General features: G+C 71.0%; 49 protein-coding genes, 4 tRNA genes and 1 pseudogene (1 of these 54 running past the window's edge). 38 read left to right on the top strand and 16 right to left on the bottom strand.

Translation table 11 applies throughout. The features are described from left to right. From AB0O36_RS07710 to AB0O36_RS07660, 11 genes and pseudogenes are all read left to right on the top strand, one after another. A protein-coding gene (locus AB0O36_RS07710; protein ID WP_365105580.1) for an NADH-quinone oxidoreductase subunit B family protein crosses the window boundary here: on the top strand, positions 1–246 show its 3' end. 336 nt of this gene lie to the left of the window's left edge; the window shows 246 of its 582 coding nt (coding positions 337–582); its start codon lies off the left edge, out of view; the stop codon is at positions 244–246. Continuing rightward, the gene (locus AB0O36_RS07705) at positions 243–1,580 is read left to right on the top strand and encodes an NADH-quinone oxidoreductase subunit C (protein WP_365105577.1); all 1,338 of its coding nucleotides are present in this window, start codon (positions 243–245) and stop codon (positions 1,578–1,580) included. Before AB0O36_RS07710 ends, AB0O36_RS07705 begins: the two co-directional genes overlap by 4 nt. Beyond that, the gene (locus tag AB0O36_RS07700; protein ID WP_365105574.1) at positions 1,577–2,545 is read left to right on the top strand and encodes a complex I subunit 1 family protein; all 969 of its coding nucleotides are present in this window, start codon (positions 1,577–1,579) and stop codon (positions 2,543–2,545) included. The genes AB0O36_RS07705 and AB0O36_RS07700 overlap by 4 nt, the downstream gene beginning before the upstream one ends. Continuing rightward, positions 2,545–3,156, top strand: a complete 612-nt coding sequence (locus tag AB0O36_RS07695; protein ID WP_365105571.1) for an NADH-quinone oxidoreductase subunit I — start codon at positions 2,545–2,547, stop codon at positions 3,154–3,156. Before AB0O36_RS07700 ends, AB0O36_RS07695 begins: the two co-directional genes overlap by 1 nt. A gap of 41 nt (positions 3,157–3,197) precedes the next feature. Then, positions 3,198–3,755, top strand: coding sequence for an NADH-quinone oxidoreductase subunit J (locus tag AB0O36_RS07690; protein ID WP_365106145.1), 558 nt, complete (start codon positions 3,198–3,200; stop codon positions 3,753–3,755). Continuing rightward, positions 3,755–4,111 carry an NADH-quinone oxidoreductase subunit NuoK gene (gene nuoK, locus AB0O36_RS07685; RefSeq protein WP_365105568.1) on the top strand — a complete coding sequence of 119 codons (357 nt, stop codon included), beginning with the start codon at positions 3,755–3,757 and terminating at the stop codon, positions 4,109–4,111. Before AB0O36_RS07690 ends, nuoK begins: the two co-directional genes overlap by 1 nt. After that, positions 4,108–6,093, top strand: coding sequence for an NADH-quinone oxidoreductase subunit L (locus AB0O36_RS07680; RefSeq protein ID WP_365105565.1), 1,986 nt, complete (start codon positions 4,108–4,110; stop codon positions 6,091–6,093). The genes nuoK and AB0O36_RS07680 overlap by 4 nt, the downstream gene beginning before the upstream one ends. A 14-nt stretch (positions 6,094–6,107) precedes the next feature. Continuing rightward, positions 6,108–7,694: an NADH-quinone oxidoreductase subunit M gene (locus AB0O36_RS07675; protein WP_365105562.1), complete on the top strand. Its 1,587-nt coding sequence runs from the start codon at positions 6,108–6,110 to the stop codon at positions 7,692–7,694. Further along, complete coding sequence (locus AB0O36_RS07670) at positions 7,691–9,292, top strand: NADH-quinone oxidoreductase subunit N (RefSeq protein ID WP_365105559.1); 1,602 nt, start codon at positions 7,691–7,693, stop codon at positions 9,290–9,292. The genes AB0O36_RS07675 and AB0O36_RS07670 overlap by 4 nt, the downstream gene beginning before the upstream one ends. 191 nt (positions 9,293–9,483) lie before the next feature. Beyond that, positions 9,484–10,347: pseudogene (htpX, locus tag AB0O36_RS07665) on the top strand (zinc metalloprotease HtpX). Then, entirely contained in the window at positions 10,344–10,736 is a 393-nt protein-coding gene (locus AB0O36_RS07660; RefSeq protein WP_365105556.1) for a YccF domain-containing protein, read from the top strand. The pseudogene htpX and the gene AB0O36_RS07660 overlap by 4 nt, the downstream one beginning before the upstream one ends. Positions 10,737–11,144: 408 nt before the next feature. Here AB0O36_RS07660 and AB0O36_RS07655 read toward each other — a convergent pair whose 3' ends face one another. The 10 genes from AB0O36_RS07655 to AB0O36_RS07610 form a co-directional block, all read right to left on the bottom strand. Then, entirely contained in the window at positions 11,145–12,509 is a 1,365-nt protein-coding gene (locus tag AB0O36_RS07655) for an APC family permease (protein WP_365105553.1), read from the bottom strand. A gap of 18 nt (positions 12,510–12,527) precedes the next feature. After that, entirely contained in the window at positions 12,528–13,988 is a 1,461-nt protein-coding gene (locus AB0O36_RS07650) for a SulP family inorganic anion transporter (RefSeq protein ID WP_365105551.1), read from the bottom strand. Between the two features lie 164 nt (positions 13,989–14,152). Beyond that, on the bottom strand, positions 14,153–15,583 hold the full coding sequence (locus tag AB0O36_RS07645) for a hypothetical protein (protein ID WP_365105549.1): 1,431 nt from the start codon (positions 15,581–15,583) through the stop codon (positions 14,153–14,155). A 34-nt stretch (positions 15,584–15,617) separates the two neighbouring features. Then, positions 15,618–16,931, bottom strand: a complete 1,314-nt coding sequence (locus tag AB0O36_RS07640; protein WP_365105546.1) for an MFS transporter — start codon at positions 16,929–16,931, stop codon at positions 15,618–15,620. 8 nt (positions 16,932–16,939) lie between these two features. After that, complete coding sequence (locus tag AB0O36_RS07635) at positions 16,940–18,031, bottom strand: ThiF family adenylyltransferase (RefSeq protein WP_365105543.1); 1,092 nt, start codon at positions 18,029–18,031, stop codon at positions 16,940–16,942. After that, positions 18,024–20,015: a radical SAM protein gene (locus tag AB0O36_RS07630; protein ID WP_365105540.1), complete on the bottom strand. Its 1,992-nt coding sequence runs from the start codon at positions 20,013–20,015 to the stop codon at positions 18,024–18,026. Before AB0O36_RS07630 ends, AB0O36_RS07635 begins: the two co-directional genes overlap by 8 nt. Further along, positions 20,012–20,794 carry a hypothetical protein gene (locus AB0O36_RS07625; protein WP_365105537.1) on the bottom strand — a complete coding sequence of 261 codons (783 nt, stop codon included), beginning with the start codon at positions 20,792–20,794 and terminating at the stop codon, positions 20,012–20,014. The genes AB0O36_RS07630 and AB0O36_RS07625 overlap by 4 nt, the downstream gene beginning before the upstream one ends. Positions 20,795–20,869: 75 nt before the next feature. Beyond that, positions 20,870–22,336 (bottom strand): ABC transporter substrate-binding protein, encoded by a 1,467-nt coding sequence (locus AB0O36_RS07620; protein ID WP_365105534.1) that lies wholly within the window; start codon positions 22,334–22,336, stop codon positions 20,870–20,872. Positions 22,337–22,426: 90 nt separating this feature from the next. Beyond that, positions 22,427–22,564 carry a hypothetical protein gene (locus AB0O36_RS07615; protein WP_365105531.1) on the bottom strand — a complete coding sequence of 46 codons (138 nt, stop codon included), beginning with the start codon at positions 22,562–22,564 and terminating at the stop codon, positions 22,427–22,429. 195 nt (positions 22,565–22,759) lie between these two features. After that, on the bottom strand, positions 22,760–23,902 hold the full coding sequence (locus tag AB0O36_RS07610; protein ID WP_365105528.1) for a helix-turn-helix transcriptional regulator: 1,143 nt from the start codon (positions 23,900–23,902) through the stop codon (positions 22,760–22,762). A gap of 385 nt (positions 23,903–24,287) precedes the next feature. Here AB0O36_RS07610 and AB0O36_RS07605 point away from each other — a divergent pair, with 385 nt between their 5' ends. After that, positions 24,288–24,497: a hypothetical protein gene (locus AB0O36_RS07605; RefSeq protein ID WP_365105525.1), complete on the top strand. Its 210-nt coding sequence runs from the start codon at positions 24,288–24,290 to the stop codon at positions 24,495–24,497. A 60-nt stretch (positions 24,498–24,557) separates the two neighbouring features. On the opposite strand, the gene AB0O36_RS07600 is transcribed toward AB0O36_RS07605, so the two are convergent. Continuing rightward, positions 24,558–25,046: a YajQ family cyclic di-GMP-binding protein gene (locus AB0O36_RS07600; protein WP_365105522.1), complete on the bottom strand. Its 489-nt coding sequence runs from the start codon at positions 25,044–25,046 to the stop codon at positions 24,558–24,560. A 214-nt stretch (positions 25,047–25,260) separates the two neighbouring features. On the opposite strand from AB0O36_RS07600, the gene AB0O36_RS07595 reads away from it, so the two are divergent. Together AB0O36_RS07595 and AB0O36_RS07590 are read left to right on the top strand one after the other, a co-directional pair. After that, positions 25,261–25,342 (top strand) — tRNA-Tyr (locus AB0O36_RS07595). Positions 25,343–25,481: 139 nt separating this feature from the next. Then, on the top strand, positions 25,482–25,916 hold the full coding sequence (locus AB0O36_RS07590; protein WP_365105519.1) for a DUF3574 domain-containing protein: 435 nt from the start codon (positions 25,482–25,484) through the stop codon (positions 25,914–25,916). Between the two features lie 64 nt (positions 25,917–25,980). Here AB0O36_RS07590 and AB0O36_RS07585 read toward each other — a convergent pair whose 3' ends face one another. After that, complete coding sequence (locus tag AB0O36_RS07585; protein WP_365105516.1) at positions 25,981–26,637, bottom strand: SDR family oxidoreductase; 657 nt, start codon at positions 26,635–26,637, stop codon at positions 25,981–25,983. A 43-nt stretch (positions 26,638–26,680) separates the two neighbouring features. Beyond that, on the bottom strand, positions 26,681–27,931 hold the full coding sequence (locus AB0O36_RS07580; protein ID WP_365105513.1) for an amidohydrolase family protein: 1,251 nt from the start codon (positions 27,929–27,931) through the stop codon (positions 26,681–26,683). Between the two features lie 258 nt (positions 27,932–28,189). Here AB0O36_RS07580 and AB0O36_RS07575 point away from each other — a divergent pair. The 10 genes from AB0O36_RS07575 (at position 28,190) to AB0O36_RS07530 (ending at position 33,922) form a co-directional block, all read left to right on the top strand. Next, a tRNA-Thr gene (locus AB0O36_RS07575) sits at positions 28,190–28,262 on the top strand. 48 nt (positions 28,263–28,310) lie between these two features. After that, positions 28,311–28,383: transfer RNA gene (locus AB0O36_RS07570), tRNA-Met, on the top strand. Positions 28,384–28,471: 88 nt separating this feature from the next. Then, complete coding sequence (rpmG, locus tag AB0O36_RS07565) at positions 28,472–28,636, top strand: 50S ribosomal protein L33 (protein ID WP_003956487.1); 165 nt, start codon at positions 28,472–28,474, stop codon at positions 28,634–28,636. A 102-nt stretch (positions 28,637–28,738) separates the two neighbouring features. After that, the gene (locus AB0O36_RS07560) at positions 28,739–29,197 is read left to right on the top strand and encodes a MaoC family dehydratase N-terminal domain-containing protein (protein ID WP_365105510.1); all 459 of its coding nucleotides are present in this window, start codon (positions 28,739–28,741) and stop codon (positions 29,195–29,197) included. Position 29,198: 1 nt separating this feature from the next. Then, positions 29,199–29,627 carry a MaoC family dehydratase gene (locus AB0O36_RS07555; protein ID WP_365105508.1) on the top strand — a complete coding sequence of 143 codons (429 nt, stop codon included), beginning with the start codon at positions 29,199–29,201 and terminating at the stop codon, positions 29,625–29,627. Positions 29,628–29,719: 92 nt separating this feature from the next. Beyond that, positions 29,720–30,310 carry a helix-turn-helix domain-containing protein gene (locus AB0O36_RS07550; RefSeq protein ID WP_365105506.1) on the top strand — a complete coding sequence of 197 codons (591 nt, stop codon included), beginning with the start codon at positions 29,720–29,722 and terminating at the stop codon, positions 30,308–30,310. A gap of 96 nt (positions 30,311–30,406) precedes the next feature. After that, a complete protein-coding gene (locus tag AB0O36_RS07545) occupies positions 30,407–31,876 on the top strand; it encodes an MFS transporter (RefSeq protein WP_365105503.1) in 1,470 nt (489 codons plus the stop codon). Between the two features lie 88 nt (positions 31,877–31,964). After that, entirely contained in the window at positions 31,965–32,378 is a 414-nt protein-coding gene (locus AB0O36_RS07540) for a DUF3291 domain-containing protein (protein ID WP_365105500.1), read from the top strand. A 65-nt stretch (positions 32,379–32,443) separates the two neighbouring features. Then, complete coding sequence (locus AB0O36_RS07535) at positions 32,444–33,499, top strand: UDP-N-acetylmuramate dehydrogenase (RefSeq protein ID WP_365105497.1); 1,056 nt, start codon at positions 32,444–32,446, stop codon at positions 33,497–33,499. 3 nt (positions 33,500–33,502) lie between these two features. Continuing rightward, complete coding sequence (locus AB0O36_RS07530) at positions 33,503–33,922, top strand: hypothetical protein (protein WP_365105494.1); 420 nt, start codon at positions 33,503–33,505, stop codon at positions 33,920–33,922. 36 nt (positions 33,923–33,958) lie between these two features. On the opposite strand, the gene AB0O36_RS07525 is transcribed toward AB0O36_RS07530, so the two are convergent. Both AB0O36_RS07525 and AB0O36_RS07520 read right to left on the bottom strand, forming a co-directional pair. After that, a complete protein-coding gene (locus AB0O36_RS07525; protein ID WP_365105492.1) occupies positions 33,959–34,978 on the bottom strand; it encodes an adenosine deaminase in 1,020 nt (339 codons plus the stop codon). 199 nt (positions 34,979–35,177) lie between these two features. Continuing rightward, positions 35,178–36,404 (bottom strand): pyridoxal phosphate-dependent aminotransferase, encoded by a 1,227-nt coding sequence (locus AB0O36_RS07520; RefSeq protein ID WP_365105489.1) that lies wholly within the window; start codon positions 36,402–36,404, stop codon positions 35,178–35,180. A gap of 336 nt (positions 36,405–36,740) precedes the next feature. Between AB0O36_RS07520 and AB0O36_RS07515 the strand changes: the two genes are divergently transcribed. The 10 genes from AB0O36_RS07515 (at position 36,741) to AB0O36_RS07470 (ending at position 50,027) form a co-directional block, all read left to right on the top strand. Then, positions 36,741–36,813 (top strand) — tRNA-Trp (locus tag AB0O36_RS07515). A 105-nt stretch (positions 36,814–36,918) separates the two neighbouring features. Further along, a complete protein-coding gene (gene secE / locus AB0O36_RS07510; RefSeq protein ID WP_365106142.1) occupies positions 36,919–37,200 on the top strand; it encodes a preprotein translocase subunit SecE in 282 nt (93 codons plus the stop codon). Between the two features lie 84 nt (positions 37,201–37,284). Next, positions 37,285–38,190 carry a transcription termination/antitermination protein NusG gene (nusG, locus tag AB0O36_RS07505; protein ID WP_365105487.1) on the top strand — a complete coding sequence of 302 codons (906 nt, stop codon included), beginning with the start codon at positions 37,285–37,287 and terminating at the stop codon, positions 38,188–38,190. A gap of 166 nt (positions 38,191–38,356) precedes the next feature. Next, positions 38,357–38,791, top strand: coding sequence for a 50S ribosomal protein L11 (rplK, locus tag AB0O36_RS07500; protein ID WP_365105484.1), 435 nt, complete (start codon positions 38,357–38,359; stop codon positions 38,789–38,791). Between the two features lie 88 nt (positions 38,792–38,879). Next, a complete protein-coding gene (rplA, locus tag AB0O36_RS07495; protein ID WP_365105481.1) occupies positions 38,880–39,608 on the top strand; it encodes a 50S ribosomal protein L1 in 729 nt (242 codons plus the stop codon). A 169-nt stretch (positions 39,609–39,777) separates the two neighbouring features. Further along, on the top strand, positions 39,778–40,638 hold the full coding sequence (locus AB0O36_RS07490; RefSeq protein WP_365105478.1) for a hypothetical protein: 861 nt from the start codon (positions 39,778–39,780) through the stop codon (positions 40,636–40,638). 329 nt (positions 40,639–40,967) lie between these two features. After that, entirely contained in the window at positions 40,968–41,498 is a 531-nt protein-coding gene (gene rplJ / locus AB0O36_RS07485; protein ID WP_365105475.1) for a 50S ribosomal protein L10, read from the top strand. Positions 41,499–41,609: 111 nt separating this feature from the next. Beyond that, complete coding sequence (gene rplL, locus AB0O36_RS07480) at positions 41,610–41,993, top strand: 50S ribosomal protein L7/L12 (protein ID WP_365105473.1); 384 nt, start codon at positions 41,610–41,612, stop codon at positions 41,991–41,993. Between the two features lie 555 nt (positions 41,994–42,548). After that, positions 42,549–46,031, top strand: coding sequence for a DNA-directed RNA polymerase subunit beta (gene rpoB / locus AB0O36_RS07475; RefSeq protein ID WP_365105471.1), 3,483 nt, complete (start codon positions 42,549–42,551; stop codon positions 46,029–46,031). Between the two features lie 96 nt (positions 46,032–46,127). Continuing rightward, the gene (locus AB0O36_RS07470) at positions 46,128–50,027 is read left to right on the top strand and encodes a DNA-directed RNA polymerase subunit beta' (protein ID WP_365105468.1); all 3,900 of its coding nucleotides are present in this window, start codon (positions 46,128–46,130) and stop codon (positions 50,025–50,027) included. Positions 50,028–50,222: 195 nt separating this feature from the next. Here AB0O36_RS07470 and AB0O36_RS07465 read toward each other — a convergent pair whose 3' ends face one another. Beyond that, positions 50,223–52,673: a YfhO family protein gene (locus AB0O36_RS07465; RefSeq protein ID WP_365105465.1), complete on the bottom strand. Its 2,451-nt coding sequence runs from the start codon at positions 52,671–52,673 to the stop codon at positions 50,223–50,225. A 318-nt stretch (positions 52,674–52,991) separates the two neighbouring features. Here AB0O36_RS07465 and rpsL point away from each other — a divergent pair, with 318 nt between their 5' ends. The 4 genes from rpsL (at position 52,992) to tuf (ending at position 57,349) form a co-directional block, all read left to right on the top strand. After that, positions 52,992–53,363 (top strand): 30S ribosomal protein S12, encoded by a 372-nt coding sequence (gene rpsL / locus AB0O36_RS07460; protein ID WP_007265893.1) that lies wholly within the window; start codon positions 52,992–52,994, stop codon positions 53,361–53,363. Between the two features lie 2 nt (positions 53,364–53,365). Next, complete coding sequence (rpsG, locus tag AB0O36_RS07455; RefSeq protein ID WP_109778523.1) at positions 53,366–53,836, top strand: 30S ribosomal protein S7; 471 nt, start codon at positions 53,366–53,368, stop codon at positions 53,834–53,836. A 39-nt stretch (positions 53,837–53,875) separates the two neighbouring features. Next, entirely contained in the window at positions 53,876–56,005 is a 2,130-nt protein-coding gene (gene fusA / locus AB0O36_RS07450) for an elongation factor G (RefSeq protein WP_365105462.1), read from the top strand. A gap of 150 nt (positions 56,006–56,155) precedes the next feature. Then, complete coding sequence (gene tuf / locus AB0O36_RS07445; protein ID WP_365105459.1) at positions 56,156–57,349, top strand: elongation factor Tu; 1,194 nt, start codon at positions 56,156–56,158, stop codon at positions 57,347–57,349. The last annotated feature ends 322 nt before the right edge of the window (positions 57,350–57,671 follow it).

The following is a 57,671-nucleotide window of genomic DNA, read 5'->3' as shown; positions in this document are numbered from 1 at the left end:
GCCTGCTCGAACTGCGGCGGCCCCTACTGGGACTCGTACTCCGTCACCAAGGGCGTCGACCAGATCATTCCGGTCGACGTGTACGTGCCCGGCTGCCCGCCCCGCCCCGAGGCGCTGCTCCAGGGCATCCTCAAGCTGCAGGAGAAGATCGCCCGCGAGTCGCTGGCCTCGCGCTACACCGAGGACCGCCCGGCCCCGTCGGTGGCGCAGCTGACCAGCCCGCTCGTGAAGGGGCCGGACGCGTGAACCTGTACGACTCCCTGCCCGACGCCGCTCCCGAGATCTTCGGCGCGGAGGCCGTCGCCGAGCTCTCCTACGACGTCCTGACCGTCGACGTGCCCGTCGGCTCCTGGATCTCCGCACTGGAGACCGCCCGGGACAAGCTGGGCTGCACCTACTTCGACTGGCTGAGCGCCGTCGACGAGCCGGGCACCGGCTTCCGGATCTGCGCGCACGTGGTCGCCCTGGAGGGGCACCGCGTACGCCGCCTGCTGCTGCGCACCACCGTTCCGCACTCCGCACCGGCGCTGCCCTCGGCGGTGGCCGTCTACGCGGGCGCGTCCTGGCACGAGCGCGAGACGTACGAGATGTTCGGCGTGACCTTCACCGACCATCCGCACCTGGTCCCGCTGCTGCTGCCCGAGAACTTCGAGGGTCACCCGCTGCGGAAGGACTTCGTCCTCGCGGCCCGCGTCGCCAAGGCATGGCCCGGCGCCAAGGAGCCGGGCGAGGGCGCGGACAGCGGCGGCCCGAAGCGGCGCACCATGCTGCCGCCGGGCGTGCCGGACCCCAATGACTGGGGCCCGCTCAAGGGCCAGCTCCCGCCGGCCCCGGCCCGGCCCGCCCGCACCCCGCGGGCCGCGGGCGACCGCCCGGCCCGCGCCCCGCGCGAGGGCGCACCGGTACGCCGTACCCGTACGGCCGCCGAGGGCTCGGTCGGCCAGGCGCCCGGCGCGGTGCCGGCCGAGGGCGCGGTGCCGGTGTCCCCGGCGGCGGAAGCCCCGGCGACGGAAGCCCCGGCGGCGGAGACCCCGGCGACGGAGACCCCGGCCCGCCCGGCGCGCCGTACGCGCACGACGGCCCAGGGCTCCGCGAGCCAGTCGGCCGCGGCCGAGGGCTCACCGACGGAATCCGGAATCACTGCTTCCGCCGACTCCGACCCGACCGCACCCCCGGCCCGCCCGGCGCGCCGCAGCCGCTCGGCGGCCGACGGTTCGGCGAGCCAGACGCCCGCCGCCGCGGCTCCGGCCGAGGGCGAGGACGGCACCGCCGCCGAGCGCCCGGCGGCCCGCCGGACCGCGCCGCGCAGCAGCGACGCGCCCTGGCACAACCCGAAGCCCGCCTTCGACGAACCGTCCCGCCCGGCCAGGACCCCCGCCCCGGCGGAACCCCCGGCCGAACCGGCCGAACCGGCTGAGGCGGCGAAGCAGGGGACACCCGCCGAGCCGACCGAGGCACCCGCACCGGCCACACCGGCCGAGCAGCCCGCCGAATCCGCCGAAGCCGGAGGCGACGGCGAACGCGGGGACGCCGCACAGACCACCACCCGACCCGACCCCGACAACGGAGGCGACGCGTGAACGACGTACTCGACGTCGCGCTGCGACTCATCGTCGTCTTCGCGGTCTTCCTCGTGCTCCCGCTCGTCGTCGGACAGACGGAGCACAAGGTGATGGCCCACATGCAGGGCCGTCTCGGCCCGATGTACGCCGGCGGCTTCCACGGCTGGGCGCAGCTCGTCGCGGACGGCGTGAAGTTCGCGCAGAAGGAAGACGTCGTCCCGGCCAACGCCGACCGGCGGATCTTCCAGCTCGCGCCCGCCGTCGCCCTGCTCCCCTACCTCCTGGTCCTGATCGCCATCCCGATCGGCCCCGGCGAGGGCGCGGTCGGGCAGGTCATCGACGCCGGCGTGTTCTTCGTGCTCGCCGTCATGGGCGTCGGCATCCTCGGCAGCCTGATGGCCGGCTGGGCCTCCGCCAACAAGTTCTCCCTCCTCGGCGGTCTCCGCACCGCCGCACAGCTGCTCGCCTACGAGCTCCCCATGCTCCTCGCGGCCGCCTCGGTCGCCATGGCCGCCGGCACCGTCTCCCTCCCCGGCATCGTCGGGGCCTTCGAGTGGTGGTGGCTGCCCTGGCAGATCGTCGGCGCGGTCGTGTTCTTCACCGCCGGGCTCGCCGAACTGCAGCGGCCCCCCTTCGACATGCCCGTCGCCGACTCCGAGATCATCTTCGGCGCGTACACCGAGTACACCGGTCTGCGCTTCGCACTGTTCCTGCTCGCCGAGTACGCCGGCATCGTCGTGCTCTGCGCGCTCACCAGCGTGCTCTTCCTCGGCGGCTGGCACGGCCCGTTCGGCGGGGACGGCCTCGGCTGGTTCTGGACCCTGCTGAAGACCGCGGTGCTCGCCTTCCTCGTCATCTGGCTGCGGGTCACCTACCCGCGGCTGCGCGAGGACCAGCTCCAGCGGCTCGCCTGGACCACGCTCATTCCGCTCGCGCTCGCCCAGATCGCGCTCACCGGCATCGTGAAGGTGGCGATCCCGTAATGCCCATCCCCGGATCCGGTCTCGCCAAGGGCCTGGCCGTCACCCTGCGCACGATGACGAAACGCTCGCACACCGCGCAGTACCCCGAGGTGCAGCCCGAACTCCCGCCGCGCACCCGCGGGGTCATCGGCCTGTTCGAGGAGAACTGCACGGTCTGCATGCTCTGCGCCCGTGAGTGCCCGGACTGGTGCATCTACATCGACTCCCACAAGGAGACGGTCCCGGCCGCCGCCCCCGGCGGCCGCGAGCGCAGCCGCAACGTCCTCGACCGCTTCGCCATCGACTTCTCCCTCTGCATGTACTGCGGTATCTGCATCGAGGTGTGTCCCTTCGACGCCCTCTTCTGGTCGCCGGAGTTCGAGTACGCGGAGACGGACATCCGTGAACTCACCCACGAGCGCGACAAGCTGCGCGAGTGGATGTGGACCGTTCCCGCCCCGCCCGCCCTCGACCCGGCCGCCGAAGAGCCCAAGGAGCTCTCCGCCGCCCGCAAGGCGGTCGAGAAGGCGGAGGCCGAAGCAGCAGCCGCAGCCGCGGCCGCCGCCGATGCCGCCACCGACGCGGCCGCCGACCGGACCGACCCCGATGCGCCGGCCGGAGGTGCCGCGTGACCCACACCGCCCTCCTCGCCGCCGCCCAGGGCAACGGCTTCATGTCCCCGAACGGCGTCGAGATCAGCTTCCTGCTCGTCGGCCTCGCCACCCTCGGCGCGGCCGTCGTCACCGTCACCACCCGGCAGCTGGTGCACGCCGCGCTCTGGCTGGTCGTGGCGCTGGGCGGGATCGCCGTCGAGTACCTCCTGCTGACCGCCGAGTTCGTGGCCTGGGTGCAGGTGCTGATCTACCTCGGTTCCGTGGTGGTCCTCCTCCTCTTCGGTCTGATGCTCACCAAGGCGCCCATCGGCCGCTCCCCGGACGCGGACTCGGGCAACCGCCCGGTCGCCCTCGCGGTCGCCCTCGTCGCCGCCGTGGCCCTGGTCTGGGTCGTGGTCGACGCCTTCCGGACCACCTGGATCGACCTCGACACCGTCCAGGGCTCCACCGCGGTGACCGGCGAGATCCTCTTCCGGCACTGGGTGCTGCCCTTCGAGGCGCTCTCTGTGCTGCTGCTGGCCGCACTGATCGGAGCCATCGTGCTGTCCCGCAGGACCGGCACCACCGCAGGCGACGACACCGCCGCAGGCGGCGACACCGTGAAGGGCAAGCGCTGATGCACCTCGCCTACCCCGCCGTGCTGGCGGTGCTCCTCTTCTGCACGGGCCTGTACGGAGTCCTCGCACGCCGCAACGCCATCCTGGTGCTGATGTCGGTCGAGCTCATGCTCAACGCCGTCAACCTCAACCTGGTGGCCTTCGACGTCTGGCTGCGCGACACCCTGCACGCCGGCCAGGCCCTCACCCTCTTCACCATCGCCATCGCCGCCGCCGAGATCGGCATCGGCCTGGCCATCGTGCTGATGGTGTACCGGAACCGGGGCACGTCCGACGTCGACCGGCTCCGGGACACCGCCGAGGGCCACGAACCCGCTCCGACCGCCGAGACCGCCCCCACCGAGGTCGCCGCGTGACCACCACGACCCTCGCCGCCCTCGTCCCGCTCCTTCCCTTCCTGGGATCGGCGGGCGGCTTCCTGCTGGGCCGCACCGCACCCGGATTCGTCCGGCCGCTCGCCGTGCTGCCCACCCTGGCCGCGGCCGTGCTGGCCGTGCTCGTCGCCGTCCGCCAGGGCGGCGGCGCCCCGATCCTGGCCTCGACGGAACTGACCCCGACCGGCTCGGTCCCGATCGACCTCGCGCTGAACATCGACGGCTTCGCCGCCCTCGTGGCCGTCCTGGTCGGTGTAGTCGCCACCTGCGTACAGCTCTACTCGACGGCCTATCTGCGCGAGGACCCGCGCTACCCGTCGTACGCCGCTCTGGTCTCACTCTTCACCTCCGCGATGCTGCTCGTCGTCTACTCCGGCGACCTGATGGTGCTGCTGGTCGGCTGGGAGGTCATGGGCATCTGCTCGTACTTCCTGGTCGGCCACTACTGGGAGACCGAGGCGGCCCGCTCCGCCTCCCTGAAGGCCTTCCTCGTCACCAAGCTCGGCGACGTGCCGTTCCTGATCGGCCTGTTCGCGCTCGCCGCCGACGCCGGCTCCTTCGAGATCAACAAGATCCTCGGCACCGTCGCCGCCGGCGGCCTCGACCACCCGACGCTGATCGGCCTGCTGCTGCTGGCCGGCGTCGCGGGCAAGTCCGCGCAGTTCCCGCTGCACACCTGGCTCCCCGACGCCATGGCGGGCCCCACCCCGGTCTCCGCGCTGATCCACGCCGCGACGATGGTCGCCGCCGGCATCTACTTCATCGCCCGTCTCCTCCCGGTCTTCGCGGCCTCGCAGGCCACGCTGGTCGTCATGGCGGTCATGGCGGCCGTCACGATGATCGGCTCCGGTCTCGCCGCCCTGGCCCAGGACGACGTCAAGCGCGTCCTCGCCTACTCCACGGTCGGCCAGCTCGGCTACATGACCGGAGCGCTGGCCGTCGGCGACCGCTCCGCCGCCGTCTTCCACCTCCTGTCCCACGGCTTCTTCAAGGCACTGCTCTTCCTCGGCGCCGGCGTGATCATCCACGCCGCCGGAACGAACTCCCTGTCCGCCATGTCCCGGATGGACGGCCTGAGGAAGCGCATCCCGGACGCCTTCTGGACGATGTCGATCGCGCTGCTCGCGCTCGCCGCCATCCCCCCCTTCGCCGGCTTCTTCTCCAAGGAAGCCGTCCTCGTGGCCGCCGAGCACGCCGCCACCGGACACACCGGGGACGTCCCCGGCGCGGCCGGCTGGCTGGTCCTCGTCGCCGGCGTGCTGACCGCCCTGCTCACCGCCGCGTACGCCATGCGGCTGTGGCTGATGGCCTTCCGCGGCCGGGGCGCCGCCGCCCCCGACCACGGCAGGGAGCCGCTGGCCATGACCGGCGTGCTGTGGCTGCTCGCCGTGCCCACCCTCGCCTTCGGCCTCGCCGCCGGCCCGATCGCCGACTGGTTCGACGGCACCCCGCTCAGCCCGACCCTGACCACCTCGGTGCTCGGCACCGGCGCCGCGGTCATCGGCGGACTGCTCAGCTACGCCCTGTGGCAGCGCGCCTCCGCGGCCACCGTCCGCGGGGTGCCCGCGGCCGTCGCCGCCGCCGAGTCCGAGGCGGAGACCCCCGAGGTCGCCGAGGTCACCCACGACCACCCGGCCGCCCCGGCCGGACCGGTCCCCGACCCCGGCAAGGCACTCCTGGGCCCGCTCTACCCGCACGCGCACGCCGGCTTCCACCTCGACGCCGTCTACGACGCCCTGTTCGTCCGCCCCGTACGCGCCGCGGCGCGCCTGGTCCGCTTCCTGGACCGCGAGGTCGTCGACACCTACGTCCGCGGCGCGGGAACCGGAGCCGGCTGGCTCGGCGCCCTCGTACGCCGTGCCCAGACCGGCAACGTGCAGAGCTACCTGAGCGCCCTGTTCGCCGGTGCCGTGGTCCTGGCGATCGCCACCGCCGTCCTCGCCAACCTCAACGCCGGATCGTGAGCCGTGAGTCAGCCGTGATTGATATCAGCGCATCCGTGATGCAGTTCCTTCTGGCGTTCACCGTGGCCCTGCCGCTCCTCGGCGCGGCCGCGGCCCTGCTGCCGGCCCCTCCCGGCCTCAAGGGCCGCAGCCCCGAACAGGCGGTGCTCCGCCACGGCGTGACCGTGACCGGAGCCGTTCTCGCGGCGGCCGTCGCCCTCACCCTGGGCTTCGACCACGACAACCCGTCCCGCTTCCAGGCGACGACGGACATCAGCTGGATCCCGGCGCTGAACGTCCGGATCCACCTCGGCATCGACGGCATCTCGCTCCCCCTCCTCCTGATGACCGCGCTGCTGTTCTTCCTCTGCGCGGTGTACAGCTACTTCAAGCTCCCCGCGGGCCCCTCCCCGAAGGCGTTCGTCGCGCTGCTCCTGGTCCTGGAGTCCGGCACCCTGGCCACCTTCGCGGTCCTCGACCTGCTGCTGTTCTTCCTCGCCTTCGAGATGGTGCTCATCCCGATGTACTTCCTCATCGCCCGCTGGGGCGGTGACCAGCGGCAGGCCGCCGCCTGGAAGTTCATCCTCTACACGCTGCTCGGTTCCGTGGTCATGCTGCTCGGCCTGCTGCTGATCGGCGTCAACGCGGGCACGTTCGACATGGTGGCACTGGCCTCTGACAACGGCCGCGGACTCACCCACACCACCCAGCTCCTGGCCGTCCTCGCCATCGGCATCGGCCTCGCCGTGAAGACCCCGATGTGGCCGCTCCACAGCTGGCTCCCGGACGCCCACACGGCCGCCCCGACCGTCGGCTCCGTCCTGCTGGCCGGCGTCCTGCTCAAGATGGGCACGTACGGGTTCGTGCGGATCCTGCTGCCCGTCACCCCGAGCGGCATGCAGACCCTCGCCCCCTACCTGGGCGCGTTCGCCGCCGTCGGCATCGTCTACGGGTCCCTGGCCTGCATCGCGCTCGCCCGCAAGGGCGCCAAGGGCGACCTCAAGCGCCTGATCGCGTACTCCTCCGTCGGCCACATGGGCTTCGTGCTCCTGGGCATCGCGACCATGACCCCCACCGGGGTCAACGGCGCGCTGTTCGCGAACATCGCCCACGGCCTGATCACCGGCCTCCTCTTCTTCCTGGTCGGCGCGCTCAAGGACCGCTACGGCAGCACCGACCTCGACACCCTCGCCGGGGCCACCGGCGCCGCCCTCTACGGCCGCGCCCCCCGCTTCGGCGCGCTGCTCGCCTTCGGCGCCGTCGCCTCCCTGGGCCTGCCCGGCCTGGCCGGCTTCTGGGGCGAGATGCTCGCGCTGTTCGGCGCCTTCGACCCGGCCGAGGGCCTGTCCCGGCCCGCCTTCCTCACCTTCATGGCGATCGGCGCGTTCGGCACCCTGCTCACCGCCGCATACCTTCTGATCGTCGTACGGCGGGTGTGCATGGGTGATCCGGCGGCACTGCCCGAGGCGGCCCCCGCCGCGGTGGCCGACGTACGGCACTACGAGTTCGCCGCCTGGACCCCGCTAGTCGCCCTCACCGTCCTCGCCGGCCTCTGGCCCGCGGTCCTCCTCGGCCTCACCGACCCGGCCGTCCAGAAGCTCCTCGCAGGAGGCAACGCATGACGGCCCTCGCCGCCACCGGCGCCGCCAGTCTCGTCCAGAACGTCGACTGGCTCGCCATCGCACCCGTGGTCATCCCGGCCGCGGTGGCCCTGATCGTCCTGGTCGCCGACCTCTTCGCCGACGAGCGGCGCAAGCCGGTCCTCGGCTGGATCTCGGTGGCCGGCCTGGCCGCCGCGACCGCCGTCCTGCTGCCGCTGCGCGGCGAGGACCGGTCCACCTTCTGCCTGGTCGCCGACAAGGCCGCCTCGGCCACCTCGGCCGGCACCGCCGCCTGCAGCTACACCGCCGACTCCTTCACCCTGGTCATCCAGCTGCTGGTGCTCGGCGGCGCCCTGGTCACCGCCCTGCTCTCGGTCACCGCCGTCCGCGAGAGCGGGCTGCCCGCCGGCGAGTACTGGTTCCTGCTGCTGTCCTCGGCCGCCGGCGCGGCCCTGCTGCCGGCCTCCCGCGACCTCGCCACCCTGATCGTCGCCCTCGAAGTCGCCTCGCTGCCCGCGTTCGCCCTGGTCGGCCTGCGGCGCGGCAACCGGATGTCCTCCGAGGCCGCACTCAAGTTCTTCCTCTCCTCGGTCACCGCGACCGCCGTCTCGCTGCTCGGCGTCAGCTTCGTCTACGCCACCACCGGCACCCTGCACCTCGCGCTGCTCGCCGACCGCCTGGAGGACGTCCCCGGGCAGTTCGACACCCTCGCCATGGCGGGCGTGGCGCTCACCCTCGTCGGCTTCGCCTTCAAGACCGCCGCGGTCCCCTTCCACTTCTGGGTCCCCGACACCTACGTCGGCGCGCCGCTGCCCATCGCCGGCTACCTCTCGGTGATCGGCAAGGCCGTCGGCTTCACCGGCCTCATCCTGGTCACCGTGATCGCCTTCCCGGCGTACTCCGACATCTGGGGCCCGGCCCTGGCCGTCCTCGCCGCGCTGACCATGACCCTCGGCAACGCCGCCGCGCTGCGCCAGTCCCCGGACCGCCCGCACAGCGCCGTACGGCTGCTGGCCTGGTCCTCGGTCGGCCAGGCCGGGTACCTGCTGGTCCCGATCGCCGCCGCCGCGTACTCGGACCGCGACGCGATCGGCTCCACGGTCTCCTACGCCCTGATGTACGCCGCAGTGAACCTGGGCGCCTTCGCCGTCGTCGCGCTGGTGGCCCGGACCAGCCCGGCCAACCGGATCGCCGACTACCGCGGCCTGTACCACCGGCGTCCGGCCGCCGCCCTCTCGATGGCCTTCTTCCTGCTCTGCCTGGCCGGTCTGCCGCCGGGCATCATCGGCCTCTTCGCCAAGGTGACGGTCTTCCAGTCCGCGGTGGACGCGGGCCTGGGCTGGCTGGCCGTGGTCATGGCCGTCAACGTGGTCATCGCCCTGTACTACTACCTGCAGTGGACGGCGATCCTCTTCCGCGCCCCGGAGACGGCGGACGGAGAGGCCCCGCAGGCCGGACGCGCAGGAGACGCCGGGGAGGCCGGTCCGGCCCCGCAGCGACTCCGGACCCCGGCACCGGTCACCGTCGCGATCGCCCTCACCGGTGTCGTCGCCGTGGTCCTGTCGGGCGCCCCGCAGATCGTCCTCCGCTTCGCCGCGACCAGCCTCTTCCCGCAGTAGCGGACCAGCGGCGGAGCACCGGCGGACCACCGGCGGATCACCCGTACGGAGCAAGGCCCCTCAGGGGCGGCACGGCAGGGCCCGGGAACCAGGGTCCCTCGCCTGGCGTTGACCAGGCAGGGAGGGTCCACTGGACCGTAGCCCCACGGACCCATGACGGGGCCCCTGCCGCACCACCTGGAGGGCGTACCGTGCACCGCCGGCACAACGGGCTGAAGACCGCCGTACTCCTCGGCGGTCTGTCCGCACTCATCATCCTCATCGGAAGCTTCTTCGGACGCACCGGCCTGATCGTGGCCGTCGTCGTCGCCCTGGGCACCAACGCGTACGCGTACTGGAACAGCGACAAGCTGGCCCTGCGCGCGATGCGGGCCCGCCCGGTCAGTGAATTCGAGGCGCCCGCGCTCTACCGGATGGTCCGCGAGCTCTCCACGTCCGCGCGCCAGCCCATGCCCCGGCTCTACATCTCGCCGACCGAGGCGCCGAACGCCTTCGCGACCGGCCGGAACCCGCGCAACGCCGCCGTCTGCTGAACCGAGGGCATCCTCCGGATCCTCGACGAGCGCGAGCTGCGCGGCGTCATCGGGCACGAGCTCAGCCACGTCTACAACCGCGACATCCTGATCTCCTCGGTGGCCGGCGCCCTCGCCTCGGTGATCATGTTCCTGGTGAACTTCGCCTGGCTGATCCCGGTGGGCCGTTCCGACGACGACGAGGGCCCGGGCCTGATCGGCCTGCTGCTGGTCGCCATCCTGGGCCCGCTGGCGGCCTCCGTCATCCAGCTGGCCATCAGCCGCTCCCGGGAATACGAGGCCGATGCCTCCGGCGCCCAGCTCACCGGCGACCCGCTGGCGCTGGCCAGTGCACTGCGCAAGCTGGACGCGGGCACCAAGCAGCTCCCGCTGCCGCCCGAGCCCCGCCTGGAGACGGCCAGCCACATGATGATCGCCAACCCGTTCCGGCCGGGCCAGGGACTCTCCAAGATGTTCTCCACCCACCCGCCCATGGCCGAGCGCATCGCCCGGCTCGAACAGATGGCAGGTCATCAGCAGTGAAGACGCTCCTCAACCTCATATGGCTCGTGCTCAGCGGATTCTGGCTGTTCCTCGGCTACTGCCTCGCGGGCCTGATCCTCTGCATCACCATCATCGGCATCCCGTTCGGCATCGCCGCCTTCCGGATCGCCGTCTATGCGCTCTGGCCCTTCGGCTACACCACGGTCGAACGCCGTGACGCGGGTGCCCCCTCCTGCGTGGGCAACGTCCTGTGGCTGGTCCTCGCGGGCTGGTGGCTGGCCCTCGGCCACATCGTCACCGGAATCGCGCTGTGCATCACCATCATCGGGATCCCCTTCGGCATCGCGAACTTCAAGATGATCCCCATCTCCCTGCTCCCACTGGGCCGCGAGATCGTCCGCACGGACGCACCCTTCGCCTCCCGCTGACGGCGGTTATCCACAGGGCCGGCGAACATGGGGCGGTCTCGCCCACGATGAGGCCATGAACGAAACCGAGCAGATTCCGGCACCCCTCGCCGTACGGGCTTGGCGGCCGTACGCCGAGTTGTGTGGGCAGGCGTGCCGCAGGGCGATGGGGGTCCCCCTGTTCGAGCGAAGTCGAGAACGTGGGGGTGGGGGTCCCCCCGGACGGAGTCTGGGGGAGGTGGGCACACGGCACGACGGCCCGCGCCGAACGCGCAGCGTGCACCCCAGCGCCCGTCCCGCCCGAGGCGGGCGAAGCTCCCCGCCCGGTCCCGCAGCCCCAGCGTCCCCGCGCCCGACCCCGCGCATACCCGGCCTCACCCGGTCCGGGTCGCGGACCCGGATATGACGTGCGGGCCCCGACATGAGGGGTCAGACGGCCCGGCTCCGCATGCGCAGCAGATAGGCCGCAGCCCCCACCACCAGCACCCCCACCCCGGACACCACCGACACCACCGGCAGCGCACAAGCGACCACCACACAGCCGGCCAGCCCCACGGCTGCCACGGCCCGCCCCTTGACACCTGAATCGTGTGAACCTGCGTCGCGCACGCCCTCGTCGCGCATCCCCACGTCGCGCATCCCCACGTCGCGCATCCCCACGTCGCGCACGCCCGCATCGCGGGAACCCGCATCGCGCGAACCCAGCGTCCACGCGGAAGCGTTCGCGATCGCGTAGTAGACGAGCACACCGAAGGAGGAGAAGCCGATCGCGCCCCGGAGGTCGGCGGTGGCGGCCAGCACCGCCACCACCGCGCCCACAGCGAGCTCCGCGTGGTGCGGCACCTGGTACCGCGGGTGTACGGCGGCCAGGGCGCGCGGCAGGTGCCCGTCCCGCGCCATGGCGAGGGTGGTCCGGGACACCCCGAGCACCAGCGACAGCAGCGAGCCGAGGGCTGCCAGTGCCGCGCCCGCCCGGACCACGGGTACGAGCTCCGGCAGGCCGGCCTCCCGGACCGCGTCGGCGAGCGGTGCCGCCGAACCGGCCAGGCCCGTGGCGCCCAGGACGGACAGCACCGCCACGGCCACCGCCGCGTAGACCGCCAGCGCGATCCCCAGCGCGATGGGGACGGCGCGCGGGATCGTCCGCTCCGGATCGCGGACCTCCTCACCCAGGGTGGTGATCCGCGCATAGCCCGCGAAGGCGAAGAACAGCAGCCCGGCGGCCTGCAGCAGCCCCCAGGCCCCACCCGGCTCGCCGGGCCCGCCGTCCCACAGCCGTCCGGCGCCGGCCGCCCCGGATCCCAGGCACACCACCACGACCCCGGCCAGCACGGCCAGCACCACCGCGACGATCACCCGGGCGATCCGCGCCGACTTCTGCACACCGCCGTAGTTCGCGGCGGTCAGCGCCACCACGGCGGCCACCGCCACCGCCTGTGCCTGCTCCGGCCACAGGTACGCGCCCACCGTGAGGGCCATCGCCGCGCAGGAGGCGGTCTTGCCGACCACGAAGGCCCAGCCCGCCAGGTACCCCCAGAACGGGCCCAGCCGCTCGCGCCCGTACACGTAGGTCCCGCCGGAGGACGGGTAGCGGGCCGCCAGCCGTGCCGAGGAGTGCGCGTTGCAGTAGGCCACGACCGCGGCCACGGCGAGGGCCGCGAGCAGCGCGCCGCCCGGGCCGGCCGCCTGCGCCGCGGGCCCGAAGGAGGCGAAGATGCCCGCGCCGACCATGGCTCCCAGTCCGACGACGACCGCGTCGGACACCCCCAGAGTGCGTTTCAGCTGCTGTTCCACGGGCGGAGGGTAGCCCGGCTAGGTTGCGCCCTCGTGGCCGGGCGCCATCGGGCCGGGAGCCATCGGCCCGGGCGCCTTCGAGGTCCGCTGCCGTTCCCAGCCCTCCAGGGCCGTCAGCCAGGCGTGGTCCATGTGGCGCAGCCCGCTCAGGTCGAGCCGGACCGGCCGGTCTCCGGGCAGTCCGTCCAGGACGTCGAGCAGCTTCGGCAGCCGCAGGAAGCTGGCGTTCCCCGCCACCCTCAGGCACAGCCCCTCCCCCTCCCGCACCTGCTCGACGTGCACGTGCGAGGTCTCCCAGGCGGCCTTCGCCACGGCCAGGCCGAGACCCACCAACACCCCCTCGAACAGATTGGTGGCCACGATCGCCCCCGCCGTCACCACCAGGACCACCGCCTCGCCCCGGTGCGTCCGCCACAGCGCGGCCACCGCCCGGCCCGGGACCAGCTTCCATCCCGCGTGCAGCAGCACCCCCGCCAGGGACGCCAGTGGAACCGCCCGCAGCAGCCCGGGCAGGAACACCGCGAACAGCACCAGCCAGCCGCCGTGCAGCACCCGTGAGGCCCGGGTCCGCGCGCCCGCCTCCACATTGGCCGAGCTGCGCACGATCACGGCGGTCATCGGCAGGGCGCCCAGCAGCCCGCACACCGAGTTGCCCACGCCCTGCGCGACGAGCTCCCGGTCGTAGTCGGTCCGCGGGCCGTCGTGCATCCGGTCCACCGCCGCCGCGCTGAAGAGGGTCTCGGCGGACGCGATCAGGGCCAGGGCCAGCACGGTCCCCGCCGCTCCGGTGCCGGCCAGGACCGCGAGGTCCGCCGGGCCCGGCGGGGCAACGGCGCCCCACACGCCCTCCACGGCCACCCGGTGCACCGGGAGGTGCAGCAGTACGGCGCCGGCCGAGGCCGCCGCCACACCGGCCAGGGCGCCGGGCACCACCCGGACCCGGGCGGGCATCCGGCGCCAGCCCACCGTGACGAGCACGGTGCCCGCACCCAGCCCCACCGCGGCCCAGTCCAGCCGTCCGAGGAGACCGGGCAGCGCGCCGATCTTCTCCAGGGTTCCGCCCGGCGCGGCGACGTCCCCGACCGCGTAGAGCTGCCCGGTGATGAGCACCAGACCGATCCCGGCCAGCATCCCGTGGACCACCGCCACCGAGATCGCCCGGAACCACCGGCCCAGCCGCAGCAGCCCCATACCCAGCTGCACCAGCCCGGCCGCGAGCACCAGCACGCCCAGGGCCCGCGGCCCGTGCTCCTGCAGCGCCTCGTACACGAGCACCGTCAGCCCCGCCGCCGGCCCGCTGACCTGGAGCGAACTCCCGCGGAACCAGCCCGTCACCAGGCCGCCCACGACCCCGGTGACGATCCCCAGCTCGGCGGGCACACCGGAGGCGACGGCCACCCCCACGCAGAGCGGCAGTGCGACCAGCGCGACGACCACGGACGCCCCGAGATCGTCGCGAAACGTGTCGGCCCCGGTCATGAGAACCCCCCTCCACCTGGTGACGGTTGCCAACCAGCGTGGCGGGAGCGCCCACGCACACGTAAGTGACCACTGGGGGTTCACTCGGAGCGCGCGCTGCACGCGCGCCGTTCACGCCCTGCGTTCGTAGGCTCACTCTCTGCTGTCGGGTGTGGGTGGTTCGGTCAGTCGTGGAGGGCCGGCATCTCCGTGAGGGAGCCCAGGCCCGTGCCCCACAGTTGCTCGGACAGGGCGAAGCCGCCGGCGGCCCGCCCGGCCAGACGGCGGTCGGCGTCCAGCAGGGCCGGACCGGGAATCATGATCACGATGCTGCCGGAGTCCAGCGGGTCCTGCACCAGACAGGCGTCGCTGTGCTCGTCCTTGCGGCTCAGCCGCAGCCCGTCCCCGTCGGCGGTCAGCCACCGCGCCCGTCCCGGCGTGGTGCACGGGGTCGCGGAGTGCAGCGCCACCGCCGCACCCCGGTGGCCCTCGACGGCGTCGAGCAGCACCCGCTCGACCTCGTGGGCCGGCAGCCCCAGGTCGTGGCCGCCTGCCACGGCGCCCTGGAGGAGCCCCCACGGCAGGCCGGGGGTGGCGGTGGACATCACGCGGTGCGCGGTGTTGCCGCGCGGCAGCAGGTCCAGCGGGACGAACCGGTTCCCGGTCTGCACCCCGCCGATGCTGAAGGCACCGCGGAAGCCGGTCTCACGGTGCATCAGGGCGCCCACCCGGCGGGCCAGGTCGCGCATGGCGTCCCGGACGACCGGTACCGGGTCGAAGTGGGTGGAACAGCCCGCGTACACCAGCCCGGAAGGTTCGGGTCCCTGGAGGACCAGTTCCTCGAACGGCCGGAGCACGACCACCCCGTCGGCCAGGACGAACCCGTTGATCCCACAGGGCGTCCCGGGCAGGAACGGGGTGACCTTGACCTGCCGGCACTCCCGGCCGACCGCCGCCGCAGCCTCGGCGAAGCCCGCCCCGTCCCGCACCCAGCGGGCCTGTTCGAAGGTGACCTGGACGCCGCCGTTCATGTCCCGGTACCAGACGGTGCCCTGGCCGAGGTCGAGCCGTTCGTGTGCCGCGCGCAGCGCGGCGACACCGGTCGGCACGACCTCGGAAGGCAGCCGCTCCACACCCAGACCGTCCCAGATCCGATCCAGGGTGATCTTGTCCTCCAGGGCGGCCCAGGCGGCCGGCCGGCCGTCGGCGACCCGGCGGCCGTCCATCACGTCCCGCGTGACGTTGGACTCGGCGAGCACGATCGCGGTGCGGTCCGGGTCGTACGCCGCGAGCGCCTCCCGTACGTGCGCGGGCGGATCGGCGAGCAGCCGGTCAGTGGCGCGGGCGGTGTCGGTGAAGCTGACCGTGCCCAGTTCGGCCGAGATCCAGCCGGCCACGCCGGCCGGGATGTCGCCGTGGCCGATGCCGTTGCCGACGACGAACGGCGGCCGGGCCCCCATCGCCGCCAGGGCCTGCACCCGCAGCCGGTACTGGGGCACCTCGCGGCCGAGCAGCACCACCTTCCGGCCCCGGTAGAAGCGGGCCACCGCTTCGGTGAGCCCCGCCCAGGCCGGGGCGGTGCCCGCCGGTCCGTTGCCCTCTTCCTGGCTGTTCACGCCGTTCCCCTTCTCTCCTGACGGTGACGGGCGGTCAGGACGCCGTCGTGCCGACCGTGTCGTTCTCGCCGGTCGCGTCGCTCTCGCCGTCGTCCTCGCCGTCCTGTTCGCCCTCCGGCAGGGTGCGCAGCTTCCTGGCCGGCCCGAGGAGCGGCCACAGGCCGGAGGCAAGCAGGCCCAGGGCCGAGACGATGAGCGTGGTCCGAAGCCCGAGCAGACCCGCGCCCAGCGCGCCGGCCAGCAGCGCGCCGAAGGGCTCGACGCCCCAGCTGACGAAGCGCACCGAGCCGGTGATCCGGCCGAGCATGTGGTCGGGCACCAGGGCCTGCTTGATGGATTCGCTGAGGATCAGGTTCACCACCACGGCCAGCACCCAGCCGAACTGGGAGAGCCCGACCAGCACCAGCGCGGTCGCCGTCCCCCGGCCCTCGGCGAGCGGCACCATCAGACCGGCGACCCCGGGCGCCGCGTAGGCGAAGGCCAGCGGGATGCCGTAGCCGAACCGGCGGCTGATCCGGGCCGCCGTCGCCGAGCCGAGCAGCGCGCCGACGCCGCCCGCCGCGCTGAGCACACCCAGCAGGGCCGGGCTCAGGTCCAGCGTCTTCACCACGTACAGCGTGTACAGCGCGTAGAACATCGAGGTGAAGAAGTTGAAGTGGGCGGCGGCCAGCGCCAGGGAGCGCTGCACCGGATCGCGCATCAGCAGCTTCAGGCCGGCCAGGGCGGCCTGGAAGTGCTTCTCGCGGGGGCCCTCCGGAGGGGCCGGCTCCGCCCGCGGCAGCCCGCGCAGCGCCACGGCGCTGCCCGCGTAGCTCACCGCGTCGACGAGGATCGCCAGCGGTGCGCCCAGGACCTGCACCAGCACGCCGGCCAGGCCGGGACCGGCGACGTCGCCGACGGCCGAGCTGCCCTCCATCCAGGAGTTGGCCTGGTCGAGCTGCTTCTTTCCGACGAGCTTCGGCAGGTAGGCCGACATGGCGCTGTCGAAGAGCAGGCTGAGCGCACCCACCACGAAGGTCACCGCGAGCAGCGCCCAGATGGTCAGCGCGTCCATCACCCACAGCAGCGGGATCACGGCCAGTGCCAGGGCGCGGGCCGCGTTGGCGAACTGCAGGACCCCGCGGCGCTCGAAGGAGTCCGCCCACACGCCGGCGGAGAGGCCGAAGACGAGCGTCGCGGCCGAGCCGGCGGCACCGAGCAGGCCCATCTCCCAGCTGCCCGCGTCCAGGGCGAGCACGGCGATGAGGGGCGTCGCGAAGTACGTGATCTGCGAGCCCGCGAGAGAGAGGGTCTCTCCGGTCCAGAGCCGGAAGAAGCCGGTCTTCCGGAGCTCGGTGGAGGTGGGCATGGGGGTCCTCAGCAATCGGTGGAGCGGGAGATGGGGTGTTCGGCGTGCCGGCACCAGGATCGGACGGGGTCCGTACGCGTCGTAAGGCCGGTGTCGAAGGCCAGTTGCCCGCGGACGCCCACCGTGGGGGCCTCCCCGGAGGCCAGCCAGCGCAGGCAGTCGTGGGCGAGGAGCGCGGCGACGGCCGAGTTCGACGGACCGAAGGAGTGCGGGGTGGGGGTCGCACCCGTGTCCTCCAGCCGGAGTTCGTCGGCGCTGCATCGGGCGCGCCGGGCCGCCTCGAAGCAGTTCAGGCAGTGCCCGCGGGCCGGGTCGAGCAGCGGACCCCAGTAGCCGCTGTCCAGACCCACGGCGGCCGAGGTCATCGCGGTGCCGTGCGCGGCGGCCCAACTCCAGCACAGCGCGGCGATGTCGGCGGGCGTGTCCGCGCAGAGGACCAGCAGGTCGAGCCCGTCCGGCAGTACGTCGAGGTCGGCGGGCGTGCCGACGCGCCGGGCCAGCCCGGTGATCCGGACGTCCGGCGCGAGGCCGCGCAGCCGGGCCGCCGCGGCCATGACCTTGGGCACCCCGACGTCGTCGAGGCCGAAGAGGTGCTGGCGGTTGAGGTTGTGGGTCTCCACCCGGTCCGGGTCGAGCAGCCAGAGCCCGCGCACCCCGGCGGCGACGAACTCGCGGGCCGCGAGCGCGCCGATACCGCCGACCCCGATCACGGCCACCCGCGCCGCGTCCAGACGCCGCTGCATCCGCAGCGGATCCGGGCCGAACAGCTCCAGGTAGCCGAGCTGTCGCTGGTGCGGGAGCCCGTCGTGGAGGGCGGGGTCGGGCGCGGGTCCGGTGCCGATCCAGCCCAGCCCGGCGAGTTCGCCCACCAGCCGTCCCAGCGCGGTGTCCGCGGGCGGGCGGGCCACGCCCTCCCGGAGCCGCCCCAGGGCGCCGGACAGCCACGCCTCGGGGCCGCGGACCCGCAGCGCCTGCCGGCCCCGGCTGAACAGCACGCCACCGGACACGGGCAGTGCGTCGACGGTCATGGCGAGCCGTACGAGGCCGGTGCCGGTGCCGGTGCCGGTGGCCGGGGTGGCCGGTCGCGTCACCTCACCCACGGCCGGCCTCCGAGAGCAGTCCCGACCGCCCCAGATTGGACAGGAGCAGGTCGGCGACCCGCTCGCCGTGTACGGAGGCCAGCTCGCGGCGGGTGAACGGCCGGCCGTCGAGGAGGTGCGTGAGCCGGGCGCGGGCGGCCGGCGGGAGCGTGATCCGCTCCTTGGTGCGCAGGTTGACCGCGCGCAGCGGCCCGGCGGTGCCGTGCCCGCCCTCCGCGTCGGCCACGCTGCCGTCCGCGCCGGCCACGTAGAGGTCGAACTCCTCGACGGGGATCCGCAGCACGGCGTCCCGGGCGGCCGGGACCGCGTGCACCGGGCCGTGGGCGGCGACGGTGGCGTCGGCGGCGCCGTTGATCCGGTCGGCGAAGGCGAAGTACCTGCGGTGGACTTCGGCGCGCTGCTCCGGGGTCATGGCCGGATCGGTGTTGGGCAGGTGGTTGAGGGCGTACTGGGACTGCCAGTTGCCCTCCTGGGGCTCGGTGACCACCAGGCCGAACGCCTCCGGGTCCCGGCCGACCCGGGAGGACCGGGTGGCCTCGAACGGGAAGACCGACACGGACTGGATGCAGTGGGCCAGCTCCTCGACGTCCGCGAGGGCCTGGAGCGCCTCCTCGTAGGTGGTGGACGGCAGGTCCGGGATCAGGTTGATGACCAGCCTGACCCCCGCCGCGTGGGCCTCCTTCAGGAACCGCAGGTTCTCCTCGCGGTCCGCGGACTTGTGCACCAGCTTGAGCACGCGCGTGATGGTGGTCTCCATTCCGACCACCAGGAACTCGCATCCGGACTCGGCCATCTGCGCCAGCAGTTCGCGGTCGAAGCGGCGGTCGACCATCACGAAGGAGGACCAGGTGATGTCCAGCCCGCGTTCGATCAGGAGCGCGCTCATCCGGCGGGCGAAGGCGGGAGGGATCGACTCGGTGACGAAGCTGAAGCGGCGGGTGCCGTGCTCCTTCGACAGGTGTTCCAGCTCGTCCACGAACCGGTCGGGGTGCCGGCCGCGGAACGGCGCCGAACCGTCGTACAGCTCCACGAAGTCGCAGTAGTCGCACTTGCCCCAGTAGCAGCCGCGGGCCTGGGTGACGCCGAGCACCGGGTCGGACAGCCGGGCCATCGCCTCGGCCGGGAACACCGGCACCGGCAGCGTGTTGAGGTTGGGGCCCGGCGCGGGGTCCTTGGTGTGCGGAGTGCCGTCCGGGAGCAGGCAGGACGCGCCGGCCACCAGCTCCGGCTCCCACCGGCCCGACTCCGCCTGCCGGGACAGGGCGAGCAGCGGGAACTCCCCGTCGAACCGGACGACGGCATCCACCTCCGGGAAGGCCCGCAGCAGAGCCTCCAGTTCGGGCAGCAGCATCAGGCTCAGCGCGGGGCCGCCCAGCACCACCCGCAGGTCAGGCCGCACGGCCTTCAGGCGCAGCGACAGCAGCAGCGCGGGCACCAGCTGGGGACCCATCGGCACCGATATGCCGACCAGCGTGGTCCGCTCCGGCACCACCGGACCGGCCCCGGTTCCGGCCCGGGCCCCGGCGTCGGAACCAGCCCCGGCTCCGGCCCCCGTCCCGCTCAGGCAGCGGTCGTAGAACCGGCCGAAGATCCCGGACCCGGCGCGCTCCACGGCCGCCCGGCCCAGGGTCGCCCCGTCCGGGTCGATCCGGAAGGGCACCGCCAGGGTCTCCACGATCCGCCCCGTGTACTGCCCGGCCCCGAACAGGTGCCGGCCGTCACCGGCGAGCAGCCGTCCCGGCCGGCGCAGCGCCCAGCGGGCCGCCGAGGCGGTGTAGGAGTCCCCGGGTACGCCGGGCACCCGGCCGGCCGCGAGCGGTTCCAGCTCCGTGGGGGAGAGCAGGAACTCGGCGAAGTCCTCGTTCATGTCGCGCTGCCACACCTCCATGCCGCGGTCGCGCAGGAAGCCGGCGAGGACCGCGGTGGAGGGGTAGAAGCTGCCGAAGTTGGACTCGACCAGCGGCGGGAAGACCAGTCCGATCACCGGTGGCCTTCCCACCGGGCCTCGTGCGGACGGCCCAGCAGGTGCTGACCGATGCTGACCGTGTACCGGCCGGTGCCCTCTCCCGAGAACGGCTCGACCCAGTGCCAGCACTCCTCGCGCACCGGGATCATGGAGAAGGTGTTGAACAGCGGGTCCACCAGCTCGTCGGTGCCCGCCTCGTTGCGGAAGCCCAGGCGCGCGCCGTTACCCGGCCGGTAGGCCGCGTCCAGGTAGAAGTTGACCGCCATCAGCCGGCCCGGGAAGAGGTCCTGGTGGCGGCGGATGCGGTCACCCGCCCGGTACGCCGCCAGCTCCACCGAGGTCCGCGGCTCCAGCGGGATCCCGGTGCCCGCCGAGACGAAGTCCCGCAGGGTGTCGGTGAGGACGCAGAAGGCGAGGAACTGCTCGATGGTCTTGCGGTGTTCCGCCGCGACGCTGCCGTTCTGCAGGGCCTCGCCGAGCGGCCGGGCGACGAAGTGGCACGCCGCCCGGTGCGGGTGCTCCGCCCACTCCGCCTCCGGGATCTCCGCGCTGTCCCGGGAGCCGGTGTACACCGTGGCGCACCGGGACCACACCGGCAGCGAGCGCATCGCGGAGTCCATGGCCGCGGCCCACTCCGGCCGCAGGAAGTCGCGCAGGACGAACGGGCGGCCGGGCTCCGCGGTGTACCACTCGCGCATCTCCTGCCACACGGCCGGGGTCAGATGGCGCTCGTCGATGAACCGGCGGGCCTGTGCGAGAGAGCCTTCGGGCATGGCCGGAGCGGCGGAAACAGTCATGTCGGCTTCGCAATCTGGTCGATGCGTCCGCGAACGGACGCCGGTGCGTGGAGGAGTGCGCCGTGCGCGGCGCGGTCAGCGGTGCACGGCCACCGCGCCGAGGCCGAGCGGCGGGATGATCCCGCTCGCCGTCATCCCGGCCGCCCGCACCCTCGGATCCGCCAGGTAGTGGGCGCGGACCCGGAGCAGCGGCACCCGGGGGAGGAGGGAGAGCCACCGGTCCTCCGCCGCCAGCCAGGCGGCGGCCTCCGCACCCTCGGTGGTCCGGCACGCCTCGCCGAACAGCCGGTCGAAGACGGGATCGGAGAACCCGGTGGTCCGGCTGTAGGTCCCGCCCGCGGCCCACGGCCCCAGGAGTGCCGCCGGGTGCGGGAAGTCGGCTGTGGTCAGCGTGTACAGGAGGGCGTGGTCGCCGGTCAGCGCGGCCCGTACGTAGGCGGCGTAGGACAGCGCGAGCGGGCGGACGTCCAGCCCGAAGACCTCCCGGAGCCGCGCGCAGACGTCCGCCACCACGCTGCCGTTGGGCACGAAGTCGGCGTGGGCCACCTCGATGGGCCCGGCCCCCGCGTACGCGGCCCGCACGGCCCGGACCGCCGCGGGACCGGGACCGGATATGGACCCGGACCCGACCCCGGACCCGACCCCGGATCCGGGCGGTCGGCGGGGACCCTCCGGTGCGGCCGGAAGGTCCCCGCCGAGCAGGGCGGCGACCGGAGCGGGGGCCGCTTCGAGGAGCCCCCGGGTACCGGCCGCCAGGGCCTCCCGGTCCAGTGCCGCCGCCACGGCCGCCCGCAGCTCCGGGTCCCGGCGCACCGCCGGCACCCGCCGTCCGAACTCCAGGCTGGCGAAGACCGACACGGGCGCGCTGACCAGAGCCGGATCGCCGGCGTACCGCTCGGTGTCCGCGAGGTCGAAGCCGGTCGTGGGGGTGGCCTGCACCCGTCCGGCGCGGAAGGCCGCCACGGCGTCGGCCAGACCGGCCACCACGGGGAACTCCAGCCGTTCGGGCAGCGCCCCGGCCCCGGCGGCGTGGGGGTGCCGTCGGAACCGCGGGCCCCCGTCGGGGCCGGTCCCGTCCGGGGCGTACGGACCCAGCACGGCCCCGGACCCCGGCCGCAGCGGCGCGAACTGGGGGAGGGTCAGCAAGGCCGGCAGGAAGCCGGCCGCCTCGCGCAGGTGCACCTCGACCCGGCCGTCGGGCAGCTCCCTGGCAGCCGTGTCGCCCTCGGCCAGGAACCGGCCCGTCTGCCGGTCCCGTACGGCGGCGTCGCGGATGCCCGCGACCAGGTCCGCGGCCCGCAGCGGAGTGCCGTCCGACCAGCGCAGCCGCTCGTCGGGACACAGCCGCCAGCGCCGGCCGCCGTCGACGGGTTCGAGTCCGTGCGCGGCGTGGGGCACCGGCCGCACGGCGCCGGGCGCCTCGCGGTAGGGGGTGGCCAGCACGGCTTCCGCGACGAGGCGGGCGTTGTAGTCGACCGGGCGGCGGGGGTCGTCGCCGAGCGGTACGGCGTCCAGCGCGAGGGCGAGGGCGTCAGGGGCCATGGATCCGTCCTCCAGCGGCGCCCGCCGCCGTTCGCGCCGCCCCGGTGGAGCAGCCCGAACGGCGGACGGACGGCGTCTGCTTCGGTGCTGCTACGAGCGGTGCTTGACGGCGAGCAGGTCGTTCAGGGTCTCGCGGTCGAACTCCAGCTCCTCCGCCAGCACCTCCTCGGCAACCTCGACGGTCTGCGCGGCCTGGGCCTCGACGGTCTCGGCGAGCTGCTGCGACATGGGTCCACTCCTTCCGGATCCGGGGACGGGAACATCGGCCGGGGAGCGGAATCTTCCTTCCGCTCCGCGGCCGGCGCTGCTCACTCTGCCCCTGACCTGTGGCCCGAACCAGACGTCCGCGCTGGCCCGAACCGGCCCTGACCCGAAACGTCCGACCCGGCCGTCAAGATCCGAAAGGTGCTGCCCAGGCCGTGTCTAGGCCACCTCGGTCGAACCCGCGTCCCGCTCCGGCAGCCACCCCTGGGTGGCCGCCAGCGCACCCGCCTGGAAGCGGCTGCGCGCCCCCAGACGCTCCATCAGGGCACTGGCCAGCCGACGGGCGGTACGCGAGGACACGCCCAGCCGCTTGGCGATGGCCTCGTCGGTGAGTCCCTCCGCCAGCAGCCACAGCACCATGCGCTCCTGCCCGGTCAGCGCCTGCGCGTGCCCCCGGGGCTTCGGCGCCTCCCCGAGCGGGACGGCCTCCTGCCACACCTGGTCGAAGAGCGCGCACAGCGCGGCGAGCACCCCGGCGCCGGACAGGATCGTGGCCCCCGCCGAGGAGTCCTCCGGGTCCACCGGCACCACGGCCAGCTTCCGGTCCACGATGATCATGCGGGTGGGGAGCGAGGGCACGGTCCGCACCTGGGCGCCGCGCTCGGTCAGCCAGGCCGCGTGCGCCACGGTCGGCGGGCTGTTGCGGATGCTGTCCAGGTACACCGTGCGCATTCGCACACCGCGGTCCAGGACCTGCTGGTTCAGCGGCTGCGCGGCCGTCCGGTTCGCCTCGGTCTGTGCCCCGTCCGGCGCGAACGACAGCACTTCCTCCCGCACGTCCCTGGTGATTTCCGCCAGCCGCAGCCGTACGGTCTCCACGCCGATCAGCACCTCGGCCGCGCGGTGCTCCTCGTACGGGCGCATCCGGTGGTACTCGGCGGCCAGCCGCGAGGCGAGCGCCTGGGTCTCCGCCAGCCGCTGCTGCTGGGCGGCGAGCTCGGCCCGCTGCCGGGCGAGCAGCGCGTCCATGCCCGCCTCCGGGTTCACCACGTGCACCCCGCCCGGGTTGTGGGTCGAGGTGCGGAGCAGGGCCAGGGCGCTCAGCCGGTCGCGGGCACGGCGTATTCGCTCCGGATCCCGCTCCAGCCGCAGGGCCAGGTCGGCCACACCGTCGTGCGGGTGCAGCAGCATCGCCCGGTACACGTCCTGCGCGTCCTGGTCGAGTTCGAGCGCGGACCGGCCGCCGCCGGGCTCCACGGGTAGTCCGGGGGGCTCCTCCGGGCACGGCGGCGTCGTCCCGGTCTCCTCGGGTGCCCGCTCGGAGTGGTCGCTCCTGCGGGTCTCGGCCACGTCTCCTGGCACGCGTCTCAGCCCCCTTGCCGTCCGGACAGGTCACGGCCGGGTCGGCCTGGCGCACGCGTGCCCGTTGGTCGAGGCGGCGTTCGCTGATGTGATTCGCCCGGGGTCCCCCAGTAAGGAGTCAGCATCATGTCACGTCCGGCCTGTTCCGGTCCCGGCCGGAAAAGGCCACCGTCACGGCCTGTCCGCCGGCCGCCGCCGCCCGGCACAGTCTTCCGGGTGCTCCCGGTGCCCCCCACCGCCGGGGGCCCCGTCCGGTGCACCGGCCGTCCGGGACGACTTGGGACATGACCCTTTGTGGCCAGCCCTTTCCTCTTCTCCTGGGGCCCCCACCGGCCGAGACTCCTGTCCAGTGCCGATGCTCGGCCCTCCCGGAAAGGCTCTGCCAGTGACACGCGTGATCAACCGCCACTCCGCCCGCCGTGCGCTCGCCACCGCGACCCTCCTGCTGGCAGCCACCGGGGCCGCCCTGGTTTCCCCCGCGGCGGCCTCCGAGGCCCCGGACACCGCCCGGCAGACGCAGCAGACCCGGCAGGCCGACCAGGGGCAGCGGGGCCACGTCCAGCACGAGTCCAAGCAGGACCTCGGCTGGCAGTAGCCCGAGGGGCGGCCGGGCCCGAGGGCCGGCCGCCCGTCACAGGCGCGAAGCGGGAGCAGGTCAGCGGTAGTTCACGAACTGGATCGCGAAGTCCAGGTCCTTGCCCTTGAGCAGCTGCTGGACGGCCTGCAGGTCGTCCCGGCTCTTGGAGCTGACGCGCAGCTCTTCACCCTGCACCTGGGCCTTGACGCCCTTGGGGCCCTCGTCGCGGATCATCTTCGCGACCTTCTTGGCGTTCTCCTGGGAGATGCCTTCCTCGATCGTCGCGAAGATCTTGTACTCCTTGCCGGACAGCTGCGGCTCGCCGGCGTCCAGCGCCTTCAGCGAGATGCCGCGCTTGACCAGCTTGGTCTCGAAGACGTCGAGGACGGCCTTGACCCGGTCCTCGGAGTTCGCCTCCATGAGGATCTTGTCGCCGGACCAGGCGATGGAGGCGCCGGTGCCCTTGAAGTCGTAGCGCTGCGAGAGCTCCTTGGCGGCCTGGTTGAGGGCGTTGTCGACCTCCTGCCGCTCGACCTTCGAGACGATGTCGAAACTGGAGTCGGCCATGTGCTGTGGCTCCTTGAAGTCGGCTGCAATGTGCTCACGGGGGCGCGGACGGCAGTGCCGGACCCGCTCCGCAAAGCCTAGGGGGTCCCCTCCCCGCGGCGTCCGTCCCCGGCACTGATCAATCCGGTGGCGAAGCACCCCCGAGCATCGGGTATCGTTTACGTCGTTGCCGGAGAACACCGCAGAAAAGCGGGAAACGAAGGCGACATCCCATGGCGGTGTGCCCGAGTGGCCAATGGGAGCGGACTGTAAATCCGTCGGCTTAGCCTACCCAGGTTCGAATCCTGGCGCCGCCACGCGATGTGAGACCCCCGTACACCTGCGGAAACGCAGTGGACGGGGGTCTTCTCGCATGCCGGTACTTCCCGCACGCCCGGACGGACGCACTTCCGCGGCACTTCCGCATCATCGCCGGAACCGGGTCGTTGACCACGCGTGAAATGGACTTCTGAGGCGCGAGGCGCCGTCGGTACCGGGGTGCTCGCCGCCCTGATCGCAGCCGGAGTGCCGGCCCTGGTCGGCGCACTGGACCCGGCCGAGACCCGGCCGTACACCGAGACCCGGCTCTACTTCGGGACGCAGCGGACCGGCGGCGGAGAGATCGGGAAGGCGGAGTTCATGCGCTTCCTCGACCGCGAGGTCACCCCGGCCTTCCCCGAGGGGCTCACCCTCCAGGAGGGGTACGGGCAGTGGCGGGGCGAGGACGGCAAGATCGTGCGCGAGTCCTCCTACGAGCTGATCCTCCTGTACCCGGAGAAGAGCGCCGAGGAGCGCGACCGGAGCATCGAACGGATCCGCACCGCCTACGAGGACCAGTTCCAGCAGGACTCCGTCGGCCGCTCCGACGACCACGTGTCCGTCGACTTCTGACCCTCGCAGGCCCCCCCCGGAGGGCGTACGGGCCGGACCTGACGGATTCCCGGAGCCACCGGGGTCAGTTGCCGGCCACGTCCTTCACCGCGACGTCCACCGGCGTGCCCCCCGAGACCAGTTCCAGCGTCAGGCCGGCCGTCGCCGGGGTCTCGATCAGCTCGGCCAGCACCGCCGCCACATCGTCGCGCGGCACCGGGCCGCGGCCGGTGGACGCCTCCAGGCGGACCCGGCCGGTGCCCGGATCATCCGTCAGCATCCCCGGGCGCAGGACCGTCCACTCCAGCCCCAGCCGGGTCCGGACGTGGTCGTCCGCCGCACCCTTGGCGCGCAGGTACGCGTCGAACACCTCGGCACCCGGATGGTCCGTGTGCGCACCCATCGCGGAGACCATCAGGAAGCGGCGCACCCGCGCCCGTTCGGCCGCGTCCGCGAACAGCACCGCCGCACCCCGGTCCACCGTGTCCTTGCGCGCGGCCCCGCTGCCCGGACCGGCTCCCGCCGCGAACACCACGGCGTCCGCACCCTGCAGGACCGCGGCCACCCGTTCCAGGGAGGCCGACTCCAGGTCGCAGAGCACCGGTTCGGCACCCGCCTCCCTCAGATCGCCGCCTTGGGCCGGGTCGCGGATGATGCCCGCGACCTCGTACCCGCGCGCCGACAGCAACCGCTCCAGCCGCAGCGCGATCCGACCGTGTCCACCCGCGATGACGATGCGCATGCCCCGACCGTACGACGAGCGGCCCGCCACCGCCCGGGAACACTCAGGGGCCCGGCTCCATACGGCCCTGCCGGGGGAGGTCCAGGGCCGCCGCCACCGCCGAGTCGCAGTACTCCCGCACCGCACTGGTACGCGCCACCACCCGGCCCCGGTGGATCACGATCCGGCTGTACGCCAGCGACAGGACCCCCGCGATCCCGTCCCCGCGCACGGCGAGCAGCTCCGCCGGGAACCCCGCCTCCACCCGGATCTCCGGCAGCCCCATCGCCGACCGGGCCGCCGCGCTGACCGTCTCGTAGGCGTCCGCGGGCCGCAGCCCGCCCTGCGAGGAGAGCAGGAACGCCGCTTCGAGCGGGTCCCCGCGGCCCACCGGATTGGCGGCGTCCCGCAGCGCCCCGCTGCCGGCCGCCACCCGCACCCCGGCCGCCCGCAGCAGCCGTACCGGCGCGCCGCGCGGGCCGCGCCGCTCCAGGGCCGCACAGTCGCCCTGCGGAAGACAGGTGACCCGCACCCCGGCCGCCGCCAGCTGGTCCGCCGCGCGCGTCGCCACGTCCAGCGGAAGCCGGGACATCCCGCCGCAGGGGCCGATGGTGACCCCCGGGCGCAGCCCGCCCGCCATGGCCGCCAGCCGGGCCAGCCGGGCCGGATCGTCCCCGTCGGTGTGCAGGTCCACCGGGCAGCCGTGCTCGGCCGCCAGCTCCAGCACCGCCTCGATGAATCCGGTCGGGTCCGGATCCAGGTCCGGGCAGCCGCCCACCACCGCCGCGCCCATCTTCACCGCGTCCCGGAGCATCGCGAGGCCGTCCGCGCCGGCCACGCCGGTCAGCAGCCGGGGCATGGCCACGGCCGTGAGGTCGGTCAGGCCGCGCAGCGAGCGGCGCGCCTGGAGCACCGCCTCCATCGGCGCCAGCCCGTGCACGTCGCCGATCCGCACGTGCGAGCGGACCGCGGTCGCGCCGTGGCCGAGCTGCAGCAGAGCCGCCTCGGTGGCGCGGCGCTGCACCTCGTCGGCACCGCAGCCGGCCGGACCCTGCCCGTCGGCGGTCAGCGCGGTGTCCCCGTGGGCGTGCGGTTCCGCGGGCGCGGGCAGCAGCAGGAAGCCGCTGAGGTCGACCCGGGACGGAGTGGGGGCGGGCAGGCTCCCCGCGGTGCCCACCGCCTGGATCCGCCCGCCGCTGAGCCGGACGTCGACGGTGCGGCCGTCGGTGAGCCTGGCCCCCGAGAGCAGCAGGGAGGTCGGCTCGGCGGCCGATCCGTGCGCGGAGCCGTGTCCGTGTGGGTGGCTGTCGGGCATCGCGCTCCTGCGGTGGCTCGGGCGGTTCCTGGGCCACGGCCCAAGATCACGCAGCGTGGTCAGAGCCTAGGGCGCCGTGCTGCGCCCATCACGGAAGAGGCGAATAGTCGTACCGGTGTTGCGCCCCCGCCGGAGCGGCGACGACGGGCCCGGGACCCCCGCTTGAGCGCCGACGACGGGCCCGGGAGCCCCGCCGGAGCGCCCGCGCGCAAAGGATTTGGGCGATCGGCAGGAGGCCGTGTAATGTCTTCCCTGCTCGCCCCAATAGCTCAGTCGGTAGAGCGTCTCCATGGTAAGGAGAAGGTCTGCGGTTCGATTCCGCATTGGGGCTCTGGTGGGAGAAGTTCCTCGTCTTCGGTCGAGGAACCGATCACATCAAAGCGGCGTAGCTCAGTCGGTAGAGCAAGCGGCTCATAATCGCTGTGTCACCGGTTCAAGTCCGGTCGCCGCTACACCCAGTAGCCGATTGTGGGGTCGGTCTCCCGATCGGCTACTCTTTTATGCGTTCATCCGTCCATCCGTCCGTCAAGGAGCACTCACGTGGCTGCCACCGACGTCCGCCCGAAGATCACGCTGGCCTGCGTGGAGTGCAAGGAGCGGAACTACATCACCAAGAAGAACCGGCGCAACAACCCGGACCGTCTTGAGATGAAGAAGCACTGCCCGCGCTGCAACTCGCACACCGCGCACCGCGAGACCCGCTGACACTAGCGAGTCTCCGCACACAGGCACAGGCACGAGGTCGTCCCCTTTCCAGGGGGGCGGCCTCGTGTCGTTTCCGCAGTTTCTACCAGGAGGTAGCGATCCATGGCGCTCGACCAGTCCTTCGTGGGGCGGACCTATCCGCCCACCGATCCGTACGAGGTCGGCAGGGAGAAGATCCGCGAATTCGCGGAGGCCGTGGGTGACGCCAACCCCGCCTACACCGATCTCGAAGCCGCCAAGGAACTCGGCCATTCCGATGTGATCGCCCCGCCGACCTTTGTGTTCACGATCACATTCAAGGCCGCCGGTCTGGTCATCCAGGACCCGCAGCTGGGCCTGAACTACGACCGGGTGGTGCACGGCGACCAGAAGTTCGCCTACACCCGTCCGGTCCGGGCCGGTGACCGGCTGACCGTGACCTCGACCATCGAGGCGATCAAGTCCCTCGCGGGCAACGACATCCTGGACATCCGCGGCGAGGTCCACGACGCGACCGGCGAGCACGTGGTGACGGCCTGGACCAAGCTCGTGTCCCGCGCCGCAGACGCAGAGGAGGCGTGAGATGACCGCGAAGATCGGTTACGCGGACGTCGAGGTCGGCACGGAGCTGCCGGCCCGGACCTTCCCGGTGACCCGCGCCGCCCTCGTCCGGTACGCGGGCGCCTCCGGCGACTTCAACCCGATCCACTGGAACGAGAAGTTCGCCAAGGAGGTGGGACTGCCGGACGTGATCGCGCACGGCATGTTCACCATGGCCGAGGCGATCCGGGTGGTCACCGACTGGGCCGGCGACCCGGGCGCGGTCGTCGAGTACGGCGTCCGCTTCACCAAGCCGGTGGTGGTCCCGAACGACGACGCCGGCGCGGTCGTCGAGGTCAGCGGCAAGGTCGCGGCCCTGCTGGACGGCAACCGGGTCCGAGTCGACCTGACGGCCACCAGCGCCGGGCAGAAGGTGCTGGGCATGTCCCGGGCCGTCGTGCAGCTCGCCTGAGAGCCGCCGCATCCGGGTCCGAGGCGCCCCCGTTCCCGGGGGCGCCTCTTTGCCCCTTGACTAAGTTAGTGATTGCGCACTAACTTAGTCGCATGGTCAGGATGAGTGCAGAAGAGCGGCGCGAGAGCGTCATCCGTGCCGCCGTGCAGGAGTTCGCGCAGGGCGGCTATCACGGCACGTCCACCGAGGCGATCGCCAAGCGGGTGGGGGTCTCGCAGCCGTACCTCTTCCGTCTCTTCCCCGGCAAGCAGGCCATCTTCCTGGCCGCGGCGACCCGCTGCCTGGAGAGCACCCGCCAGGTCTTCGCCGAGGCGTCCGACGGACTGCACGGCGAGGAGGCGCTCGACGCCATGGGCGAGGCGTACATGAGGCTGATCGCCGAGGATCCGGCGATGCTGCAGATGCAGCTCCAGATGTACGTCACCGTGGCCGCGGCCGAGGCTGCCGGTGACCACGAGCTCGGGGAGCTCGTGCGGGCCGGCTGGCTGGAGCTGTGGGACACCGTACGGATCCCGCTCGGCGGGGACGCCCGGCGGGTCACGGAGTTCATGGCGAAGGGCATGCTCATCAACACCCTGTCGGCCATGGGCTTCCCCGCCGACCACCGGATCTGGGACGGGTTCGCGGACGGGGTCGGCGATGCGGCCGGTTCGGCCGGCCCGGCCGGCTGCCGGCCGCAGTGAGCGCGGGTCCGCGTGGGGCCGTGTTCCCTGTCCGCGAAAGTTAGTCAGCAATAACTAACTAGAAATCTGGCGCAACCACACACATCAGGGGGAATCGTGAACGTTCAGCAGGACGACCGGCGGGCCACCCGGCTCGGCGCCCGAGCGGTCTGGGCCCTGGTCCTGACCGGCGCCGCCGGCTTCATGGCCGCCCTCGACAACCTCGTCGTCACCACCGCCCTCCCCGCCATCAGGGCGGACCTGGGCGGAAAGCTCGAAGACCTCGAATGGACGGTGAACGCCTACACGCTCACCTTCGCGGTCCTGCTCATGTTCGGCGCCGCCCTCGGCGACCGCTTCGGCCGCCGCCGCCTCTTCATCGCCGGCCTCGCGGTCTTCACCGGAGCCTCCGCCGCGGCCGCCCTCGCCTCCGGCATCGACGGGCTCATCGCCGCCCGCGCCGTCCAGGGGGTCGGCGCCGCGATCATGATGCCGCTCACCCTCACCCTGCTCACGGCCGCCGTCCCGGCCGCCCGCCGCGGCATGGCCCTGGGCATCTACGGAGCCGTCAGCGGCGTGGCCGTCGCCGCCGGCCCGCTCATCGGCGGCAGCCTCACCGAGCACATCTCCTGGCAGTGGATCTTCTGGATCAACGTCCCGCTCGGCCTCCTGCTGATCCCCCTGGCCCGGCTCCGGCTGACCGAGTCCACCGCCCCCGGCGCCCGCCTGGACCTCCCCGGCACCCTCCTCATCAGCGGCGGCCTCTTCGGCATCGTCTACGGCCTGGTCAACGCCAACGCCCACGGCTGGACCAGCGCCCGGGTGCTCACCGCCCTGATCGCCGGCACCGCCCTCGTCGGCGGGTTCGTCCACCACGGCTTCCACAACAAGCGCCCCATGCTCCCCATGCGGCTCTTCCGCGACCGCGGGTTCTTCGGCATCAACATCGCGAGCCTGCTGATGTACCTCGGCATGTTCGGCTCGATCTTCCTGCTCAGCCAGTTCCTCCAGGGCGTCTCCGGCTACTCGCCCACCGAGGCCGGCCTGCGCATGCTGCCCTGGACCGCGATGCCCATGGTCGTCGCCCCGCTCGCCGGCATCCTCGCCGACCGGATCGGCGGCCGCCCGGTCGTCGCCGCCGGACTGGCCTTCCAGGCGGCCGGCCTCGCCTGGTTCGCGGTGATCCTCGACCCCGGGGTGTCCTACGCCGCCCAGCTCCCGGCGCTCATCCTCAGCGGCATCGGCATGGCCCTGTACTTCGCCCCCGCCGCCCACGTGCTGATGTCCACCGTCGGCCCCGCCGACCAGGGCATGGCCTCCGGCGCCAACAACGCCCTCCGCGAGGTCGGCGGAGCCCTCGGCGTGGCGGTCCTGGCCTCGGTCTTCTCCGCTCAGGGCGGTTACGAGTCGCCCGCGGCCTTCACCGACGGCACCGTGCCCGCCCTGTGGATCGGCGCCGCCGCCGTCACGGTGGCCGCCCTGCTCGCCCTGCTCGTGCCGGGCCGGCGGCGGACCGCACCGGTGCCGGCCGGCGAGGGAGTCGGCGAGCAGCCCGCTGCCCCGGTGAAGGTTCCCGCCGCACGCTGACCCGAAGCCGCGCCACCCGTCCGTCCGAGCGCCACACGCCGAGCACCAAGCGCCGAGCACCACACGCCGAGTACGAAGGAGACCGGCCATGCCCGACATCCCGTGGATGACCCCCACCGCACCCGACTCGCCCGACACCGAGGTCTACGTCATGGCCTCCCGCTTCGAGACCCGGACCCTGCCCGGCGCCCTCCGCTTCTTCCTCAAGGCCCCCGGCATCATCGGCCAGATCCGCAAGGCCCCCGGTGCCCACGGCGCCGCCCTCCGCGCCCGCGTCCCGCGCCGTACCTTCCTCACCCTGTCCGCCTGGCAGGACCGCGACGCCCTCCACCGCTTCGCCGCCGCCGAGCCGCACCGTTCCAGCGCCCGCGCCGCCGCCGCGCACATGAAGGAGTCGGCCTTCACCTTCTGGACCGCGAAGGCGTCCGACCTGCCCATCACCTGGGCGGAGGCCGAACGCCGCCTCGCCGCCGAGCAGCAGCGCCAGGGCGGCCGGCCCTGACCGCCGCGACGTACGGTCCGTGGCCCCGCCGGGAAGCCGGAGCCGCGGACCGTACTCTTGTGCTCGTGCAGGAAATCCACCACGCCCCCCTCGCCCCCCTGACCACCTTCCGCCTGGGCGGCCCGGCCGCCCGCCTGGTGACCGCGACCACCGACGCCGAGGTCGTCGCCGCCGTCCGTGCCGCGGACGAGAGCGGCACGCCGCTGCTGGTCATCGGCGGCGGCAGCAACCTGGTCATCGGCGACGAGGGCTTCGACGGAACCGCCCTGCGCATCGCCACCACCGGCTTCCACCTCGACGGCGCCGCCCTGGAACTCGCCGCCGGCGAGAACTGGAGCGAAGCCGTCGCCCGTACCGTCGAGGCCGGCCTCGCGGGTATCGAGTGCCTCGCCGGAATCCCCGGCTCCGCAGGCGCCACCCCGATCCAGAACGTCGGCGCGTACGGCCAGGAGGTCGCCGACACCATCACCGAGGTCGTCGCCTACGACCGCACCACCGGCGAGACCGTCACCCTCGACCACGCCGCGTGCGGCTTCTCGTACCGGCACAGCACCTTCAAGGACCAGCCGCACCGGTACGTCGTCCTGCGCGTCCGCTTCCGGCTGGAGGACGCCGACGGCCTGTCCGCACCGGTCAAGTACCCCGAGACCGCCCGCGCCCTCGGCGTCGAGGCCGGCGACCGGGTCCCGGCCGCCACCGCCCGCGAGACCGTCCTGCGGCTGCGCGCCGGCAAGGGCATGGTCCTCGACCCCACCGACCACGACACCTGGTCCGCCGGGTCCTTCTTCACCAACCCGATCCTCTCCCCAGAGGCGTACGAGGCGTTCCTCGTCCGCGTCCGGGAGCGGCTCGGCGACGGCACGGTCCCGCCGGCCTTCCCCGCCGGCGAAGGCCGGACGAAGACCAGCGCGGCCTGGCTGATCGACAAGGCCGGCTTCACCAAGGGCTACGGCACCGGCCCGGCCCGGATCTCCACCAAGCACACCCTCGCCCTCACCAACCGCGGCGGCGCCACCACCGAGGACCTGCTCGCACTCGCCCGCGAGGTCGTCGCCGGCGTGCACGCCGCGTTCGGCGTCACCCTGGTCAACGAGCCGGTGACGGTCGGCGTCAGCATCTGAGCGATGCACTGTCCCCTGCACGGGGCCGGCACGGACCCCACCCGGCTGGTGGGCCGCGCGATCCGCAGAATCGTCGCGTCCTGGCACATCACCGATGACGGCGAGCGGTCCGAGGCCCCCCTCGACATCTGGCTCATCGACAGCGAGGGAGAGTCCACCCTCATCACCACCGGCTCCGACTGGTGCCTGATCGTGGAGTCGGCCGAGCCCGACGAGCCGTACGACATGGGGGAGTGGGGCAGCGTCGTGGTGGGCGAGGACCTCGGCGACCACCCCTTCCTCCGGCACCTCGGCGACACCGTCGCCACGGTCGCCGAATTCGCCGACCCCGTCGGGGGCAGGACCCTGCTGGAGATCGGCTTCGCCGACGGCGACCGGGTGCGCGCCGACTGCTGGCAGGGCGACCTGCGCCTCACCCGCTGAGCCGCGCCACGGCCGGTGTACCGGACCCGTCGGCCCTCAGGACGTGAGCCAGTGGTCGATGCCGGCCAGCAGCTTGGCCTGCACCTCCTCCGGAGCGGCCGAGCCCCGTACCGACTGCCGTGCCAGTTCCGCCAGTTCGGTGTCCGTGAACCCGTGGTGCCGGCGGGCGATCTCGTACTGAGCGGCCAGCCGCGAGCCGAACAGCAGCGGGTCGTCGGCGCCCAGCGCCATCGGCACCCCGGCATCGAAGAGGGTGCGCAGCGGGACGTCCTCGGGCCGCTCGTAGACGCCCAGGGCGACATTGGACGCGGGACAGACCTCGCAGGTGATCTGCCGGTCCGCCAGCCGCTTGAGCAGCCGCGGGTCCTCCGCCGCCCGTACGCCGTGGCCGACGCGCGCCGCGTGCAGGTCGTCCAGGCAGTCCCGGACCGAGGCCGGGCCGGTCAGCTCCCCGCCGTGCGGGGCCGCCAGCAGGCCGCCCTCCCGGGCGATGGCGAAGGCCCGGTCGAAATCGCGGGCCATGCCCCGCCGCTCGTCGTTGGAGAGGCCGAAGCCGACCACGCCGCGGTCGGCGTACCGCACCGCGAGCCGGGCCAGGGTGCGGGCGTCCAGCGGATGCTTCATCCGGTTGGCGGCGATCAGCACCCGCATCCCGAGACCGGTCTCCCGGGACGCGGAGTCCACCGCGTCCAGGATGATCTCGACGGCCGGGATCAGCCCGCCGAGGTGCGGCGCGTACGAGGTGGGGTCGACCTGGATCTCCAGCCAGCCGCTGCCGTCCCGGACGTCCTCCTCGGCGGCCTCGCGGACCAGGCGACGGATGTCCTCCGGCGCCCGCAGGCAGGACCGGGCGGCGTCGTAGAGCCGCTGGAAGCGGAACCAGCCGCGTTCGTCCGTGGCCCGCAGCTTGGGCGGCTCACCGGCGGTCAGCGCGTCCGGGAGCCGTACGCCGTACTTGTCGGCGAGCTCCAGCAGCGTCGAGGGCCGCATGGATCCGGTGAAGTGCAGGTGGAGATGGGCTTTCGGCAGAAGCGTGAGATCGCGTACGTGCTCCATCCGGTGATCCTGCCGCATCCTCACCCGTTCGGCAGCCCGATTCCCTGAACGGGAGCTTGCCCGAACGCGAATACGAGGGGCGCGCGGGGCGCACGGGACCGCTCGGAGGCGTCCGGAGCGCTCGGGGGCGCGTGGAACGCCGGAGCGGCGCCACCCCGGCCAGGGGTGACGCCGCTCCGGTTTCGCCGTGCGCCGTCGCTCAGGCCTTGGCCTCGGCGAGCAGCTTCTGGATCCGGGACACGCCCTCGACCAGGTCCTGGTCGCCCAGGGCGTAGGACAGGCGCAGGTAGCCGGGGGTGCCGAAGGCCTCGCCCGGGACGACCGCGACCTCGGCCTCGTCGAGGATCAGGGAGGCCAGCTCGGCGGAGGTCTGCGGGCGCTTGCCGCGGATCTCCTTGCCCAGCAGCTCCTTGACCGACGGGTACGCGTAGAACGCGCCCTCGGGGGTCGGGCAGAACACGCCGTCGATCTCGTTGAGCATCTTCACCATGGTCTGGCGGCGGCGGTCGAAGGCCTTCCGCATCTCCGCGACCGCGTCCAGGTCACCCGAGACCGCCGCGATGGCGGCCACCTGGGCCACGTTGGAGACGTTGGAGGTGGCGTGCGACTGCAGGTTGGTCGCGGCCTTGATGACGTCCTGCGGGCCGATGACCCACCCGACGCGCCAGCCGGTCATCGCGTACGTCTTCGCGACGCCGTTGACGATGATGCACTTGTCGGCGAGGGCGGGCACCAGCACCGGCAGCGAGGTGAACTTCGCGTCGCCGTAGACCAGGTGCTCGTAGATCTCGTCGGTGAGGACCCACAGGCCGTGCTCGGCGGCCCACTCGCCGATCGCCTTCGCGTCCTCCTCGCTGTAGACCGCACCGGTCGGGTTCGAGGGGGAGACGAACAGGACGACCTTGGTGCGCTCGGTGCGCGCGGCCTCCAGCTGCTCGACGGAGACCCGGTAGCCGGTGGTCTCGTCGGCCACGACCTCGACCGGGACGCCGCCCGCGAGGCGGATGGACTCCGGGTAGGTGGTCCAGTACGGGGCCGGGACGATGACCTCGTCACCCGGGTCCAGGATCGCCGCGAAGGCGTTGTAGATCGCCTGCTTGCCGCCGTTGGTGACCAGCACCTGGGAGGGGTCGACCCGGTAGCCCGAGTCGCGCAGCGTCTTCTCCGCGATGGCCTTCTTGAGCTCCGGCAGACCGCCGGCCGGCGTGTAGCGGTGGAACTTCGGGTCGCGGCAGGCCTCGACCGCGGCCTCGACGATGTAGTCCGGGGTCGGGAAGTCGGGCTCGCCCGCGCCGAAGCCGATCACCGGGCGCCCGGCGGCCTTGAGGGCCTTGGCCTTGGCGTCGACGGCGAGGGTGGCGGACTCGGAGATGGCGCCGATGCGGGCCGAAACCCGGCGCTCGGAGGAAGGCGTTGCAGAGGTCATGGTCCCAATCGTCCCAGACGGCAAACGGCCGCGGCACCCTGTTCCAGAGAGCGGACTGATTGCTTCAGGGGCGGCCTTGCGGCGGCGATACGGCGGCCGTGCGACGGCGTTCCGGCGCCGTCGCGGCGGCCTTGTGACGGCCCGCCGGGGGAGTTCCGGCCTCCTTCCGGCCCTGCTCCGGGAGCGCTCCGGACACGCTCCGCAGCCGTAAGGGATCAATGTCGTTCGACGTCGGGCGCCGGAACACGTACACTCACCTGTCGTTGGCCCTCAGCAAGCGCCGAGATCGCGTGCACACCGTGCATCCGCTCGGATGCTGTAGGTTGGGGGACGCAAAGGGTCGTAGCTCAATTGGTAGAGCACTGGTCTCCAAAACCAGCGGTTGGGGGTTCGAGTCCCTCCGGCCCTGCTCCACACTCCCTCGCCGGACGTGTGCGCAGGTACGTACTTCGATGCACCGCCGTGCGGCTCAACCGGGCGCGGCACGGCCATGACCCGGATTCAGGTGAGAGACGTGACGGACGCCCTGGGCTCCATCGACATGCCTGACGCCGAGGACGAGACCCGCGAGAAGAAGGCCCGCAAGGGCGGCAAGCGCGGAAAGAAGGGCCCCCTGGGCCGTCTCGCGCTTTTCTACCGCCAGGTCGTGGCGGAGCTCCGCAAGGTCGTGTGGCCGACCCGCAACCAGCTGACGACGTACACCACCGTGGTGATTGTCTTCGTGCTCATCATGATCGGTCTGGTGACCGTGATTGACTATGGGTTCCAGGAAGCCATCAAGTTCGTCTTCGGCTGATCCCCGCGGAGGGCGGCGCCTTGATGGGTGCCGCCCGTTTTCGCATGTTCCACCCAATTTTGTATCCAGGAAGAAGCCGCCACCGTGTCTGACCCGAACCTGAACGTGAGCCACGACTCCGTCGAGTCCGTCGAGGACGAGCTCGACATCGTCGAGGCGGCGGACGCTGTGGACCCCGACGAGGCCGAGGCCGCCGACATCGAGGCCGGCGAGCCCGCCGAGGAAGCCGCGCTGCACACCGAGGACGAGGCTGCCGACGAGGACGCCGAGACCGAGGACGCCGACGAGGACGAGACCGACGAGGTCGAGACCGACGAGGTCGAGGCCGTCGAGGCGGAGGCGGAGGAGGCCCCCGAGGAGCCGGCCGAGCCGGTCGACCCGGAGCAGGCCCTGCGCGAGGAGCTCCGCACCCTCCCCGGCGAGTGGTACGTGATCCACACCTACGCGGGCTACGAGAAGCGCGTGAAGGCCAACCTGGAGCAGCGCGCCGTCTCGCTGAACGTCGAGGAGTTCATCTACCAGGCCGAGGTGCCCGAGGAAGAGATCGTCCAGATCAAGAACGGCGAGCGCAAGAACGTCCGGCAGAACAAGCTGCCCGGCTACGTGCTCGTCCGCATGGACCTGACGAACGAGTCCTGGGGCGTCGTCCGGAACACCCCGGGCGTCACCGGCTTCGTGGGCAACGCCTACGACCCGTACCCGCTGACCCTGGACGAGATCGTCAAGATGCTCGCCCCGGAGGCCAAGGAGAAGGCCGCCAAGGCCGCCGCGGAGGAGGCCGGTCTGCCGGCGCCCGCCGTCAAGCGCGAGATCCAGGTCCTGGACTTCGAGGTCGGCGACTCCGTCACCGTCACCGACGGCCCCTTCGCCACCCTGCAGGCGACCATCAACGAGATCAACCCGGACTCCAAGAAGGTCAAGGGCCTCGTCGAGATCTTCGGCCGGGAGACCCCGGTCGAGCTCAGCTTCGACCAGATCCAGAAGAACTGACCTTCTGGCCCACAGTCGTCCGAACAGGTCGGACCGCCCCGCAAAGGGCGGTCTGACCTGCTCGGTTTTAAGCCTCGCACCGATACCCGTTATCGTGGTGCGGTATGCCTCCATCCGGATGACCGGCTGGCGGCTGGAAAACTCTCACTAGGACCCGGAGAGAGCAATGCCTCCCAAGAAGAAGAAGATCACGGGGCTTATCAAGCTCCAGATCAACGCCGGTGCGGCCAACCCGGCCCCGCCGGTCGGCCCCGCGCTGGGTCAGCACGGCGTCAACATCATGGAGTTCTGCAAGGCCTACAACGCCGCGACCGAGTCGCAGCGTGGCATGGTCGTGCCGGTGGAGATCACGGTCTACGAGGACCGTACCTTCACCTTCGTCACCAAGACTCCGCCGGCCGCCCGCCTGATCCTCAAGGCCGCGGGTGTGGAGAAGGGCTCCGGCGAGCCCCACAAGACCAAGGTCGCCAAGCTGACGCGCGACCAGGTCCGGGAGATCGCCACCACCAAGATGCCCGACCTGAACGCCAACGACCTCGACGCCGCCGAGAAGATCATCGCCGGCACCGCCCGCTCCATGGGCATCACCGTCGAGGGCTGAGTTCAGCCCCCTGCAGTACCCAGTGGTAGGACCAAGCGCTGGTCCGCACCACGACTCCACACCTGAAGCAACAAATACAGGAGCAGAAGTGAAGCGCAGCAAGACTCTCCGCGCTGCGGACGCCAAGATCGACCGGGAGAAGCAGTACGCCCCGCTCGAGGCCGTCCGTCTGGCCAAGGAGCTCTCGTCCGTCAAGTTCGACGCGACCGTCGAGGTGGCCTTCCGCCTGGGTGTTGACCCGCGCAAGGCCGACCAGATGGTCCGTGGCACCGTGAACCTCCCGCACGGCACCGGCAAGACCGCCCGGGTCCTGGTCTTCGCGACCGGTGACCGTGCTGCGGCCGCGGAGGCCGCCGGCGCCGACATCGTCGGCTCCGACGAGCTGATCGACGAGATCGCCAAGGGCAACCGCCTGAACGAGTTCGACGCGGTTGTCGCCACCCCGGACCTCATGGGCAAGGTCGGCCGCCTCGGCCGCGTGCTCGGTCCGCGTGGCCTGATGCCGAACCCGAAGACCGGCACCGTCACCATGGACGTCGCCAAGGCCGTCACCGAGATCAAGGGTGGCAAGATCGAGTTCCGCGTCGACAAGCACTCGAACCTGCACTTCATCATCGGCAAGGTCTCCTTCTCCGATGACCAGCTGGTCGAGAACTACGGCGCGGCCCTGGACGAGATCCTGCGTCTGAAGCCGTCCGCCGCGAAGGGCCGGTACCTCAAGAAGGCCGCCCTGACCACCACGATGGGCCCCGGCATCCAGCTGGACCCGAACCGCACCCGGAACCTCCTCGTCGAGGAAGACCCGGCTGCTGTCTGAGCGGGCTGAGCCCCCACGGCTCGCCTGAGTGGCTGAACACGGGCCCTTCGTCCCCCCAGGGGGCGGAGGGCCCGTTTTCGTACCCGGGTGCGAAAATCGGGGGAAAGGCTTGCTACCGGCGCGTAGGGTGCCGGAGCGGGGAAACGCGTACCAAGGGGTGGGGAATCACATGCGCATGCGTCCGAAGACCACGAGGACCGCGGTGGCCGTGCTCACGGCCGTCCTGCTCGCCGGCGGGGCCACGGCCTGCGGCGACAAGAAGGCCGACGGCAAGGCGGCGGACAAGGCCGGCGGGGACCGGCCCGTGGTCACCAAGGTCGAGCCGGCGGCGTACCTGCAGAAGGTGCAGAAGAACTCCGTCGACCTCACCTCGATGCGGTACCGCATGTCCGGCTCCTCCGCCGGACAGAAGATCGAGGGCGAGGCGTCCGTACGCCTCAAGCCGACCGTGGCGATGACCATGAAGATGTCCAACCCGGCGAAGGCCGGCGAGAACATCGACATCCGCCTGATCGACGGGATCATGTACCTCGGCAGCGAGGGCAAGTTCCTGAAGGTCGACCTCAAGACGGCCGACCCCAACGCGGCCAAGCAGCTCGACGCCCTCGGCAACGGCGGCGGCCAGCAGGCGGAGAACCCCGGTGAGCGGGCGAACCAGCTCCAGTCGGCCAAGGACGTCAAGGTGGTCGGCGAGGAGACCGTGGAGGGGAAGAAGACCACCCACCTCAGCGGCACGGTCACCACCGAGGAGATGCGCGCCTCCCTCGCGACGGCCACTCCCGAGCAGAAGGAGAGCCGCGAGAAGTCCCTGAAGCAGCTGGAGTCCCAGGGCATCAAGAGCCTGGCCATGGACATGTGGATCGGCGAGGACAGCCGCCCGGTCCAGGTCCGCACCCGCGGTGAGGGCGCCCAGGGCCCGGTGGACCTCACGATCAAGTTCCTGGACTTCAACCAGCCGGTCGACGTCACCACCCCGCCCGCCGACCAGGTGGTGGACCTCTCCGAGCTCGCCAAGGCCCAGGGCGCCTGATCTTCCGGGTGCCGGCTTCCGGACGCCACCGTCCCGGTGACGCCCGTCCGGTGATGCCCGTCCGGTGCCGCGGTCCGCGGATTTGCATCTGCGGACCGCGGTCCCGTACAGTCTCCATCGAAGCCAAAGACCGCTGGTCGTTGCCGTGCCCGCAAGGGGACGGTGGCCGAAGGATCCGCTGAAAGCGGGCGACCCGCGCAGGTGAATGTGGAAAGGCTCCCGGATTTTCGTCCGGTCGAGCGTTGCCCCGTGCGCCTGCGCCCGGGGCGCTTTGTTTTGTCCAGCCCCTTCTGCGCGGTCCTCATCACCCGGAAGGAGGCCGACGCTCTATGGCAAGGCCCGACAAGGCTGCCGCGGTAGCCGAGCTGGAGGACATGTTCCGCAGCTCGGGCGCCGTTGTGCTGACCGAGTACACGGGTCTCACCGTTGCGCAGCTCAAGACGCTGCGTCGTTCGCTCGGTGAGAACGCCCAGTACGCCGTGGTGAAGAACACGCTGACCAAGATTGCGGCCAACTCGGTCGGGATCTCCGCGCTGGACGAGCACCTTGCTGGTTCGACCGCGGTCGCCTTCGTCACCGGTGACCCGGTGGAGTCGGCGAAGGCTCTGCGTGACTTCGCCAAGGAGAACCCCAAGCTCGTCATCAAGGGCGGTGTCCTTGACGGCAAGGCGCTGTCCGCCGACGACATCAAGAAGCTTGCGGACCTCGAGTCCCGCGAGGTTCTGCTCAGCAAGCTGGCCGGCGCGTTCAAGGGCAAGCAGTCTCAGGCTGCCTCGCTCTTCCAGGCGCTGCCGTCGAAGTTCGTCCGCACTGCGGACGCGCTGCGCGCCAAGCTCGCCGAGCAGGGCGGTGCCGAGTAATTCGGCTCGCGCATTGATCCGCGCCGCCTAGTGCGCGGGTCGTAGCGGGCCGTTACGCCCGCCTTTCGATACATCTCGGCACCAGCCGAATTAGTGGAAGGATCGCCCATCATGGCGAAGCTCTCTCAGGACGACCTGCTCGCTCAGTTCGAGGAGATGACCCTCATCGAGCTCTCCGAGTTCGTGAAGGCCTTCGAGGAGAAGTTCGACGTCACCGCCGCTGCGGCCACCGTCGCCGTTGCCGCCGGCGTCCCGGGTGCCCCGGCCGAGGCCGAGGAGGAGAAGGACGAGTTCGACGTCATCCTCACCGGTGCGGGCGACAAGAAGATCCAGGTCATCAAGGTCGTGCGTGAGCTGACCTCCCTGGGTCTGAAGGAGGCCAAGGACCTCGTCGACGGCACCCCGAAGCCGGTCCTCGAGAAGGTCAACAAGGAGGCCGCTGAGAAGGCCGCCGAGTCCCTCAAGGGCGCCGGTGCCTCCGTCGAGGTCAAGTAACACCTCTGAGGCCGTCTGACGGCCTCTGCGAAGGGCGACCACCCGAAAGGGTGGTCGCCCTTTGACGTATCCGAAGTGCCTGACTTGCCCTGCTCTCGTTGAGGAGTATGGTGATCTTCGTTGCTCCGTCGGCGGGCCCGGTGATGATCCGCACGGAGCAGGGGGCCTTGACGAACGGCACGCGGCGCGCAATTCTCAGGACCGCGCCCAGATCGATCCGGTTCCGAGGCATGGATCGACTACGAAGAGGGCAGTATCGATACGCGCTCTGTGTTCGGGGCGCGCGAGGGTTGCGGCGTTCAACAACACAGGGAAGGTCTTTTGCCGGGCTTCAGAAACCTGGTCTGGACATCAGTGAGCCAAGTGGCTACACTGACCCTTTGCGCTGCCTGTTAGCTGCCCCCTGCCCGTCGCCAGGGGCATGCCCACGCTCAAGCAGACCTGACTGTATGCCTCTGACCTGGCCTTTCGGCCGGAATGGGAAGCATCCCGTCTCCTGTGTCGGCTGGGACCGGTACGCGCGTAGTGAGTCCGAGCCCTCGGAAGGACCCCCTCTTGGCCGCCTCGCGCAACGCCTCGACCAATACGAACAACGGCGCCAGCACCGCCCCGCTGCGCATCTCCTTTGCAAAGATCAAGGAGCCCCTCGAGGTTCCGAACCTCCTGGCGCTGCAGACCGAGAGCTTTGACTGGCTGCTCGGCAACGCCGCCTGGAAGGCTCGGGTCGAGTCTGCCCTTGAGAGTGGACAGGACGTCCCCACCAAGTCCGGTCTGGAAGAGATCTTCGAGGAGATCTCGCCGATCGAGGACTTCTCCGGGTCGATGTCGCTGACCTTCCGCGACCACCGTTTCGAGCCGGCGAAGAACTCCGTCGACGAGTGCAAGGACCGCGACTTCACGTACGCGGCCCCGCTCTTCGTCACGGCCGAGTTCACGAACAACGAGACCGGAGAGATCAAGTCTCAGACGGTCTTCATGGGCGACTTCCCGCTCATGACCAACAAGGGCACCTTCGTCATCAACGGCACCGAGCGTGTCGTGGTGTCGCAGCTCGTCCGTTCCCCCGGTGTCTACTTCGACTCCTCCATCGACAAGACGTCCGACAAGGACATCTTCTCCGCCAAGATCATCCCGTCCCGGGGTGCCTGGCTGGAGATGGAGGTCGACAAGCGCGACATGGTCGGCGTCCGCATCGACCGCAAGCGCAAGCAGTCCGTCACCGTCCTCCTGAAGGCTCTCGGCTGGACCACCGAGCAGATCCTCGAGGAGTTCGGCGAGTACGAGTCCATGCGCGCCACCCTGGAGAAGGACCACACCCAGGGCCAGGACGACGCGCTGCTCGACATCTACCGCAAGCTGCGTCCGGGCGAGCCGCCGACCCGTGAGGCCGCGCAGACGCTGCTCGAGAACCTGTACTTCAACCCGAAGCGCTACGACCTCGCGAAGGTCGGCCGCTACAAGGTCAACAAGAAGCTCGGGGCCGACGAGCCGCTCGACGCCGGTGTCCTCACCACCGACGACGTCATCGCGACGATCCGCTACCTCGTGAAGCTCCACGCGGGCGAGGTCGAGACCGTCGGTGAGAACGGCACCAACATCGTGGTCGAGGTCGACGACATCGACCACTTCGGCAACCGTCGTCTGCGCAACGTCGGCGAGCTCATCCAGAACCAGGTCCGCACCGGCCTGGCTCGCATGGAGCGCGTCGTCCGCGAGCGCATGACCACCCAGGACGTCGAGGCGATCACGCCGCAGACCCTGATCAACATCCGGCCGGTCGTCGCCTCCATCAAGGAGTTCTTCGGCACCAGCCAGCTGTCGCAGTTCATGGACCAGAACAACCCGCTGTCGGGTCTGACGCACAAGCGTCGTCTCTCGGCGCTGGGTCCCGGCGGTCTCTCCCGTGAGCGGGCCGGCTTCGAGGTCCGTGACGTGCACCCGTCGCACTACGGCCGCATGTGTCCGATCGAGACCCCCGAAGGCCCGAACATCGGTCTGATCGGCTCGCTCGCCTCCTACGGCCGCGTCAACGCGTTCGGTTTCGTCGAGACCCCGTACCGCAAGGTCGTCGAGGGCCAGGTCACCGACGAGGTCGACTACCTGACCGCCGACGAGGAAGACCGCTTCGTCATCGCCCAGGCCAACGCCGGCCTGTCCGACGACATGCGCTTCACCGAGAACCGCGTGCTGGTCCGCCGTCGTGGCGGCGAGATCGACTACATCGCCGGCGACGACGTCGACTACATGGACGTCTCCCCGCGCCAGATGGTGTCCGTCGCGACCGCGATGATCCCCTTCCTCGAGCACGACGACGCCAACCGCGCGCTCATGGGCGCGAACATGATGCGCCAGGCCGTTCCGCTCATCAAGGCGGAGGCCCCGCTCGTCGGCACCGGCATGGAGTACCGCTGTGCCGTCGACGCCGGCGACTCCATCAAGGCGGAGAAGGACGGTGTCGTCCAGGAGGTCTCGGCCGACTACATCACCGTCGCCAACGACGACGGCACGTACACCACGTACCGCGTCGCCAAGTTCAACCGCTCCAACCAGGGCACCTCGGTCAACCAGAAGGTCATCGTCAACGAGGGCGACCGGATCGTCGAGTCCCAGGTCCTCGCCGACGGCCCGGCGACCGAAGAGGGCGAGATGGCCCTCGGCAAGAACCTGCTCGTGGCGTTCATGCCGTGGGAGGGTCACAACTACGAGGACGCGATCATCCTGTCGCAGCGCCTCGTGCAGGACGACGTCCTCTCCTCGATCCACATCGAGGAGCACGAGGTCGACGCCCGTGACACCAAGCTCGGCCCCGAGGAGATCACCCGGGACATCCCGAACGTCTCCGAGGAGGTCCTCGCCGACCTCGACGAGCGCGGCATCATCCGCATCGGTGCGGACGTCGTCGCCGGCGACATCCTGGTCGGCAAGGTCACCCCGAAGGGCGAGACCGAGCTGACCCCGGAGGAGCGCCTGCTCCGCGCGATCTTCGGTGAGAAGGCCCGCGAGGTCCGTGACACCTCCCTGAAGGTGCCCCACGGTGAGATCGGCAAGGTCATCGGCGTCCGCGTCTTCGACCGCGAGGAGGGGGACGAGCTTCCCCCGGGCGTGAACCAGCTGGTCCGCGTCTACGTCGCCCAGAAGCGCAAGATCACCGACGGTGACAAGCTCGCCGGCCGCCACGGCAACAAGGGTGTCATCTCCAAGATCCTCCCGATCGAGGACATGCCCTTCCTCGAGGACGGCACCCCGGTCGACATCATCCTGAACCCGCTCGGTGTCCCGTCCCGAATGAACCCGGGACAGGTCCTGGAGATCCACCTCGGCTGGCTCGCCAGCCGCGGCTGGGACGTCTCCGGCCTCGCGGACGAGTGGGCCCAGCGCCTGCAGGCCATCGGCGCCGACCAGGTCGCCCCCGGCACCAACGTCGCCACCCCGGTGTTCGACGGTGCCCGTGAGGACGAGCTCGCCGGCCTCCTGCAGCACACGATCCCGAACCGCGACGGCGAGCGCATGGTGCTCCCGACCGGTAAGGCGCGCCTGTTCGACGGCCGCTCCGGCGAGCCGTTCCCGGACCCGATCTCGGTCGGGTACATGTACATCCTCAAGCTCCACCACCTGGTCGACGACAAGCTCCACGCCCGTTCGACCGGTCCGTACTCGATGATCACGCAGCAGCCGCTGGGTGGTAAGGCGCAGTTCGGTGGCCAGCGCTTCGGTGAGATGGAGGTGTGGGCGCTCGAGGCTTATGGCGCCGCTTACGCCCTCCAGGAGCTGCTGACCATCAAGTCCGACGACGTCACCGGCCGAGTGAAGGTCTACGAGGCCATCGTCAAGGGCGAGAACATCCCCGAGCCGGGCATTCCCGAGTCCTTCAAGGTGCTCATCAAGGAAATGCAGTCGCTCTGCCTCAACGTGGAGGTGCTGTCCTCGGACGGCATGTCCATCGAGATGCGCGACACCGACGAGGACGTCTTCCGCGCGGCGGAGGAGCTCGGTATCGACCTGTCCCGGCGCGAGCCGAGCAGCGTCGAAGAGGTCTGACGGGCCTGGCGGGGGCTCCCACGAGGAGCCCCCGCCATCCCCGGGACCGTTCAGACCATGATTGAGACACGACCCCGAAAGAGGGATTGACGCACAGTGCTCGACGTCAACTTCTTCGACGAGCTGCGGATCGGCCTTGCCACCGCGGACGACATCCGTACCTGGTCCCACGGCGAGGTCAAGAAGCCGGAGACCATCAACTACCGCACCCTGAAGCCCGAAAAGGACGGACTCTTCTGCGAGAAGATCTTCGGTCCGACCCGGGACTGGGAGTGCTACTGCGGCAAGTACAAGCGTGTCCGCTTCAAGGGCATCATCTGTGAGCGCTGTGGCGTCGAGGTCACCCGCGCCAAGGTGCGCCGTGAGCGGATGGGCCACATCGAGCTGGCCGCTCCCGTCACCCACATCTGGTACTTCAAGGGCGTCCCGTCGCGCCTGGGCTACCTGCTGGACCTCGCGCCGAAGGACCTCGAGAAGGTCATCTACTTCGCCGCGTACATGATCACGTTCGTCGACGACGAGCGCCGTCAGCGCGACCTGCCGTCGCTGGAGGCCCACGTCTCCGTCGAGCGCCAGCAGATCGAGAACCGCCGCGACTCCGACCTGGAGGCCCGCGCCAAGAAGCTCGAGACCGACCTGGCCGAGCTCGAGGCCGAGGGCGCCAAGGCCGATGTGCGCCGCAAGGTGCGCGAGGGCGCCGAGCGCGAGATGAAGCAGCTCCGCGACCGCTCCCAGCGCGAGATCGACCGCCTGGACGAGGTCTGGAACCGCTTCAAGAACCTCAAGGTCCAGGACCTGGAGGGCGACGAGCTCCTCTACCGCGAGCTGCGTGACCGCTTCGGCACGTACTTCGACGGCTCGATGGGTGCCGCGGCGCTGCAGAAGCGCCTGGAGTCCTTCGACCTGGAGGAGGAGGCCGAGCGCCTCCGCGAGATCATCCGCACCGGCAAGGGCCAGAAGAAGACCCGCGCGCTCAAGCGCCTCAAGGTCGTCTCCGCGTTCCTGCAGACCAGCAACAGCCCCAAGGGCATGGTCCTGGACTGCGTCCCGGTCATCCCGCCGGACCTGCGTCCGATGGTGCAGCTGGACGGTGGCCGCTTCGCGACCTCCGACCTGAACGACCTGTACCGCCGCGTCATCAACCGCAACAACCGCCTGAAGCGCCTTCTCGACCTCGGTGCCCCCGAGATCATCGTGAACAACGAGAAGCGCATGCTCCAGGAGGCCGTGGACGCGCTCTTCGACAACGGTCGTCGCGGCCGCCCGGTGACGGGCCCCGGCAACCGCCCGCTGAAGTCCCTCAGCGACATGCTGAAGGGCAAGCAGGGTCGATTCCGTCAGAACCTTCTCGGCAAGCGCGTGGACTACTCCGCGCGTTCCGTGATCGTCGTCGGTCCGCAGCTGAAGCTGCACCAGTGCGGTCTGCCCAAGGCCATGGCGCTGGAGCTCTTCAAGCCGTTCGTGATGAAGCGCCTGGTCGACCTGAACCACGCGCAGAACATCAAGTCGGCCAAGCGCATGGTCGAGCGCGGCCGCACCGTCGTGTACGACGTCCTCGAAGAGGTCATCGCCGAGCACCCGGTGCTGCTGAACCGTGCGCCCACGCTGCACCGCCTCGGCATCCAGGCCTTCGAGCCGCAGCTGGTCGAGGGCAAGGCCATCCAGATCCACCCGCTCGTCTGCACCGCGTTCAACGCAGACTTCGACGGTGACCAGATGGCCGTGCACCTGCCGCTGTCCGCGGAGGCGCAGGCCGAGGCCCGCATCCTGATGCTGTCCTCGAACAACATCCTCAAGCCGGCCGACGGCCGTCCGGTGACGATGCCGACCCAGGACATGGTCCTCGGTCTGTTCTTCCTCACCACCGACAGCGAGCTCCGGAACGTCAAGGGCGAGGGCCGTTCCTTCGGCTCCACCGCCGAGGCGATCATGGCGTTCGACGCCGGCGAGCTCTCGCTGCAGTCGGCCGTCGACATCCGCTTCCCGGTGGGCACCATCCCGCCGCGCGGCTGGGTCCCCCCGGTCGCCGAGGAGGGTGAGCAGGAGTTCCAGCCGGGCGACAGCTTCCGTCTGAAGACCACGCTGGGCCGTGCGCTCTTCAACGAGCTGCTGCCCGAGGACTACCCGTTCGTCGACTACTCGGTGGGCAAGAAGCAGCTCTCCGAGATCGTCAACGACCTGGCCGAGCGCTACCCCAAGGTCATCGTGGCGGCGACGCTCGACAACCTGAAGGCGTCCGGCTTCCACTGGGCGACCCGTTCCGGCGTCACCGTGGCCATCTCCGACGTCGTCGTGCCTGAGGCGAAGAAGGAGATCGTCGCGGGCTACGAGGCCCAGGACGAGAAGGTCCAGAAGCAGTACGAGCGCGGTCTGATCACCAAGGACGAGCGCACGCAGGAGCTCATCGCGATCTGGACCAAGGCGACCAACGAGGTTGCCGAGGCGATGAACGCGAACTTCCCCAAGACCAACCCCATCTTCATGATGGTTGACTCGGGTGCCCGAGGAAACATGATGCAGATGCGGCAGATCGCCGGTATGCGTGGTCTGGTGTCGAACGCGAAGAACGAGACCATCCCGCGTCCGATCAAGGCGTCCTTCCGCGAGGGCCTGTCCGTGCTGGAGTACTTCATCTCCACCCACGGTGCCCGTAAGGGTCTGGCGGACACCGCCCTGCGTACCGCCGACTCGGGTTACCTGACCCGTCGTCTGGTGGACGTCTCGCAGGACGTGATCATCCGCGAGGAGGACTGCGGTACCGAGCGCGGCCTGAAGCTGAAGATCGCCGTCCGCGGCGAGGACGGCGTGCTGCGCAAGGCCGACGACGTCGAGACCTCGGTCTACGCCCGCATGCTGGCCGAGGACGTCGTCATCGACGGCAAGGTCATCGCGCCGGCCAACGTCGACCTCGGTGACGTCCTGATCGACGCCCTGGTCGCCAACGGCGTCGAGGAGGTCAAGACCCGCTCGGTCCTGACCTGTGAGTCCGCGGTCGGCACCTGTGCCTTCTGCTACGGCCGCTCGCTGGCCACCGGCAAGCTGGTCGACATCGGTGAGGCGGTCGGCATCATCGCCGCCCAGTCCATCGGTGAGCCCGGTACCCAGCTGACGATGCGTACCTTCCACACCGGTGGTGTGGCCGGTGACGACATCACCCAGGGTCTGCCCCGTGTCGTCGAGCTCTTCGAGGCCCGTACGCCGAAGGGTGTCGCCCCGATCTCCGAGGCCGCCGGCCGCGTGCGGATCGAGGAGACCGAGAAGACCAAGAAGATCGTCATCACGCCGGACGACGGCTCCGAGGAGACCGCCTTCCCGATCTCGAAGCGTGCGCGCGTCGAGGTCGCCGAGGGCGACCACGTCGAGGTCGGCCAGAAGCTGACCGCCGGTGCGACCAACCCGCACGACGTGCTGCGCATCCTCGGCCAGCGTGCGGTCCAGGTCCACCTGGTCGGCGAAGTCCAGAAGGTCTACAACTCGCAGGGCGTGTCGATCCACGACAAGCACATCGAGATCATCATCCGGCAGATGCTGCGCCGCGTGACGATCATCGAGTCCGGTGACGCGGAGCTCCTGCCGGGCGAGCTCGTCGAGCGCTCGAAGTTCGAGACCGAGAACCGTCGTGTGGTCACCGAGGGCGGTCACCCCGCCTCCGGCCGTCCGCAGCTGATGGGTATCACCAAGGCCTCGCTGGCGACGGAATCCTGGCTGTCGGCCGCCTCCTTCCAGGAGACGACCCGAGTTCTGACGGACGCGGCGATCAACGCCAAGTCCGACAGCCTCATCGGCCTCAAGGAGAACGTCATCATCGGTAAGCTCATCCCGGCCGGTACGGGTCTGTCCCGCTACCGCAACATCCGGGTGGAGCCCACCGAGGAGGCGAAGGCCGCGATGTACTCGGCCGTCGGCTACGACGACATCGACTACTCGCCCTTCGGCACCGGCTCCGGCCAGGCGGTCCCGCTGGAGGACTACGACTACGGCCCCTACAACGGCTGACGTAGTCAGCCGATAGGACACAGCACGGCTGAGGTCTGAGGCACTGAGGCGAAGCCCCCGTCAGCTCCGAGAGGAGCCGGCGGGGGCTTCGTCGTACACGGTGCCCCTCTCCCTCTCGCCCTCCTCCCGTCCCGGTGTACGGAAGAGCCCCCGGTCGTGGTCGACCGGGGGCTCTCTCCGTGGCGGGCGGCCGGGCTACGCGGCCGCGGTGACCGCGGGCCGCTCCTCGGCTGCGCCCTCCGGCGCACCCGGCCGGCCGCGGCGGCGGGCGACCACGGTCACCGTGATCAGGGCCGCCAGCGCCAGCCCGGCCGCGGCGAGGCCGGGGAGGAAGCCCTTCGGGGTGAAGGTGCAGGAGACCTTCTCGGCGCCGGCCGGGACGTCCAGGGCGACCAGGCCGTGGAAGGGCTTCATCGGGGCGGAGCACTGCCAGCCGGGGGCCGCCGTCATGGCGAAGACCGCGGTGCCGCGGGTCCCCTTCGGGAGGGTGGCCTCGATGCCGTGGCCGCCGACGCGGACCGAGGTGGCGCCGGTGCGGGTGAGCTGCCGGACCCTGGTGGCCACCTCATCCCCGGACGTGCAGGCGATCGGGTGCTCGGGGGCCGTCGCCCCGCTCCTGGTGCGGACGGCGACGCCGACCCGGCCGTCGGCGGGGACGGTGCCCAGCTTCAGGACGCCGGTCTCCCGGTCCTTCAGGACCCGGTCGGTGCCGCCGGAGCGGAGCGTGCCCGCCACCGCGGGGGAGTACCAGAAGGCCACCGATCCGGGGGTGCAGGTCGCCGTGTAGACCTGGTCCGACATGCTGCCGCTGCGGAGGGTGCGCGGCACCTGGTACACGGTGGCCCCCAGCGCGTTCTCCTGGTTCGCCCAAACGGTGCCGGCCGGGTTCGGGGACGTGAACGGTGCGTCCCGGACGGTCACCAGCGGGGGAGCGGGGAACTTCGTGCCCCGCCAGGCGCTCTTTTCCCCCGGCACGGGGGAGACCCGGGCGCCGACGGAGAAGATCGCGTCGAGGACGGGGTTGTCGGAGCCGAAGAAGGTCCGGCCGTCGTTCTTGTAGCCGTAGCCCAGGGGTTCGAGCGCCCGGTACGTGACCTCGGGCAGGTAGCTGCTGTAGTACTGCGGGCCTTCCGCGCGGAGGGCCAGGGCGTCGTTGTACGCGGTCTGCGGCTCACCGGAATCGGTCCGGTATGCGGGCCAGCCGTCCACCTGCCGGACCGCCTCGAAGTGGTTCGTGATCGACCGGTTCGAGGTCACGGCCGGCTTCGCCCAGCGTTCCCGGGCCCGCTTCTCGTCGGCGTTGAAGGCCGACAGGGCGGACTCGCCGAAGACCACCGCGACCATCAGGACGGCGGCGAGGGGCACCAGGGCGCGGCGCCGCTCGCCCAGCCGCAGCAGGACCAGCGCGAGCAGCGAGAGCGATCCGCCGCCGAGGACGGCGTACCAGGTCTCCACGGAGAAGTCGTTCGTGCCGCGGAGCAGGAACGTGGCGAGCACCAGCATCCCGGCGGTGAGCGCCAGGTGCAGCGGTCGCGGCCGTGCCGCCAGCGACATCCAGGCCAGGACCACCAGCAGCGCGCTGAAGACGAAGGCCTCGCGGTAGGGGTTGCCGTTCGGCACCGCCAGGCCGTGCCAGACGTACTGGGTGGGCGGGAACTGGAAGGAGGCCGCGACCAGGACGGTGGACAGGCCCCAGACGAGCCGGGCCTTCCTCGCGACACGCGTGTTGAGCAGGAAGGAGCCGGCCAGGATCAGGCCCAGCGAGGCGATGTAGAGCCGGGGCCGGCCGCCCCACAGGTGGGTGGCCGGCAGCATCCCGGTGAGGAACACGTCCAGCCGCTGCGGGTCGAACTCGGCCGCTTTCGTGGGCTGGGCCGCACCGCTGGAGAGGAAGGACGGGAGCAGCAGCGGGAGGGTCAGGGCGATGCCCGCTCCGGCCGCGGTCGCGGCCCGCCACAGCGCCCGGACGCGGTCCCGCCCGGTCATGTCCCGAGTGATGAGACGGATGACCAGAATGACGCTGACGGCCATCGTCGCCATCATCGCCGTGTAGAAGTTGCCCAGCCAGGCGAGCGCCACCAGTGCGCCCGCGGCCGGCCAGCGCCGCTGCTCCAGGCACCACTCCACCGCGATGCCCAGCAGCGGGAGGGCCGCCAGGCCCCACAGCCACATCGGGATGTACGAGGCGTCGCTGAGCGCCCACCCGCACAGGCCGTACGTGGCGCCCAGCACCCCGCGCTGCCACCACGGGCCCGGCACCAGCCGGCCCAGGTACACCGCCATCACCGCGGCCGCGAAACCCATGGTGACCGGGGTGACCAGGAAGACCGCGAGGTCGACGTGGGCCCGCGGCACCAGCACCGTCAGCCAGGAGAACGGGTTGCCGAGGTAGGTGTGGTAGTCGGACAGGAACTGCTGTCCGAAGCCGCCGCGCCAGGTGAAGAGGAGGTCTCCGGCCGCCTGCCCGTGCGCCAGGTCCCACAGCGCCCGGTGGAAGGGGACGTACTGGTTCGCCTGGTCGTTGAGGGCCCGCCCGGTGTTCCCGAAGGGGAAGCTGCCGCGCCACACCCAGGCCGAGCAGAACGCTGCCGAGGTGATCGCGAAGGCGAGCAGGGGGGCGTACAGCCGCTTGATCCGGCTCGCCAATGCAGTACTCCCTGATGATCGCTATAATGGCCTGTTCGGTAGTTTATGCAGCCGATCAGGCGGCGGGCCGGGGCGGTTACCGGGCCCGGGGCATTTGTTTTGACCGGAGTCAGTGCGGTAGGTACGCTCAGACCTTGTGCCTGGGGTGTGCCTGGGCTCCCGCGCGTGTCCATCAACCGCACGAGAGCCGCAGCAGCCGCCGCGATCCGAGTGCGTTTCCGTCTTCACGGAAGCCTGCCGGATCCGACACACCCGACCGCGTGGGTCGGAGAAGTTCCAGGTTAGTTTCACCAACGGCACACAGAAACCGGAGAAGTAGTGCCTACGATCCAGCAGCTGGTCCGTAAGGGCCGGCAGGACAAGGTCGAGAAGACGAAGACGCCCGCGCTTGAGGCTTCGCCTCAGCGCCGTGGCGTCTGCACGCGTGTGTTCACGACCACCCCGAAGAAGCCGAACTCGGCGCTCCGTAAGGTCGCGCGTGTGCGTCTGACCTCCGGCATCGAGGTCACGGCCTACATTCCGGGTGAGGGACACAACCTGCAGGAGCACTCGATCGTGCTCGTGCGTGGTGGCCGTGTGAAGGACCTGCCGGGTGTTCGTTACAAGATCATCCGCGGTGCGCTTGACACCCAGGCTGTCAAGAACCGCAAGCAGGCCCGCAGCCGCTACGGCGCCAAGAAGGAGAAGTAAGAATGCCTCGTAAGGGCCCCGCCCCGAAGCGCCCGGTCATCATCGACCCGGTCTACGCATCTCCTCTGGTGACCTCGCTCATCAACAAGATCCTCCTGGACGGCAAGCGCTCCACCGCCGAGCGCATCGTCTACGGCGCCATGGAAGGCCTCCGCGAGAAGACCGGCAACGACCCGGTCATCACGCTGAAGCGCGCCCTGGAGAACGTCAAGCCGTCCCTCGAGGTCAAGTCCCGCCGTGTCGGTGGCGCGACCTACCAGGTTCCGGTTGAGGTCAAGCCGGGTCGCCAGTCGACCCTCGCGCTGCGCTGGCTCGTGGGTTACTCCCGCGCCCGCCGCGAGAAGACCATGACCGAGCGCCTCATGAACGAGCTCCTCGACGCCTCGAACGGCCTCGGTGCGGCCGTCAAGAAGCGTGAGGACACGCACAAGATGGCCGAGTCCAACAAGGCCTTCGCGCACTACCGCTGGTAGTCGCAGTCCACATCGAGACCGAGAGAAGACTGAAGCCTTATGGCTACCACTTCGCTTGACCTGGCCAAGGTGCGCAACATCGGCATCATGGCCCACATCGACGCGGGCAAGACGACCACCACCGAGCGCATCCTGTTCTACACCGGTGTGTCTTACAAGATCGGTGAGGTCCACGACGGCGCTGCCACGATGGACTGGATGGAGCAGGAGCAGGAGCGCGGCATCACCATCACGTCCGCCGCGACGACCTGCCACTGGCCGCTCGAGGACGTCGACCACACCATCAACATCATCGACACCCCGGGTCACGTGGACTTCACGGTCGAGGTGGAGCGTTCGCTCCGCGTCCTCGACGGTGCCGTCACCGTGTTCGACGGTGTCGCCGGTGTGGAGCCGCAGTCCGAGACGGTGTGGCGTCAGGCCGACCGTTACGGCGTGCCGCGCATCTGCTTCGTCAACAAGCTCGACCGTACCGGTGCCGAGTTCCACCGCTGCGTCGACATGATCAAGGACCGCCTCGGTGCGGTTCCGATCGTCATGCAGCTCCCGATCGGTGCCGAGGCGGACTTCCAGGGCGTTGTCGACCTGGTCCGCATGAAGGCGCTGGTCTGGTCCGCCGAGGCGACCAAGGGCGAGATGTACGACGTCGTCGACATCCCGGCCACCCACGCCGAGGCCGCCGCCGAGTGGCGCGGCCAGCTGCTGGAGACCGTCGCCGAGAACGACGACGAGATGATGGAGCTGTACCTGGGCGGCGAGGAGCCGACCGAGGAGCAGCTGCACCAGGCCGTGCGCCGCATCATCCTCGGCTCCGGCAAGGGCAAGGGCGAGCCCACGATCACCGCGGTGTTCTGTGGCACGGCGTTCAAGAACAAGGGTGTCCAGCCCCTGCTCGACGCGGTCGTCCGCTACCTCCCGTCGCCGCTCGACATCGAGGCCATCGAGGGCCACGACGTCCGCGACGCCGAGACCGTCGTGAAGCGCAAGCCGTCGGACGAGGAGCCCCTCGCCGCGCTCGCGTTCAAGATCATGAGCGACCCGCACCTCGGCAAGCTCACCTTCGTCCGGGTTTACTCGGGCCGCCTGGAGGCCGGCACTGCGGTGCTGAACTCCGTCAAGGGCAAGAAGGAGCGCATCGGCAAGATCTACCGCATGCACGCGAACAAGCGTGAGGAGATCGACTCGGTGGGCGCCGGCGACATCGTCGCCGTGATGGGCCTGAAGCAGACCACCACCGGTGAGACGCTGTGTGACGACAAGCAGCCCGTGATCCTGGAGTCCATGGACTTCCCGGCTCCGGTCATCCAGGTCGCCATCGAGCCCAAGTCCAAGGGTGACCAGGAGAAGCTGGGTGTCGCCATCCAGCGTCTCGCGGAGGAGGACCCCTCCTTCCACGTTCACTCGGACGAGGAGACGGGCCAGACCATCCTCGGCGGTATGGGCGAGCTGCACCTCGAGGTGCTGGTCGACCGTATGAAGCGCGAGTTCAAGGTCGAGGCCAACGTCGGCAAGCCGCAGGTCGCGTACCGCGAGACGATCCGCAAGGCCGTCGAGCGCGTGGACTACACCCACAAGAAGCAGACCGGTGGTACCGGTCAGTTCGCCAAGGTGCAGATCGCGATCGAGCCCATCGAGGCCGGCGAGACCTCGTACGAGTTCGTGAACAAGGTCACCGGTGGCCGCATCCCGAAGGAGTACATCCCTTCGGTGGACGCCGGTGCGCAGGAGGCCATGCAGTTCGGCATCCTGGCCGGCTACGAGATGACCGGCGTGCGCGTCATCCTCCTCGACGGTGCCTACCACGAGGTCGACTCCTCCGAGCTCGCCTTCAAGATCGCCGGTTCGCAGGCGTTCAAGGAGGCCGCGCGCAAGGCTTCTCCCGTGCTCCTCGAGCCGATGATGGCCGTCGAGGTCACCACGCCGGAGGAGTCCATGGGCGACGTCATCGGTGACATCAACTCCCGCCGTGGCCAGATCCAGGCCATGGAGGACCGTCACGGAGCCAAGATCGTCAAGGGCCTCGTGCCGCTTTCGGAGATGTTCGGCTACGTCGGAGACCTCCGTAGCAAGACCTCGGGTCGCGCCAGCTACTCGATGCAGTTCGACTCCTACGCCGAGGTTCCCCGGAACGTCGCCGAGGAGATCATCGCGAAGGCCAAGGGCGAGTAACTCTCCCGAGTTCACGCTTTAGGCTTGTCACCGGAACCTCTGGGGCAACAAGGGCAACCGCTCTTGTTGCCCCGGGGAGCCGGCTTTCCAGCAAAGATCACCTGGCGCCGATGAGTAAGGCGTACAGAACCACTCTCCAGGAGGACCCCCGTGGCGAAGGCGAAGTTCGAGCGGACTAAGCCGCACGTCAACATCGGCACCATCGGTCACATTGACCACGGTAAGACGACCCTCACGGCCGCCATTACCAAGGTGCTGCACGACGCGTACCCGGACCTGAACGAGGCCTCGGCCTTCGACCAGATCGACAAGGCTCCCGAGGAGCGCCAGCGCGGTATCACCATCTCCATCGCGCACGTCGAGTACCAGACCGAGGCGCGTCACTACGCCCACGTCGACTGCCCGGGTCACGCGGACTACATCAAGAACATGATCACCGGTGCCGCGCAGATGGACGGCGCCATCCTCGTGGTCGCCGCCACCGACGGCCCGATGCCGCAGACCAAGGAGCACGTGCTCCTGGCCCGCCAGGTCGGCGTTCCGTACATCGTCGTCGCCCTGAACAAGGCCGACATGGTGGACGACGAGGAGATCCTGGAGCTCGTCGAGCTCGAGGTGCGTGAGCTCCTCTCCGAGTACGAGTTCCCGGGCGACGACGTTCCGGTCGTCCAGGTCTCCGCGCTCAAGGCCCTCGAGGGCGACAAGGAGTGGGGCGAGAAGCTGCTCGGCCTCATGGCCGCGGTGGACGAGGCCATCCCCACCCCCGAGCGTGACGTCGACAAGCCGTTCCTGATGCCCGTCGAGGACGTCTTCACGATCACCGGTCGTGGCACCGTCGTCACCGGTCGTATCGAGCGTGGTCTGCTGAAGGTCAACGAGACCGTTGACATCATCGGCATCAAGGAAGCCAAGACCACCACCACGGTCACCGGCATCGAGATGTTCCGCAAGCTGCTCGACGAGGGCCAGGCCGGTGAGAACGTCGGTCTGCTGCTCCGCGGCATCAAGCGCGAGGACGTCGAGCGCGGCCAGGTCATCATCAAGCCCGGTTCGGTCACGCCGCACACCGAGTTCGAGGCCCAGGCCTACATCCTGTCGAAGGACGAGGGTGGCCGTCACACCCCGTTCTTCAACAACTACCGCCCGCAGTTCTACTTCCGTACCACGGACGTGACCGGCGTCGTGACCCTCCCCGAGGGCACCGAGATGGTCATGCCGGGCGACAACACCGAGATGACGGTCGCGCTGATCCAGCCGGTCGCCATGGAGGAGGGCCTGAAGTTCGCCATCCGTGAGGGTGGCCGGACCGTCGGCGCCGGCCAGGTCATCAAGATCACGAAGTAATTCGTGTTCTGACCTGGTAGCTCAGCAGCAGCAGAGCTCCTGAAGGGCCCCGTCCCACCGCTTCAGCGGCGGGACGGGGCCCTTCGTCGTTGCCGCCGGGCCCGTTGTGTCGGGCTCTGGAGGAGGGGGCGGTCGGCGGGCGGGGGCGGGGGTGTGGTGGGGCTTCGGGTGGGTGGGGTCGGGGGTGTGGTGGGGCTTTGCCTGGAGGGGGTCGGGGGCGTGCCGGTGCTTTGCCGGGACGGAATCGGGGAGGTGCCCGGGGGCTGCCCGTCAGTCCTCACTGTCCTTCCGTGCCGGCCGTCGGCGTCAAGGGCGCTCCTTC

Source organism: Streptomyces sp. NPDC089799, from assembly GCF_040684755.1.
Taxonomy (GTDB): domain Bacteria; phylum Actinomycetota; class Actinomycetes; order Streptomycetales; family Streptomycetaceae; genus Streptomyces.
This window is presented reverse-complemented; position numbering and strand designations above follow the sequence as displayed.

Excerpts from the sequence above, each read along its gene's own strand:
- AB0O36_RS07625 (WP_365105537.1), bottom strand. The coding sequence starts at position 20,794 with ATGACTGTTTCCGCCGCTCCGGCCATGCCCGAAGGCTCTCTCGCACAG.
- AB0O36_RS07530 (WP_365105494.1), top strand. The coding sequence starts at position 33,503 with ATGCACTGTCCCCTGCACGGGGCCGGCACGGACCCCACCCGGCTGGTG.
- AB0O36_RS07490 (WP_365105478.1), top strand. The coding sequence starts at position 39,778 with ATGCGCATGCGTCCGAAGACCACGAGGACCGCGGTGGCCGTGCTCACG.
- rpsG (WP_109778523.1), top strand. The coding sequence starts at position 53,366 with ATGCCTCGTAAGGGCCCCGCCCCGAAGCGCCCGGTCATCATCGACCCG.
- rplJ (WP_365105475.1), top strand. The coding sequence starts at position 40,968 with ATGGCAAGGCCCGACAAGGCTGCCGCGGTAGCCGAGCTGGAGGACATG.
- AB0O36_RS07560 (WP_365105510.1), top strand. The coding sequence starts at position 28,739 with ATGGCGCTCGACCAGTCCTTCGTGGGGCGGACCTATCCGCCCACCGAT.
- AB0O36_RS07670 (WP_365105559.1), top strand. The coding sequence starts at position 7,691 with ATGACGGCCCTCGCCGCCACCGGCGCCGCCAGTCTCGTCCAGAACGTC.
- AB0O36_RS07615 (WP_365105531.1), bottom strand. The coding sequence starts at position 22,564 with ATGTCGCAGCAGCTCGCCGAGACCGTCGAGGCCCAGGCCGCGCAGACC.
- AB0O36_RS07520 (WP_365105489.1), bottom strand. The coding sequence starts at position 36,404 with ATGACCTCTGCAACGCCTTCCTCCGAGCGCCGGGTTTCGGCCCGCATC.
- rplK (WP_365105484.1), top strand. The coding sequence starts at position 38,357 with ATGCCTCCCAAGAAGAAGAAGATCACGGGGCTTATCAAGCTCCAGATC.
- AB0O36_RS07600 (WP_365105522.1), bottom strand. The coding sequence starts at position 25,046 with ATGGCCGACTCCAGTTTCGACATCGTCTCGAAGGTCGAGCGGCAGGAG.
- AB0O36_RS07555 (WP_365105508.1), top strand. The coding sequence starts at position 29,199 with ATGACCGCGAAGATCGGTTACGCGGACGTCGAGGTCGGCACGGAGCTG.
- AB0O36_RS07620 (WP_365105534.1), bottom strand. The coding sequence starts at position 22,336 with ATGGCCCCTGACGCCCTCGCCCTCGCGCTGGACGCCGTACCGCTCGGC.
- AB0O36_RS07550 (WP_365105506.1), top strand. The coding sequence starts at position 29,720 with ATGGTCAGGATGAGTGCAGAAGAGCGGCGCGAGAGCGTCATCCGTGCC.
- AB0O36_RS07695 (WP_365105571.1), top strand. The coding sequence starts at position 2,545 with ATGCCCATCCCCGGATCCGGTCTCGCCAAGGGCCTGGCCGTCACCCTG.
- AB0O36_RS07640 (WP_365105546.1), bottom strand. The coding sequence starts at position 16,931 with ATGCCCACCTCCACCGAGCTCCGGAAGACCGGCTTCTTCCGGCTCTGG.
- AB0O36_RS07525 (WP_365105492.1), bottom strand. The coding sequence starts at position 34,978 with ATGGAGCACGTACGCGATCTCACGCTTCTGCCGAAAGCCCATCTCCAC.
- rplL (WP_365105473.1), top strand. The coding sequence starts at position 41,610 with ATGGCGAAGCTCTCTCAGGACGACCTGCTCGCTCAGTTCGAGGAGATG.
- fusA (WP_365105462.1), top strand. The coding sequence starts at position 53,876 with ATGGCTACCACTTCGCTTGACCTGGCCAAGGTGCGCAACATCGGCATC.
- AB0O36_RS07690 (WP_365106145.1), top strand. The coding sequence starts at position 3,198 with ATGTCCCCGAACGGCGTCGAGATCAGCTTCCTGCTCGTCGGCCTCGCC.
- AB0O36_RS07540 (WP_365105500.1), top strand. The coding sequence starts at position 31,965 with ATGCCCGACATCCCGTGGATGACCCCCACCGCACCCGACTCGCCCGAC.
- nuoK (WP_365105568.1), top strand. The coding sequence starts at position 3,755 with ATGCACCTCGCCTACCCCGCCGTGCTGGCGGTGCTCCTCTTCTGCACG.
- AB0O36_RS07580 (WP_365105513.1), bottom strand. The coding sequence starts at position 27,931 with ATGCCCGACAGCCACCCACACGGACACGGCTCCGCGCACGGATCGGCC.
- AB0O36_RS07585 (WP_365105516.1), bottom strand. The coding sequence starts at position 26,637 with ATGCGCATCGTCATCGCGGGTGGACACGGTCGGATCGCGCTGCGGCTG.
- AB0O36_RS07650 (WP_365105551.1), bottom strand. The coding sequence starts at position 13,988 with ATGACCGGGGCCGACACGTTTCGCGACGATCTCGGGGCGTCCGTGGTC.